Annotated in this window: 58 protein-coding genes (1 of these 58 running past the window's edge); 26 read left to right on the forward strand and 32 right to left on the reverse strand. The window is 70.0% G+C overall.

Annotation, left to right across the window (positions count from 1 at the left end; translation table 11 throughout):
• Positions 1-22: 22 nt before the first annotated feature.
• Positions 23-358, reverse strand: coding sequence for an RNA polymerase-binding protein RbpA (locus ACFWF2_RS12055; protein ID WP_188827104.1), 336 nt, complete (start codon positions 356-358; stop codon positions 23-25).
• A 230-nt stretch (positions 359-588) separates the two neighbouring features.
• On the opposite strand from ACFWF2_RS12055, the gene ACFWF2_RS12060 reads away from it, so the two are divergent.
• On the forward strand, positions 589-915 hold the full coding sequence (locus tag ACFWF2_RS12060) for a hypothetical protein (protein WP_379307266.1): 327 nt from the start codon (positions 589-591) through the stop codon (positions 913-915).
• Between the two features lie 46 nt (positions 916-961).
• On the opposite strand, the gene ACFWF2_RS12065 is transcribed toward ACFWF2_RS12060, so the two are convergent.
• Both ACFWF2_RS12065 and ACFWF2_RS12070 read right to left on the reverse strand, forming a co-directional pair.
• Positions 962-2,020, reverse strand: a complete 1,059-nt coding sequence (locus ACFWF2_RS12065; RefSeq protein WP_379307268.1) for a hypothetical protein — start codon at positions 2,018-2,020, stop codon at positions 962-964.
• A gap of 110 nt (positions 2,021-2,130) precedes the next feature.
• The gene (locus ACFWF2_RS12070; RefSeq protein WP_379307270.1) at positions 2,131-2,982 is read right to left on the reverse strand and encodes an SDR family oxidoreductase; all 852 of its coding nucleotides are present in this window, start codon (positions 2,980-2,982) and stop codon (positions 2,131-2,133) included.
• 100 nt (positions 2,983-3,082) lie between these two features.
• Between ACFWF2_RS12070 and ACFWF2_RS12075 the strand changes: the two genes are divergently transcribed.
• Positions 3,083-3,694, forward strand: coding sequence for a TetR/AcrR family transcriptional regulator (locus ACFWF2_RS12075; protein ID WP_379307272.1), 612 nt, complete (start codon positions 3,083-3,085; stop codon positions 3,692-3,694).
• Here the strand turns inward: ACFWF2_RS12075 and mqo are convergent.
• Positions 3,678-5,117, reverse strand: a complete 1,440-nt coding sequence (gene mqo / locus ACFWF2_RS12080; protein ID WP_379307274.1) for a malate dehydrogenase (quinone) — start codon at positions 5,115-5,117, stop codon at positions 3,678-3,680. The two genes, ACFWF2_RS12075 and mqo, sit on opposite strands and share 17 nt — an antisense overlap.
• A gap of 90 nt (positions 5,118-5,207) precedes the next feature.
• Between mqo and ACFWF2_RS12085 the strand changes: the two genes are divergently transcribed.
• Positions 5,208-6,110, forward strand: a complete 903-nt coding sequence (locus ACFWF2_RS12085) for a LysR family transcriptional regulator (RefSeq protein ID WP_379307276.1) — start codon at positions 5,208-5,210, stop codon at positions 6,108-6,110.
• A 6-nt stretch (positions 6,111-6,116) separates the two neighbouring features.
• On the opposite strand, the gene ACFWF2_RS12090 is transcribed toward ACFWF2_RS12085, so the two are convergent.
• Entirely contained in the window at positions 6,117-6,812 is a 696-nt protein-coding gene (locus tag ACFWF2_RS12090; protein ID WP_379307399.1) for a M23 family metallopeptidase, read from the reverse strand.
• Positions 6,813-7,074: 262 nt separating this feature from the next.
• On the opposite strand from ACFWF2_RS12090, the gene ACFWF2_RS12095 reads away from it, so the two are divergent.
• Positions 7,075-7,407, forward strand: a complete 333-nt coding sequence (locus ACFWF2_RS12095; protein ID WP_379307278.1) for an ArsR/SmtB family transcription factor — start codon at positions 7,075-7,077, stop codon at positions 7,405-7,407.
• On the opposite strand, the gene ACFWF2_RS12100 is transcribed toward ACFWF2_RS12095, so the two are convergent.
• On the reverse strand, positions 7,389-8,369 hold the full coding sequence (locus ACFWF2_RS12100) for a glycosyltransferase family 9 protein (protein ID WP_379307280.1): 981 nt from the start codon (positions 8,367-8,369) through the stop codon (positions 7,389-7,391). The genes ACFWF2_RS12095 and ACFWF2_RS12100 overlap by 19 nt on opposite strands.
• Positions 8,370-8,525: 156 nt before the next feature.
• On the opposite strand from ACFWF2_RS12100, the gene ACFWF2_RS12105 reads away from it, so the two are divergent.
• Together ACFWF2_RS12105 and ACFWF2_RS12110 are read left to right on the forward strand one after the other, a co-directional pair.
• Positions 8,526-9,110: an HdeD family acid-resistance protein gene (locus ACFWF2_RS12105; protein ID WP_379307282.1), complete on the forward strand. Its 585-nt coding sequence runs from the start codon at positions 8,526-8,528 to the stop codon at positions 9,108-9,110.
• A gap of 78 nt (positions 9,111-9,188) precedes the next feature.
• Positions 9,189-9,539, forward strand: coding sequence for a hypothetical protein (locus ACFWF2_RS12110; protein ID WP_379307284.1), 351 nt, complete (start codon positions 9,189-9,191; stop codon positions 9,537-9,539).
• Positions 9,540-9,570: 31 nt separating this feature from the next.
• On the opposite strand, the gene ACFWF2_RS12115 is transcribed toward ACFWF2_RS12110, so the two are convergent.
• The 3 genes from ACFWF2_RS12115 to ACFWF2_RS12125 all read right to left on the reverse strand — a co-directional run bounded on the left by ACFWF2_RS12115 (position 9,571) and on the right by ACFWF2_RS12125 (position 12,551).
• Positions 9,571-10,371, reverse strand: a complete 801-nt coding sequence (locus ACFWF2_RS12115; RefSeq protein WP_379307286.1) for a HugZ family protein — start codon at positions 10,369-10,371, stop codon at positions 9,571-9,573.
• On the reverse strand, positions 10,368-11,624 hold the full coding sequence (locus ACFWF2_RS12120; protein ID WP_379307288.1) for a lipase family alpha/beta hydrolase: 1,257 nt from the start codon (positions 11,622-11,624) through the stop codon (positions 10,368-10,370). The genes ACFWF2_RS12115 and ACFWF2_RS12120 overlap by 4 nt, the downstream gene beginning before the upstream one ends.
• A gap of 210 nt (positions 11,625-11,834) precedes the next feature.
• Positions 11,835-12,551, reverse strand: a complete 717-nt coding sequence (locus ACFWF2_RS12125) for a metal-dependent hydrolase (protein WP_379307290.1) — start codon at positions 12,549-12,551, stop codon at positions 11,835-11,837.
• A 121-nt stretch (positions 12,552-12,672) separates the two neighbouring features.
• Between ACFWF2_RS12125 and ACFWF2_RS12130 the strand changes: the two genes are divergently transcribed.
• Both ACFWF2_RS12130 and ACFWF2_RS12135 read left to right on the forward strand, forming a co-directional pair.
• Complete coding sequence (locus ACFWF2_RS12130) at positions 12,673-13,083, forward strand: nitroreductase family deazaflavin-dependent oxidoreductase (protein ID WP_379307292.1); 411 nt, start codon at positions 12,673-12,675, stop codon at positions 13,081-13,083.
• Positions 13,084-13,140: 57 nt separating this feature from the next.
• A complete protein-coding gene (locus tag ACFWF2_RS12135) occupies positions 13,141-13,608 on the forward strand; it encodes an SRPBCC family protein (protein WP_379307294.1) in 468 nt (155 codons plus the stop codon).
• A 65-nt stretch (positions 13,609-13,673) separates the two neighbouring features.
• On the opposite strand, the gene katG is transcribed toward ACFWF2_RS12135, so the two are convergent.
• The 13 genes from katG to ACFWF2_RS12200 form a co-directional block, all read right to left on the reverse strand.
• The gene (gene katG / locus ACFWF2_RS12140) at positions 13,674-15,902 is read right to left on the reverse strand and encodes a catalase/peroxidase HPI (RefSeq protein ID WP_379307296.1); all 2,229 of its coding nucleotides are present in this window, start codon (positions 15,900-15,902) and stop codon (positions 13,674-13,676) included.
• An 11-nt stretch (positions 15,903-15,913) separates the two neighbouring features.
• Positions 15,914-16,348 (reverse strand): Fur family transcriptional regulator, encoded by a 435-nt coding sequence (locus tag ACFWF2_RS12145; protein WP_378854658.1) that lies wholly within the window; start codon positions 16,346-16,348, stop codon positions 15,914-15,916.
• A gap of 127 nt (positions 16,349-16,475) precedes the next feature.
• Entirely contained in the window at positions 16,476-17,081 is a 606-nt protein-coding gene (locus ACFWF2_RS12150; RefSeq protein ID WP_379307298.1) for an ATP/GTP-binding protein, read from the reverse strand.
• Entirely contained in the window at positions 17,062-17,436 is a 375-nt protein-coding gene (locus ACFWF2_RS12155) for a DUF742 domain-containing protein (RefSeq protein WP_379307300.1), read from the reverse strand. The genes ACFWF2_RS12150 and ACFWF2_RS12155 overlap by 20 nt, the downstream gene beginning before the upstream one ends.
• 10 nt (positions 17,437-17,446) lie before the next feature.
• Entirely contained in the window at positions 17,447-17,854 is a 408-nt protein-coding gene (locus ACFWF2_RS12160; RefSeq protein WP_189022716.1) for a roadblock/LC7 domain-containing protein, read from the reverse strand.
• Between the two features lies 1 nt (position 17,855).
• The gene (locus tag ACFWF2_RS12165; protein WP_379307303.1) at positions 17,856-20,204 is read right to left on the reverse strand and encodes a nitrate- and nitrite sensing domain-containing protein; all 2,349 of its coding nucleotides are present in this window, start codon (positions 20,202-20,204) and stop codon (positions 17,856-17,858) included.
• A 215-nt stretch (positions 20,205-20,419) separates the two neighbouring features.
• Positions 20,420-20,827 (reverse strand): DUF779 domain-containing protein, encoded by a 408-nt coding sequence (locus ACFWF2_RS12170; protein ID WP_379307305.1) that lies wholly within the window; start codon positions 20,825-20,827, stop codon positions 20,420-20,422.
• On the reverse strand, positions 20,827-22,344 hold the full coding sequence (locus ACFWF2_RS12175) for an aldehyde dehydrogenase family protein (protein WP_379307307.1): 1,518 nt from the start codon (positions 22,342-22,344) through the stop codon (positions 20,827-20,829). The genes ACFWF2_RS12170 and ACFWF2_RS12175 overlap by 1 nt, the downstream gene beginning before the upstream one ends.
• Before the next feature lie 87 nt (positions 22,345-22,431).
• Positions 22,432-23,676, reverse strand: coding sequence for a transcriptional regulator (locus ACFWF2_RS12180; RefSeq protein WP_379307309.1), 1,245 nt, complete (start codon positions 23,674-23,676; stop codon positions 22,432-22,434).
• A 128-nt stretch (positions 23,677-23,804) separates the two neighbouring features.
• On the reverse strand, positions 23,805-24,125 hold the full coding sequence (locus ACFWF2_RS12185) for a hypothetical protein (protein ID WP_379307311.1): 321 nt from the start codon (positions 24,123-24,125) through the stop codon (positions 23,805-23,807).
• A 67-nt stretch (positions 24,126-24,192) separates the two neighbouring features.
• Positions 24,193-25,347: an alkaline phosphatase family protein gene (locus ACFWF2_RS12190; protein WP_379307313.1), complete on the reverse strand. Its 1,155-nt coding sequence runs from the start codon at positions 25,345-25,347 to the stop codon at positions 24,193-24,195.
• Positions 25,344-25,661 carry a nuclear transport factor 2 family protein gene (locus tag ACFWF2_RS12195; protein ID WP_379307314.1) on the reverse strand — a complete coding sequence of 106 codons (318 nt, stop codon included), beginning with the start codon at positions 25,659-25,661 and terminating at the stop codon, positions 25,344-25,346. The genes ACFWF2_RS12190 and ACFWF2_RS12195 overlap by 4 nt, the downstream gene beginning before the upstream one ends.
• Positions 25,662-25,757: 96 nt before the next feature.
• Positions 25,758-26,381, reverse strand: a complete 624-nt coding sequence (locus tag ACFWF2_RS12200; protein WP_379307316.1) for a TetR/AcrR family transcriptional regulator — start codon at positions 26,379-26,381, stop codon at positions 25,758-25,760.
• Positions 26,382-26,503: 122 nt separating this feature from the next.
• On the opposite strand from ACFWF2_RS12200, the gene ACFWF2_RS12205 reads away from it, so the two are divergent.
• Entirely contained in the window at positions 26,504-27,556 is a 1,053-nt protein-coding gene (locus tag ACFWF2_RS12205; protein WP_379307318.1) for an NAD-dependent epimerase/dehydratase family protein, read from the forward strand.
• Positions 27,557-27,559: 3 nt separating this feature from the next.
• On the opposite strand, the gene ACFWF2_RS12210 is transcribed toward ACFWF2_RS12205, so the two are convergent.
• The 4 genes from ACFWF2_RS12210 to ACFWF2_RS12225 all read right to left on the reverse strand — a co-directional run bounded on the left by ACFWF2_RS12210 (position 27,560) and on the right by ACFWF2_RS12225 (position 31,057).
• Positions 27,560-29,089, reverse strand: coding sequence for a polyamine aminopropyltransferase (locus tag ACFWF2_RS12210; RefSeq protein ID WP_379307320.1), 1,530 nt, complete (start codon positions 29,087-29,089; stop codon positions 27,560-27,562).
• Positions 29,089-29,514 carry a DUF350 domain-containing protein gene (locus ACFWF2_RS12215; protein WP_379307322.1) on the reverse strand — a complete coding sequence of 142 codons (426 nt, stop codon included), beginning with the start codon at positions 29,512-29,514 and terminating at the stop codon, positions 29,089-29,091. Before ACFWF2_RS12215 ends, ACFWF2_RS12210 begins: the two co-directional genes overlap by 1 nt.
• A gap of 41 nt (positions 29,515-29,555) precedes the next feature.
• Complete coding sequence (locus tag ACFWF2_RS12220; RefSeq protein ID WP_379307324.1) at positions 29,556-29,993, reverse strand: DUF4247 domain-containing protein; 438 nt, start codon at positions 29,991-29,993, stop codon at positions 29,556-29,558.
• Between the two features lie 140 nt (positions 29,994-30,133).
• A complete protein-coding gene (locus tag ACFWF2_RS12225) occupies positions 30,134-31,057 on the reverse strand; it encodes a LysR family transcriptional regulator (RefSeq protein ID WP_379307326.1) in 924 nt (307 codons plus the stop codon).
• 101 nt (positions 31,058-31,158) lie between these two features.
• Here ACFWF2_RS12225 and ACFWF2_RS12230 point away from each other — a divergent pair, with 101 nt between their 5' ends.
• The 3 genes from ACFWF2_RS12230 to ACFWF2_RS12240 are packed head-to-tail and all read left to right on the forward strand — an operon-like array spanning position 31,159 to position 33,787.
• Positions 31,159-32,082 (forward strand): zinc-binding dehydrogenase, encoded by a 924-nt coding sequence (locus ACFWF2_RS12230; protein WP_379307328.1) that lies wholly within the window; start codon positions 31,159-31,161, stop codon positions 32,080-32,082.
• Positions 32,079-33,047: an alpha/beta hydrolase family protein gene (locus ACFWF2_RS12235; protein ID WP_379307330.1), complete on the forward strand. Its 969-nt coding sequence runs from the start codon at positions 32,079-32,081 to the stop codon at positions 33,045-33,047. The genes ACFWF2_RS12230 and ACFWF2_RS12235 overlap by 4 nt, the downstream gene beginning before the upstream one ends.
• Positions 33,044-33,787, forward strand: a complete 744-nt coding sequence (locus ACFWF2_RS12240) for an SDR family oxidoreductase (protein WP_379307332.1) — start codon at positions 33,044-33,046, stop codon at positions 33,785-33,787. Before ACFWF2_RS12235 ends, ACFWF2_RS12240 begins: the two co-directional genes overlap by 4 nt.
• Here the strand turns inward: ACFWF2_RS12240 and ACFWF2_RS12245 are convergent.
• The 3 genes from ACFWF2_RS12245 to ACFWF2_RS12255 all read right to left on the reverse strand — a co-directional run bounded on the left by ACFWF2_RS12245 (position 33,775) and on the right by ACFWF2_RS12255 (position 36,466).
• Positions 33,775-34,365, reverse strand: a complete 591-nt coding sequence (locus ACFWF2_RS12245) for a class I SAM-dependent methyltransferase (protein ID WP_379307334.1) — start codon at positions 34,363-34,365, stop codon at positions 33,775-33,777. The genes ACFWF2_RS12240 and ACFWF2_RS12245 overlap by 13 nt on opposite strands.
• Before the next feature lie 71 nt (positions 34,366-34,436).
• The gene (locus tag ACFWF2_RS12250) at positions 34,437-35,051 is read right to left on the reverse strand and encodes an HAD family hydrolase (protein WP_379307336.1); all 615 of its coding nucleotides are present in this window, start codon (positions 35,049-35,051) and stop codon (positions 34,437-34,439) included.
• Between the two features lie 260 nt (positions 35,052-35,311).
• A complete protein-coding gene (locus ACFWF2_RS12255; RefSeq protein WP_379307338.1) occupies positions 35,312-36,466 on the reverse strand; it encodes an LLM class flavin-dependent oxidoreductase in 1,155 nt (384 codons plus the stop codon).
• A gap of 214 nt (positions 36,467-36,680) precedes the next feature.
• Between ACFWF2_RS12255 and ACFWF2_RS12260 the strand changes: the two genes are divergently transcribed.
• The 9 genes from ACFWF2_RS12260 to ACFWF2_RS12300 all read left to right on the forward strand — a co-directional run bounded on the left by ACFWF2_RS12260 (position 36,681) and on the right by ACFWF2_RS12300 (position 48,042).
• A complete protein-coding gene (locus ACFWF2_RS12260) occupies positions 36,681-38,180 on the forward strand; it encodes a flavin-containing monooxygenase (protein ID WP_379307340.1) in 1,500 nt (499 codons plus the stop codon).
• 178 nt (positions 38,181-38,358) lie between these two features.
• Positions 38,359-39,630: a hypothetical protein gene (locus ACFWF2_RS12265; protein WP_379307342.1), complete on the forward strand. Its 1,272-nt coding sequence runs from the start codon at positions 38,359-38,361 to the stop codon at positions 39,628-39,630.
• On the forward strand, positions 39,627-40,601 hold the full coding sequence (locus tag ACFWF2_RS12270; protein WP_379307344.1) for a glutamate ABC transporter substrate-binding protein: 975 nt from the start codon (positions 39,627-39,629) through the stop codon (positions 40,599-40,601). The genes ACFWF2_RS12265 and ACFWF2_RS12270 overlap by 4 nt, the downstream gene beginning before the upstream one ends.
• Positions 40,598-41,770: a hypothetical protein gene (locus ACFWF2_RS12275; RefSeq protein ID WP_379307346.1), complete on the forward strand. Its 1,173-nt coding sequence runs from the start codon at positions 40,598-40,600 to the stop codon at positions 41,768-41,770. Before ACFWF2_RS12270 ends, ACFWF2_RS12275 begins: the two co-directional genes overlap by 4 nt.
• Positions 41,767-44,160, forward strand: coding sequence for a tetratricopeptide repeat protein (locus ACFWF2_RS12280; RefSeq protein WP_379307348.1), 2,394 nt, complete (start codon positions 41,767-41,769; stop codon positions 44,158-44,160). The genes ACFWF2_RS12275 and ACFWF2_RS12280 overlap by 4 nt, the downstream gene beginning before the upstream one ends.
• A complete protein-coding gene (locus ACFWF2_RS12285) occupies positions 44,157-45,173 on the forward strand; it encodes a PP2C family protein-serine/threonine phosphatase (RefSeq protein WP_379307350.1) in 1,017 nt (338 codons plus the stop codon). The genes ACFWF2_RS12280 and ACFWF2_RS12285 overlap by 4 nt, the downstream gene beginning before the upstream one ends.
• Complete coding sequence (locus ACFWF2_RS12290) at positions 45,170-46,459, forward strand: VWA domain-containing protein (protein ID WP_379084320.1); 1,290 nt, start codon at positions 45,170-45,172, stop codon at positions 46,457-46,459. Before ACFWF2_RS12285 ends, ACFWF2_RS12290 begins: the two co-directional genes overlap by 4 nt.
• Position 46,460: 1 nt before the next feature.
• The gene (locus ACFWF2_RS12295) at positions 46,461-47,153 is read left to right on the forward strand and encodes an FHA domain-containing protein (RefSeq protein ID WP_379307352.1); all 693 of its coding nucleotides are present in this window, start codon (positions 46,461-46,463) and stop codon (positions 47,151-47,153) included.
• 34 nt (positions 47,154-47,187) lie between these two features.
• Positions 47,188-48,042 carry an SDR family oxidoreductase gene (locus ACFWF2_RS12300; RefSeq protein ID WP_379307354.1) on the forward strand — a complete coding sequence of 285 codons (855 nt, stop codon included), beginning with the start codon at positions 47,188-47,190 and terminating at the stop codon, positions 48,040-48,042.
• Positions 48,043-48,061: 19 nt separating this feature from the next.
• Here ACFWF2_RS12300 and ACFWF2_RS12305 read toward each other — a convergent pair whose 3' ends face one another.
• Positions 48,062-49,009, reverse strand: coding sequence for a threonine/serine dehydratase (locus ACFWF2_RS12305; RefSeq protein ID WP_379307356.1), 948 nt, complete (start codon positions 49,007-49,009; stop codon positions 48,062-48,064).
• 291 nt (positions 49,010-49,300) lie between these two features.
• Between ACFWF2_RS12305 and ACFWF2_RS12310 the strand changes: the two genes are divergently transcribed.
• The 5 genes from ACFWF2_RS12310 to thpD all read left to right on the forward strand — a co-directional run bounded on the left by ACFWF2_RS12310 (position 49,301) and on the right by thpD (position 53,210).
• The gene (locus tag ACFWF2_RS12310; protein WP_379307358.1) at positions 49,301-50,014 is read left to right on the forward strand and encodes a response regulator transcription factor; all 714 of its coding nucleotides are present in this window, start codon (positions 49,301-49,303) and stop codon (positions 50,012-50,014) included.
• A 68-nt stretch (positions 50,015-50,082) separates the two neighbouring features.
• The gene (ectA, locus tag ACFWF2_RS12315; RefSeq protein ID WP_379307360.1) at positions 50,083-50,634 is read left to right on the forward strand and encodes a diaminobutyrate acetyltransferase; all 552 of its coding nucleotides are present in this window, start codon (positions 50,083-50,085) and stop codon (positions 50,632-50,634) included.
• On the forward strand, positions 50,631-51,902 hold the full coding sequence (gene ectB / locus ACFWF2_RS12320; protein ID WP_379307362.1) for a diaminobutyrate--2-oxoglutarate transaminase: 1,272 nt from the start codon (positions 50,631-50,633) through the stop codon (positions 51,900-51,902). The genes ectA and ectB overlap by 4 nt, the downstream gene beginning before the upstream one ends.
• Entirely contained in the window at positions 51,899-52,303 is a 405-nt protein-coding gene (locus tag ACFWF2_RS12325; RefSeq protein WP_189022653.1) for an ectoine synthase, read from the forward strand. The genes ectB and ACFWF2_RS12325 overlap by 4 nt, the downstream gene beginning before the upstream one ends.
• Entirely contained in the window at positions 52,296-53,210 is a 915-nt protein-coding gene (thpD, locus tag ACFWF2_RS12330; RefSeq protein WP_379307364.1) for an ectoine hydroxylase, read from the forward strand. Before ACFWF2_RS12325 ends, thpD begins: the two co-directional genes overlap by 8 nt.
• On the opposite strand, the gene ACFWF2_RS12335 is transcribed toward thpD, so the two are convergent.
• Positions 53,207-54,691 (reverse strand): hypothetical protein, encoded by a 1,485-nt coding sequence (locus ACFWF2_RS12335; protein WP_379307366.1) that lies wholly within the window; start codon positions 54,689-54,691, stop codon positions 53,207-53,209. The genes thpD and ACFWF2_RS12335 overlap by 4 nt on opposite strands.
• Positions 54,692-54,895: 204 nt before the next feature.
• Positions 54,896-55,172: the end of a hypothetical protein gene (locus ACFWF2_RS12340; RefSeq protein ID WP_379307368.1), read on the reverse strand. Its footprint extends 743 nt past the window's final position; the window shows 277 of its 1,020 coding nt (coding positions 744-1,020); the start codon falls outside the window, past its right edge — the gene reads right to left on this strand; it ends in the stop codon at positions 54,896-54,898.

Raw genomic sequence — 55,172 nt, forward strand, 5'->3', positions numbered from 1 at the left:
TCGCCGTTGTGGCGCTGGGCTCTTATCCGCGGCGGCGCGTCTTGAGAAGGTCGAGGCGCTCCTTGAGCAGCTCCTCGAGCTCTTCCTTGCTGCGCCGTTCCAGCAGCATGTCCCAGTGGGTGCGCGGCGGCTTGACCTTCTTGGTCTCCACCGTGGTGCCCTCCATGAGCTGCCCCTCCTGGCCGTTGCGGCACAGCCAGGTGGGCGGGATCTCCGCGTCGTCGGCGAACGGGACGTCGAACTCCTCACCGTTGTCGGTGCGGTAGCGGGCGATCCGGCGCGGGGCCAGGTCGTGGTCGCGATCGGTCTCGTAGCTCACCGCTCCGAGCCGACTGCCTCGGAGTACGCGATCTGCCATGTGTGCTCCCTGTCTTTGGCGGCTGGCGCCGCGGGTTCGCGGCTTCGGCGGTTCTCAGGCCTGCGAACTGGTCGTGGTCCTACCGTTAACGCGCGGGACGTCTGAACTGTTCCATTGTAGTCGCAATGGTGATCTGACCGAGCGGGCCCTGAGCCGTCGGCCCGGCACCGTGCCCGCTCAGCGAGACCTGTGCCGCTGGATCGGGCATCGGACCGATAGGGTTTCGCACCATGTCGCGCAGTCGCCTGCTGTCCTGCCTGTGGTGCGGGCGGGAGATCGTGGATTCGGAGTCGGGTCGCCGGCGTCGCTATTGCCGCCAGTCGTGCCGTCAACGGGCTTACGAGCACCGCACCAGCCTCAAGGGAACCGGGATTCCGGAGGACGCGGTGGTGCTGTCCGCGCAGGAAGCCTCGGATCTGGCCGACCGCTGGTTCGCCGCCCGGTGCGCCGCGGAAGACGTCGCCACGGCGGTGGCCGAAGGTGCCGAGCACGTCGAACTGGCCGAGCTCAGCGCCGCGCTGGTGAAGCTGGCCAGGGAAGCCGAACGGTTGCGCTGAATCCCCGTGGTGCCCAAGGCGAGTGGGCGACCAGGGGGATCGGCGGTCACGCTTCGGCGTGGCGGTCTTCGACGGGGAACCCGGTCGAGGTCTCGCGGGCCCGCAGGTACACCGCCGTCACACCGCCCGCGACGAGCAGCGCGAGTGCTGTCGCCGCCCCGGCGGTCGCGAGGTCGGGGCTGGTCAGTGGCTGACCGCGCAGCGCCTGCCAGAACACCAGGGTGAGCAGCCCGAAGTAGCCGAGTACGGCGACGCCGAGCAGGGCGGCACGGACGGTTTCGGTGCGCAGCCAGCGATAGCGGGGTGCGAGGGCGACCAGGACGACGGCCAGCAGCAGCAACACCTGGATGCCGTGCAGGCCGACGAAATGCGGGATGCGCAGGTCACCGCCGGTGGTGCTCCAATGGGTGATCGGCATGGCGCCGACGCCGTCGCGCGCCGCGTCACCGTGCGCGCCGCCCGCTCGGACGGTGTGCCCGGCCATCAGGCCGACCACGGTGCCGTCGGACTGGCGGACCAGCTGTGGTCCGGTGAAGCCCATCAGATAGCCCAGCATCATGCCAGCCACCGCGAGCCACAGCCCGGCCTTCAAGGCGATCCTGGTCGGGCGGTCGGCCAGCTTCTGCCACGAGATGACCACCGCCAGGACGAGATTGGCGAGGAACAGACCGGGGACGCCGGAGGCGAACACCTGCTGGCCGATCTGGTTGACCGGGTCGTCGGCGGTGTTGAAATGACTGAAGGTGCCGCGCGCGGCCTGCAGCGCGATGAAGCCGACATCGGCGATCCCGGTGACGGCGAAGACGGTGCCCAGCCACCAGGTGACCCGCCGCCCGCGATGCGGCAGCCGCAGGATCCACGCCAGCGTCACCCCGTAGAGCGCGAAGGCGAGCCCGAACTTGGCGGGCTTGAGCCACACCGATTCGCCGAGCAGCAGGCGGTCGTCGACCAGCATGCCGACGACCGACACGGCCACGAGCCCGGCCATGAGGGCGGAGTTCACCAGCAGCGGGCCGTGCCAGGGTGCGCGGCCGGTCCCGTCGCGGACCGGTGCGGCGGGAACCCGGATGCGGGACAGGGTGCGGGAGAGATCGATCGTCGCCATGATTCGACGGTAGAAATCCGGTGTGCCGCACCGCCTCCCACTGCGGAACGGTTCGGCACCCGTACCCGGGTAGGGGCCTGCCCTACCCGGGTGCGGTCACGACGGGCTCGTCAGATCCCCAGGCGCCAGATGACCGCGTCGACCGCGCGCGGTGAGACGGTCGCGACGGCCTGCAGGATCCGGGTGTAGCGGGGGTAGAGCTCGATCGGCCGGGTCCGGATCGCGGTGCAGATCCAGTCGGCGGCCTGCTCGGCGCTCAGCGCGGCCGATTGGTCGTAGGCGCCGGTGGGGGCGATCATCTCGGTGCGCACCAGCGGGAATCCGACCGTGGTGACGTGCACACCGCGCGACCGGGTTTCGGCGCCGAGGCTGCGCCCGAACGCGCCGAGCGCGGCTTTGGACGCGTGGTAGGCGGTGAACATCGGCATCGTGCCCGCCGCGACACCCCAGGTGGCGACATTGACGACATGCCCGTTGCCTGCCTCGAGCATCGAGGGGAGCAGTCCCATGGTCAGCCGTGCCGCGCCGAAGTAGTTCAGCGCCATGGTCCGTTCGTAGTCGTGGAACCGGTCGGTGGCATCGGCCGCGCGACGGCGGATCGACCGGCCCGCGTTGTTCACCAGGACGTCGACCGTGCCGTACTGCTCGAGCACGGTTTTGACCAGGTCGTCGACGTCGCCGGGCTCGGACAGATCGCAGGTGATGCTCTCGGCCACGCCGCCCGTCGCGCGCACCGCGTCGCGGACCTCGAGCAGGGGTTCGGCGGTCCGGGCGACCAGGATCAGGCGGGCGCCGTGGCGGCCCAGCGCGTGCGCGGCGGCGCGGCCCACCCCGGACGACGCGCCCGTCAGCAGGACGGTCTTGCCCGCGATCTCGTGCCGCTCGCCGAGTACGAGTCGCGCGACGGTACGCGGCAGCGCGGGCGGATTGAGCAGCAAGGACTGCGCGAGGCGGTCGAGCACGGGGACTCCTGGGCGTCGAAGGGGTTACCGATTCAATTTACTATCTAGTAAATTACAAACGGGTCAATTGAGTGTCAACCGGTGTGGCCGTGATGGTTGGATGGGTCGGGTGAGCACAGCTGGAACCAAAGGTGTCCCGCGCCCCGAGCGTGAGCAGCAGATCCTCGACGCCGCGGTCGCCGAGATCGGGCGAGTCGGCTACGCGGGCCTGTCACCTGCCGATGTCGCGCGGCGGGCCGGGGTGTCCAAGCCGCTGGTCTACACCTATTTCCAGTCCAAGGACGGGCTCTACATCGCCTGTGTCGAGCGCGCAGCCACCGTCATCTACGACGCGATCGAAACGGCCATCACCGGGGCGAGCGGCCTGAGCAAGGCCGAACGAACCCTCGACGCGCTCTTCGTCGCCCTCGCCCCGCGACCGCACGACTGGACCGTCGTCTTCGACCGTTCCCATCCCGACGAGGGCCCCGCCGCCGACGCCGTGCGCGCGGCCCGCCGTCGCATCGCCGCCCAGGCGGCCCGTGGCGTCGCCGACGCGCTCAGCGCGCTCGCCCTCACCGACCCCGACGACCTGTCCGCGCTCACCGATGTCTGGATGGGGTCGGTGACCTCGCTGGTCCTGTGGTGGCTGCGGCACCCCGAGCAGACGGCGGGCGAGATGAGCGCTCGCAGCCACCGCCTGATCGGGGCCCTCGTCAACGCGCCGCGCTGACCGGCGCTGTCTCCGGCAGCAGTTCCGCCAGCAGCGGCGACCACTCGTAGCGCCGTTCGGGGAAGCAGCGCTCCAGCAGGTCGCGCATGATCGACGGCGCGATCGAGGCGCCAGGGGAGGCGCCGAGCAGCCCGGCGACGGTGCCGTCGGCTCCGGTCACCAGTTCGGTGCCGAATTCGAGCACACCGCCTCGCCGGGGATCCGGCTTGACCAGCTGGGCGCGCTGCCCGGCCTGGATCAGCTCCCAGTCGCCGGGATCCGCGGTGGGATAGAAGCGCTGGAGCTGCGCGAACTTCCGGCGCCGCGACGCGAGCAGTTCGGTGATCAGGAAGCGGACCAGATCGAGATTCTGCAGACCGGCGGCCATCAGCGGCACGATGTTGTGCGGTCGCAGCGTGGTGAACAGGTCGGTCAGCTTGCCGGAGCGCAGCAGCCGCGTGCTGAAGGTGGCGTAGGGGCCGAACAGCAACGACGCGCTGCCGTCGACCTCGCGACGGTCCAGGTGCGGCACCGACATCGGCGGAGCGCCGAGTGCGGCCTGGCTGTAGACCTTCGCGTGGTGCTCGGCGACCACGTCGGGATTGTCGGTACGCAGGAACTGCGCGCCGAGGGGGAACACGCCGTAGCCACGCACCTCCGGCAGCCCGGCCCGCTGCAGCAGCCGCAAGGCGTGGCCGCCCGCCCCGACGAAGACGAACCGGGTGCGCACCTGAAAACGCCTGCCGCTGTCCAGGTCTCGTCCGCGCACGGTCCACAGCCCGTCCTTGCCGCGGGTGAGTCCGGTGATCTCGCGATGCAGCCGGACCGCATTGCCCGCCGCGGTCATCGTCGACAGCAGTGATCTGGTCAGCGCACCGAAGTCGACATCGGTGCCCGCGGTGTGCCGGGTGGCCGCCATCGCCTCGCCGTCGGCGCGGCCGCGCACGAGCAGCGGCGCCCACTCGGCGATGACGGCGCGGTCCTCGGTGTACTCCATACCGGCGAACGCGGGCTGGTCGCGCAGTGTCGCGTAGCGCTGCCGCAGATAGGCGATGTCGTGATCGCCGAACACCACCGTCACGTGCGGGGTCGCCGTGACGAAGGTGGCCGGGGCGAGCTCGCCGCGGCGGGCCAGTGCCGACCAGAACCTCCGCGAGAGCCCGAACTGCTCGGCGATCCCGGCCGTTTTGCTGCCGTCGCGGGGATCGGGCATGTAGTTCAGCTCGCAGAGGCCCGAATGCCCGGTGCCCGCGTTGTTCCAAGGATGGCTGCTTTCGGCGGCGGGTTCGCCGAGCCGCTCGAACAGGGCGATCGACCAGTCCGGCGCGAGGGTGCTGAGCAGTGCGCCGAGCGTGGCGGACATGATGCCGCCGCCGATCAGCACGGCGTCGAGAACGTCGTCGCCACCGGCGGATTCGGGGTGGATGGGTGTCGTCTCGGTCATCGTCGAACCTCCCGTGAGCTGTGTACCGCCATTGTCACGCCACCGGGAGTGATCCGTCCAATACGGAATCGCCGACTATATGATCCGAATATGGATGATTCGGGCGACGGGGGAGCGCACGCCCTGGCACCGCTGCTGGCGGCCTTCGAGGCGGCGGCCGACGAAGGGCACTTCACCAGGGCGGCGCAGCGGCTCGGGGTGCCACAGTCCTCGCTGAGCCGCCGGATCAAGACGCTGGAACAGGCGCTGGGCGTGGCCCTGTTCCAGCCGGTAGGGCGCGGCGTGACGCTCACCCCGCAGGGGCGCGAGCTCTACGAACACACCCGTGGCCTGGTGCGCGCTCTCGACGACGCGGTGCGCCGGGTGCGCGCCGACGCCGATCCCGACAGCGGCCTCGTCCGCTTCGGCTTCCCGCTCACCCTGGGCCCGGTGAGCATTCCGACGCTGCTGGCGCAGTTCCACACCAGGGCGCCGAAGATCCGGTTGCACCTGGTGCAGGCACACGGCGAGGCACTGGCCGAGCAGGTCCGTGACGGCCGGCTCGATCTGGCGGTGATGATCCCGCCGCCCGCCGATCTGCCGACGGTGCCGCTCGGCAGGCAGCGCATCGACTTGCACGTGGCGCGCACGCACCCGCTGGCAGGCCGCACCCACATCGACCTCGCCGAACTGGCCGACGCCGCCTTCATCGCCAACCCGCCCAGCTATCAGCTGCGATCCCTGCTTGACACCTGGTGCGCCGCAGCGGGTTTCACGCCCCGTGTGCTGTTCGAGATCACCGAATTCGAGACCCTGCGCGAGCTGGTCGCGCTCGGTCTCGGCGTCGCGCTGCTGCCCGCCGCCGAGATACCGCATCCCGATCTCGCGGTCGTGCGCATCGATGGCGAACGCGACCGCGAGATCGGCCTGGTCTCGGGAGACCATGGGCCGACGCTCGCGGTCGCGCGGCTTCGGGATTTCCTGATCGCGCACACGGCGCGGATCAGTCTGTAGTGCGGATCAGTCCTGGGCGACACCGGCGTCGACGCCGCGGGCGGCGAGCCACGGGTGCGGGTCGATCGGGGCGCCGTAGAGGGAGCCGTCCGGCACGTGCACCTCGTAGTGCAGGTGGGGGCCGGTGGATTGGCCACGGTTACCGACGGTGGCGATGACGTCACCGGCGTTCACGTGCTGACCCGTCTCGACCAGGATCTCGTTGACGTGACCGAACACGCCGATGGTGCCGTCGTCCTGCTGGATGCGGACCCACAGGCCGAAGCCGGAGGCCGGGCCGGTCTCGATCACGGTACCGTCGGTGACGGCGAAGACGGGGGCGCCGATCGGGTCACCGAAGTCGATGCCGTTGTGCGACTCGCCCCAGCGGGCGCCGTAGTAGGAGGTCAGCCTGCCGTTGACCGGGCGGACGGTCTGCGGGCGCGGCGGCGGCGGGGGCGGCGCGATGACCGGCATCGGCGGCAGCTCGGGCAGCGCGAGGGCGACCGCTTCGCGGTGCTCTTCCCACGCGATCGGGGCCGATACGGGGGCCTGGCCCTGCGGGCCCTGGGCCTCGGCGGGGGTGTAGGCGACGAAACGGTACGGTGACTGTCCCGCGGTGATGGCCTGGGTGGCGCCCGCGGTGATGCTGGTGTCGGAAGTCGGGGTCTCGGGCCCACCGAAGGCGGCGGCGGAGGTTCCCACGAGTGCGGACAAAGCCACCGCACCCGCGACAACGCCTCGCCCACGGCCGGCGAGGGCATCGGAGACTCGAGCGGATAACGGGTTGGTCACGAACATGTTTCGAACGTAGCGAAACCGTGATGTCGACGGCGACAGATGTGGCTGCCATCACTGCTGGCTATAACCCCAGTTGATCTATAACAACAGCATAACAAAAACGGAGATTCCAGGGACCGACCGGCAGGAATTCCCAGGTCGCAAGATCATTGCCGAATATCCCCGTCCGGAGGACACTGATTCAGTGGACACTAACGGAGTTCGGGCCATTACGGCCCTGTCCGACCCCACCCGGCGCGCGATCTTCGAGTCGTTACCGCAGGGCCCACGCTCGGTCGCCGACCTGGCCGCGGCCACCGGCATCACCAGCTCGGCGGCCTCGCAGCACCTGCGCGTGCTCCGCGAAGCGCACCTGGTCACCATGCGCCGCGACGGCAACCGCCACCTCTACTCCCTCGACCCCCGCGGCCTCAGCGACGCCCGCGACTATCTCGAGCAGTTCTGGCCGAGCGCGCTGGCCGCCCACGCGGCGGCACTGCGCGAAGCCACCGCCCCGGCTCAGCCCACCCGGCGATAGCGCGACCGGGTCGAGTCCGCCCAGTCCTGCTTGTCCAGCTGCGCGTCCACGGCGGCCACCACCTCGGGCACGCCGATGCGCAGCAGGCCCGGGTCCGGCGCGCGCCCCTCGGGATCGCCCACCTGTCCCGCCCACAACACCGCGTGCCTGCCCAGCAGGTGGGCGGGGGGCCCGCCCCGGCGCGGGGGCGTCGGCCCGAACAGCAGCACGGTGCGGGTGCCGAAGGCGGTCGCCAGATGCGCGACACCGGTGTCGCCGCTGATCACCAGCGAGGATTCGGCCACCGTGGCGGCCAGATCGGTGAGGTTCTGCCTGCCTGCCAGCACCCGATCGTCGGGCAGGCCCGCCTGCGCGGCCACCTGGACGGCGATCTCGCGTTCGAACGGGTCGCCGGTGAGCACCACGTCCCGGCCGAGCACCAGCAGATGCCGCACCACGGCCGCGAACCGCTCCGGCGGCCACCGCCGGGCGGGAGCGCCCGCGCCGATGTGCACGACGACGCAGTCCCGGCGGCTCAGCGACGCCACCGGCGGCACCAGCCCGAGATTGCGGCGATCGGCCTCTATTCCCGCCGACTCCAGCAGCCGACACCACCGATCCACCACGTGCGCCTCCGGATCCCAGCGGGGACCCGCGAGCTTGGGGAGTGCGGGGGAGCGGTGGCCGATGATCCGGTCGGCGCCGGTATCGGCCAGCGCTCGCGCGCTCGCGCCGTCCGCGCCGTGCAGGTTCACCGCCAACTCGGGCGCAGGCCCGTCCCAGATCAGTGCGGCCGGATCGGCGGTGGGCACCAGTTCATCGACCGAGGAGATCAGATCGACGATCTGCTCCAATCGATGCGGCGCCGCCAGCACGATCTTGCTGCGTGGTTCGGCCCGGCGCAGAGCACGCAGAGCCGGGACCGCGGCGAGGAGATCACCGAGGCCCCGAGCTTGCAGCACGAGTACAACCGACACTTCCATGACCTACCCGGGAGCAGGGCAAGCCAAACGTTCGCGTGGGCAAGGACGTGGCGGCTGTCACGGAACCCCCGCTCGGCGCGATGTCCGCGGTCGCGACACGGTCACGACCCCAGCTAATGTCCGGAAAACCAGAGCATGCGGGCATAACATCTCGTCATGACGACAAATACCGTGCCGGAGAGCCCGTTTTCGGCTCTTGCCAAGAAAACCTGGCAAACAATCCTGGTCACCGGCCTCCTCGCGGTGGTCCTCGGCATCATCGTGCTCGTGTGGCCCGATAAGACGCTGCTCGTGGCGGGCATTCTGTTCGGTATCTACATGGTTGTCAGCGGCATCTTCCAGTTGATCGCCGCGTTCACCCACCTGCCGAGCACCAGCTTCCGGGTGCTGTCCTTCATCAGTGGTGTGCTGTCGCTGATCATCGGTGTCTTCTGCTTCCGCGACGATCTCGCCTCGATCGTGCTGCTCGGTCTGTGGATCGGCATCAGCTGGCTGTTCCGTGGCGTCGCGATCCTGTTCGCCGCCATGTCGGAGAAGGGTGTCCCCGGCCGCGGCTGGCAGATCTTCTACGGCATCGTCAGCGCCATCGCCGGTGTCATCCTGATCGTGTGGCCGATCAGCTCGCTCACGACCCTCACCCTGGTCGTCGGCATCTTCCTGATCGTCATCGGCATCATGGAGATCATCACCGCCTTCGGCGTCCGCAAGGATTCGCGCGTGCTGGAGCAGCAGGGGCTCTGACGCCACGGAAAAGTTCGTCGGAAAACGGCCGACGCCTTCGGGCATCGGCCGCTTTCGGGTGAACTACGCTCGGCATTCATGGAATTTGTCTACAACCTGGTGGTTGTCACGCATTTGCTCGGGATGGCCGCCGTCGTCGGTGGCTTCGCCGCCTCGCGTCCTGTCGTGTCGGAGCTGATGGTCTGGGGCGCGCGTGCGCAGCTGGTCACCGGTGTGATCCTGGCGGGCCTTGCCTCGGGCGTCGATTCGCTCGACAAGGACCCGGACACCACCAAGCTGGCGGTGAAGCTGGCGATCTCGGTGATCGTGGTCGCGCTCGCCGAGATGGGCAGGGCCGATGCCAAGCGCGGCAAGCAGATCGACTGGATGACCGATGTCGCGGGCGGACTCGCGATCGTCAACGTGCTCGTCGCCGCGCTCTGGACCTGATCCTCCCAGCCCGGCGGGCCGGCCCCGCGGATCAGCCCGCCGCGCGGGCCCGGCGCGCCAGTTCGACCGTCGCCGACCGCAATTCGGAGATCTCCGACAGGGGTGCGGCATAGCCGACCCTGGTGCGAGCCACCCCCCGCGGGGTCTCGACCCGCAGTTCCAGCCCGTAGCGGTCGGCGCGTTCGCAGGAGGCCGCGGTCGCGTCGGGGAATCCGCCGAGTTGGTTGGCCATCGCCAGCAGCGCGTCGGCGTGGTCGGCGTTGAGGTGCGCGATGCCCGGCGCGGCCTGCGGCACGATCGGGTCCGGCTGCGCGTCCAGGTACTCCTGCGCCGAGGCCGAATCCATCCGCCCGTATCCGCCGACCCAGCGCACCCGCTGGACCCGCAGAATCCACAGCGTGAAATCGCTGTAGTCGATGTAGTACTTCGCGGCGGGGATGGCGGCCAGGTGCGCGGCGCGCGCGGCCTCGGCCTCGGCGCCCACCGGCTGCTCCACCACGCCCGCCAGGGTGATCCGGGTGCCCGCCAGCGGATCGGCCGGGATATCGGGCGTCACGATGGCGATGCTGGCGCGCGGATCGGCGGCCAGATTGCGGCCGTGCTCGGCCAGTCGCGAGACGCTCAGCACGGGCGCGCCGTCGAGCAGTCCGTAGGTGATGAACGACGCCCACGGTGCACCGTCGGCCGTCAGGCTGGCCAGGGTGCCCGTATTCGTAGCCGCCGCAATCGTTCTGGCCTCCTCGGCCGCCGAGGGGCGGGCCTCGTTGGCCAGGGGAGCGGTCGGCAGCGGGATGGAGGGTGCGTCGCCGGGGTCGCCGTGGTCGAGAGTCATGGCCACAGCGTATCCACCCGGACTGCCTTGCGTGGGGTGCTCGACAGCCAGCTGTGCAATGCCGCGTAGACCACGTCGTGATTGAGCAGGCTGAAATGGTTCGCCTCGGGCACATGCAGGCTGTCGACGCCGTCGAAGCCGATCCGGCGGGCCCAGCCGCGACCCGAGCCGCTGCCGCTCAGCACCAGGCCGTCGCCCACGATCAGGCCGAGCGGATGCTTCGGGCTGCGGGTGAACGTCGCGGTGACGAAGTAGTGCTCGGCGCCGGCGATCAACGGCACCTCACGCACCGCTCGCGTCCGCAGGGTGTCGACGTCGAGATCGCGCCAGTCCTCGTCGACCAGGGAACCGTGGCGCAGGTCCCGGATGCCCGCGCTGCGCCTGCGTAGCAGCTTGCCCAGCGGACGGGTCTCGGGTAGCAGGTCGAACGCGGCCGCGGCGTAGTGGGCGAGCTGCTCCAGGGGAGCGCCGAGGTGTGGGGAGCCGAGGCACACCACCTGACGGACCGCGCGCACCCACGCTTCGCCCGCCTCGTCGGCCTGATGGCACGCGCTGCGCGCGACCAGCCCGCCCATCGAATGGCCGATCAGGCAGATCTCGTGCACCGGCAGCGGCCAGGCCGCCACGAGCCGCGCCAGCAGGGCGCTGAGCTCAGCCGCGTTCTCGGAGATGTGCAGGCCCGAGTTGTACCGCACGAATACCGGGGTGTAGCCGAGTTCGGTTTCCAGCCGTTCGCCGTAGGTGGGGCGCCCGCCGAGGCGCCACGCGTGCTCGGTCTCCACCAGTCCGTGCAAATGCACGACCAGCCGGGTCGTCGGCACGGCGAAATGCGCGGCCAGCAGCTCGGGCGGTACCGGCGCGCCGTCGACGCGAAAGGTCATGGGGGAGGCCAGGATCGGTTCCTCGTCCGCGAGCGCGTCGCCGATCAGTCCCTGCACCGCGGCCAGGATGCCCGCGCCCCACACGGTGCGCGACGGTGCGGTGACACCGGGAACCTGGACCGCGCTCGCGACCTCGCCCACCACGAACCCGGTCCCGCCGACCACCGCGTACACGCCGTCGGTGATCGCGTCGTGCACGAGCTTCACCGGATCGGCGGCCGGGCCGACGCCCACCCGCACGGCCGCGAACACCCGATCGGAGATGGCGCGGTGGATGGCCGCTATCCCGTCGACCGCGCCGACGAACTCGTCGCCCGCCAGCCGCGTGAGCGCCTGTACTTCGGCCTGGGATTGGGGGAGCTGCTGGGTCACAGGGTTGAGAGTACAACTGTGCACTGAAAGGTGCTGGGCTTGGGGCGGCTTCGGGAGGATGCAGGGGTTCTCCCGCTCGTTTTCGTTATCGATCACAATCAACATGCCGATACTGCGATATGCGCATCTAACTATGTAAGCTCTGTCGAACTGCGGAAAGAAGACAAGGACGGCGGGGGAGGGCCCGCCGTCCTCACGAGCGATCGCCGATCACGGCCGATGCGTGATCGCGTACCAGAGCGCACCCATCGTGCCGAGCACGAAAAGCGGAGAGATGACCCAGGTTTCGACCCGGTTCCCGGTCCGCTCGATCAACGGCACCCTGGTGCGCAGTGGGAACGGCCACAGCAGCCGGCAACCCCGATCGGTGAGGCAGTCGCCGAGCAGGTGTGCCAGACACCCCAGCCCGACACAGATCGGCAGCCACGCCGGCCGGTCGACGATCCAGTGGTCGACGGCGAAGGTGCCCGCCGTCGCGAGCACGATGACCGTCCCGTAGGTCCGCACGCTCTTGCCCGGCGGACACAGATGCAGCGACCGCACCGCCAGCGCGAGCAGGAAGAACACCAGGCTCAGCGTGAACGGCCTGCCGAGGAAGTGCTCCCCGGCCCAGGTGGCGGCGACCGCGGCCACCACGAACAGCAGCGAGTGGGTGCCGTGGCGATGACCGCCCGAGACCCAGGAGATGAACCGGCACAGGTGATGTGACACCGGGCCGAGCACATGCGAGATGGTTCCGCTGGGGTGATCCGCGTCCGGCAACAAGGCGGCACCCGCGGTGAGCAGGGTGCCCATGATCAATTCGGCGATCCCGAATCGTGTGGTGTCGCTGTCGAACAGGGGGAACGCGGCGACCGTGAGCGGGAGCGCCGCGGCGGTACCCGCCCAGGCCAGCGCGCCACTGGTCGCATGTGAATGTCCTAGCACCCCGCAACGTTAGAGGAGCTCACTACTTCGACGCATATGCCGAGGCAGGCCGGTACGCGGGCGGGAATGCACGGCGTGTCCGGATGGTTGGCGCAGGAGACCGCACCGCGAAAGGACGAGGATGAGTGCATTCAACGACCAGGTGATCGCCGAGTTCCGGGCCAACGGTGGCCGGGTCGGCGGCCTGTTCGAGGGCCGCGACAACATGGTGATCATCACCACCACCGGCGCGAAGTCCGGTCGCGCGATCACCAATCCGCTGGTATTCCTGCCCGATGGCGAGCGCATCGTGCTGATCGCCTCCAACGGCGGCGCCGACAGGCACCCCGCGTGGTACCACAACCTGGTCGCCAACCCGGAGCTGACCGTGGAGCTGCCGACCGAAACCTTCACGGGCAAGGCCGAACTCGTCGCCGACCCGGAGCGCACCGCGCTGTTCGACCGGATGGTCGAGCTGATGCCGGGCTTCGCGGAATACCGGGACAAGACCAGCAGGGAAATCCCCGTCTTCGCGGTGTCCAAGGTGAGTTAGTCGGCGGCTCGAGCGGAATGGTTGCCGGGGCAGGCGATCTGCTGGTTCGATCGCCCGGTGACCGAAACCATCGACGCGCCCCGCATCGTCCACGCCTCCCGCGACATCACGGCGAGCGCCGCCGCGATCTTCGAACTGATCGCCGACCCTGCCCAGCAGCCACGCTGGGACGGCAACGACAATCTCGCGGAAGCGAGCGCGGGCCAACGGGTCCGCGCCACCGGTGACGTCTTCACCACCACCCTCACCAACGGCGCCGATCGCGACAACCACATCGTCGAGTTCGAGGAGGGCCGCCGCATCGCCTGGAACCCGTCCGAGCGGGACAAGACCCCGCCCGGCCACCTGTGGCGCTGGGAGCTGGAGCCGATCGACGACACCAACACCCGGGTCACCCACACCTACGACTGGACCCAGCTGCACGACGAACTGCGTCAGGTGCGGGCCAGGGCTACCACCTCGGACAAGCTGCAGGCGTCGGTCGATCGGCTGGCCGAACTCGCCGAGGCCGACGCCACCGCGTGATCCGGGCCGCGAACGAAACACCCCGTGACTCGCACTGAGCCACGGGGTGTTTCGCTTCTGACGGGTCAGCCCAGATCGAACCGGTCCAGGTTGCTCACCTTGGTCCACGCGGCGACGAAGTCGTGCACGAACTTCTCCTTCGCGTCGTCGGTCGCGTAGGCCTCGGCCACGGCGCGCAGCTGCGAGTTCGAACCGAACACCAGGTCGGCGCGGCTGCCGGTCCAGGTGACCGCACCGGTCGCGCGATCCTTGGCCTCGTAGGTGTCGTCGTCGGCGGCCGACGGCACCCACTCGATGCCCATGTCGAGCAGGTTGACGAAGTAGTCGTTCGTCAGCGCGCCCGGCGTCGCGGTGAACACGCCGAGCGGCGAGGACTGGTAGTTCGCGCCGAGCACGCGCAGACCACCGACCAGGACGGTCATCTCCGGTGCGCTCAGCGTCAGCAGGTTCGCCTTGTCGACGAGCAGGTACTCGGCGGGGATCCCGGCGTCCTTGGCGAGGTAGTTGCGGAACCCGTCGGCCTTCGGCTCGAGCGCCGAGAACGACTCGACGTCGGTCTGCTCCTGGCCGGCATCGCCGCGGCCCGGCGCGAACGGCACGCTCACGTCGTACCCGGCCGCCTTGGCCGCCTGCTCGACGCCGACCGCGCCACCGAGGACGACCAGATCCGCGAACGACACCTGGGCGCCGCCGTCGGCGTTGAACGTCGACTGGATGCCCTCGAGCGTCCGGACGACCTGCGCGAGCTCGTCGGGCTGGTTGACCTCCCAGCCCGCCTGCGGCTGCAGCCGGATCCGGCCGCCGTTGGCGCCGCCGCGCTTGTCGCTGCCACGGAACGACGAGGCCGCCGCCCATGCCGTCGACACCAGCTGCACGACGCTCAGGCCGGAGGCCTGGATCTGGCTCTTCAGCGTCGCGATCTCGGTGTCACCGATCAGCGGGCCGGTGTGCGCAGGCACCGGGTCCTGCCACAGCAGTTCCTCGGACGGCACCAGCGGGCCGAGGTAGCGCGCGACCGGACCCATGTCGCGGTGGGTGAGCTTGTACCAGGCGCGCGCGAACGCGTCGGTGAGCTCCTCCGGGTGCTCGAGCCAGCGCCGGGTGATCCGCTCGTAGATCGGGTCCATCCGCAGCGACAGGTCGGTGGTCAGCATGACCGGGGTGCGCTTCTTCGCCGGATCGAACGGGTCGGGCACGGTGTCCGCGCCCGCGCCGTCCTTCGGGATGTACTGGTGCGCGCCCGCCGGGCTCGCCGACAGCTCCCACTCGTACCCGTACAGGGTTTCCAGGAAGTTGTTGTCCCAGGTGATCGGGGTGCTGTTCCAGATGCCTTCCAGGCCGCTGGTGATCGCGTCGGCGCCGACGCCGGTGCCGAAGCCGCTCTTCCAGCCCAGGCCCTGCTGCTCGAGCGGGGCCGCCTCGGGCTCGGGACCGACGAGGTCGGCCGGACCGGCGCCGTGGGTCTTGCCGAAGGTGTGCCCGCCGACGATCAGCGCGGCGGTCTCCTCGTCGTTCATCGCCATCCGCGCGAAGGTCTCCCGGATGTCGATCGCGGCCTCGAGCGGATCCGGATTGCCGTTGGGGCCTTCCGGATTCACGTAGATCAGGCCCATCTGGACAGCGGCGAGCGGACGCTCGAGGTTGCGCTCACCGGAGTAGCGCTCGTCGCCGAGCCAGGTGCGCTCCGGACCCCAGTAGACGTCTTCTTCCGGCTCCCACGCGTCGACGCGGCCGCCACCGAAACCGAATGTCGGGAAGCCCATCGACTCGAGCGCGACATTGCCCGAGTACACGATGAGGTCGGCCCAGGACAGCTTCTTGCCGTACTTCTTCTTCACCGGCCACAGCAGGCGGCGGGCCTTGTCCAGGCTGGCATTGTCGGGCCAGCTGTTCAGCGGCGCGAACCGCTGCAGGCCCGCGCCGGCACCGCCGCGGCCGTCGCCGACGCGGTAGGTGCCCGCCGAGTGCCAGGCCATCCGGATGAACAGCGGTCCGTAGTGGCCGAAGTCGGCGGGCCACCAGGGCTGCGAGGTCGTCATGACCTGCTCGATGTCCTGCTTCACGGCGGCCAGGTCGAGGGTCGCGAATTCGGCCGCGTAGTCGTAGTCCTCGCCCATCGGGTTCGCCACCGGCGGGTTCTTCTGCAGGATCGTCAGGTTGAGCTGGTGCGGCCACCAGTCCCGGTTGCTGCCACGGGCGTCGGCGGACGCGAACGGGCGACGATCGGCGACGGGGCAACCATTTTCACCGGGTTCCGTGTTGGCTTCCGCGATAGGTGGATGTTCCTCGGGCACGGTGATTCCTTTCAGGAGAGTGATGGTGATGTCAGGCAGTCGGGGCAGCGGCCCCAGTAGATGACCTCGGCTTCGTCGACGACGAAACCGGTGTCATCGAGAGCGGTCAGACAGGGCGCATCGCCGACTGCGCAGTCGACATCGACAATCACGCCGCAGGATCGGCACACCAGGTGATGATGGTTGTCCCCGACCCGGGTCTCGTACCGGGCGACCGTGCCCATCGGCTGGATCCGCCGGAGCAGGCCGGCGGTGGTGAGCACACGCAGCACGTCGTAGACGGCTTGATGACTCACCGCGCCGAGGGTGTCTCGCACCCGGCTCAGGATGGTGTCGGTATCAGCATGCGGATGCTGGTGCACGGCGGTCAGCACCGCCAGGCGCGGCGAGGTGACGCGCAGCGAGGCCGCGCGGAGCATCCGCTCGAAGTCCGACGTGGTGGACACAGTCCAAATTATTACTCGTTCCAGATGGCAGCGGAAGCATTTCCGGGCAAGTCGGCCACAGCGAAATCGGCGCGGGAATCTGGAACCACAGAAGAATGACCGGGACCGCCCCCCGGTCGACCACTGCTTAGGTGGTCACCGGGGTGCGGGTGGCACGGGCGATGAGGTACTCGACGAGGTGGGTCAGCACCGCCTTCGCCGAGGGCCGGTCACGGGCGTCGCACAGCATGACCGGGGTGTTCGGATCGAGGTCGAGCGCGTCGCGGACCTCGTCGATCGTGTAGCGCGGCGCGCCCTCGAAGCAGTTCACCGCGATCAGGAACGGCAGCCCGCGCCGTTCGAAGAAGTCGACGGCCGCAAAGGAATTGCTCAGGCGCCGGGTGTCGGCGAGCACGATCGCGCCCAGCGCGCCGCGGCACAGCTCGTCCCAGAGGAACCAGAACCGGTCCTGGCCGGGGGTACCGAACAGATACAACACGAGATCGCGGTCGATGGTGATGCGGCCGAAGTCCAGCGCGACCGTGGTCGTCGACTTCTGCTCCACCCCCGACAGGTCGTCGACGCCGGTGCTGACCTCGGTGATCAGCTCCTCGGTGCGCAGCGGCGCGATCTCGCTGATCGAGGAGACCATGGTGGTCTTGCCGACGCCGAAGCCGCCGGCGATGAGGATCTTCACCGAGGCGGCCAGGTGCTGCCCGTCCGGTGCTGTGGGGTCAAAGTTTTCGGATGCCATCCAGAACCGCTCGCAATATGTTGAGGTCTCCGGTGCCGGCCTCGGCCGCTACCGGAGCCCGGAAGATGAGGTGGCCCTCGGCGATGAGATCACCGACGAGGATCTTGGTCACCGCCAGAGGAAGTTTCAGCACGGCCGAGACCTCGGCCACCGACTGCGGACGCTTGCACAGCCGTGCGATCGTCGCGTACTCGGGTTCCGGTCGTCGCAAGGTGGGGGCGGGATGTACTGCCACCACCACCGTGAGCATGTCCAGGTCGTGCGCCGCACCCATGGTGCGGCCGCGGGTCACCGCGTACGGCCGGACGAGAGGTCCGGCCGCGTCGTCGAACCACGGATCGCCGAGTCGAGTCATGTGAGGCTTCCTATAGCTCCGCCAGTCCGTGCCGCGGCTCGGTCGACAGATAGCTGCCGACCCGCTGCACGGTGAGATTCATTTCGTAGGCGACCATGCCGAGATTCGCCGACTCGTTCGCTTGCAGGGCCAGGCAGGCGTTGTCGCCCGCCGAGGTGACGAACAGAACGGCGCGATCGAGCTCGATCACCGCTTGCCGCACGCCACCGCCGTCGAAGCGGCTGCCCGCGCTGCGCGCGAGACCGTAGAGGGTCGACGACATGGCGGCGAAGTGCTCGGCGTCCTCACGCTTCATCTGCGAGGACCGTCCGAGCAGCAGCCCGTCGGTGGACAGCACGACCGCGTAGCGGACCCCCGCCAGCCGGTCGACGAGATCGTCGAGCAGCCAGTTGAGATCACCTGGGTGGGGAGAGTTCACCTCAGCCTTCCTGTTCGTCCTGGTTCGATGTGGTCAGGGGCTTGCGCCCCTGCCTGGTGCCGTTCTCGATCGCGGACATGAGATCGCGCGCCTGTTCGGCCGTCCGTGGCCGCTCCGGCGCGCGGGGCGCTTCCTCGGCGGCGGGTTCGTCGGTGAGCTCGGGCGCCAGGTTCGTCTGCCGCTGGCGCCGCGGCAGGGCCGGACGCTCCTCGGAGCCGTTGGTCTGCGCGGCGGGCAGTTCGGGAGCGGGCGCCACCGGGCGCGGCGGGGTGGGCGGATCGGCGACGAGCGTGGCCACCGAGGTGGGCGCCGGTGCCGATTCGATCGCGGCGACCGGGGCGGGCTCGGGCGTCGGGGCCGGCAGCCCGCGCCGCAGCGGACCGGTCGTCACCGGCTGCATCATCGCGGTGTCGGAGTCACCGGCCAGCAGCGACAACGGGATGAGCACGATGGCGCGGATGCCGCCGTAGTCGGATTCGCTGAGCCGCACCGATACACCGTGCGCGGTGGACAGCCGGGCGACGACGAACAGGCCGAGTCGCGAGTCCGCGGACAGCGTGCCGACACCGAAGTCCGGCGGATCGGCCAGCATGGTGTTGTATTTGGCCAGGTCCTCGGGGCTCATGCCCATGCCCTGGTCGGTGATCTCGACGACAACGCCCTTGCCGACGATGTTGCCGCTCGCCTCCACCCGCGACTGCGGCGGGGAGAACGCCGTGGCGTTGTCGACGAGCTCGGCGAGCAGGTGCACGAGGTCGGCAACGACGGTGCCGACGACCTCCACCTCGGGCAGCTTGGTGACACGCACCCTGGCGTAGTCGAGCGTCTCGCCGATGGCGCTGCGCACGAGGTCCATCACCGGAACCGGCTTGCGCCACTGGCGACCTGGCCGCCCGCCGCCCAGGATGATCAGGTTCTCGGCATTGCGGCGTTCGCGGGTGGCGAGGTGGTCGAGCCGGAACAGGGTCTCCAGCAGCGCCGGGTCCTCCTGGCTGCGCTCGGCCTCGTCGAGGATCTCGAGCTGGCGGTGGACCACGATCTGGCTGCGGTGGGCGATATTGAGGAACACCGCGCGCACACCCTCCCGGGTGCGGGCCTCGTCGACGGCCGCGCGGATCGCGGCGGAGGCGGCGTGCTCGAAGGCCTTGGCGACCTGACCGATCTCGTCGCGGCCGAAGTCCAGCGTGGGGGCGGTGTCGGCGGCCTCGACGTCGCCACCGTCACGCAGGGTGCGCATGGTGGCGGGCAGCTGCTCGTCGGCGAGCTTCAGTGTCTCGGTGCGCAGGCGGCGCAGGCGGCGGATGATCCGGTTGGCCAGGATCACCGCGACCAGGAACACCAGCAGACTGAGCGCGAGCACACCGCCACCGGCCAGGGCCGCGTTGACCTCGGCCCGGTGCGCGGTGTCCTCGGCCAGCTTCTGCACGTGCCGGTTGTGCGCGCCGTACGCGTCCAGCAGGGCCCGGTTGACTTCGGCAGCCGCGCTCTGCCATTCGGGCATGCTCATCGGCAGTGCCGGGGCGGCACTCTGCCTGCTCGAGGTCCCGCTGCTCGGCGTCGCGGGCGTCGCGAAGCGCTGCATGATCGCCGCTTCCATCGCGGTGAGCTGCTGCCAATGCGCCGAGGCCATCAGCGCGGTGATCGCGGTGCGCCGGCTGTCGTCGAGCTCGGCCGCGATATTGGCGACCTCGACGTGATAAAAGCCGCTGAGGCGGATGAACTCGTCGACCGGGATGGACGTCGGGCCATCTGCCGTGACCATCTGCATGGCCAACGCGGTGCTGCGGGACATCCCCTCGGCGGCGTTGAGCATTCGAAAGCCCTCGGCGACGCCGGAGGCGACAATGGCGTCGGGGGCGGCGCGCTCGGCGACCTTGGTGCCCTCGGTGAAGACATCGAGCAAGCGGTTGTAGAACACGAACGCGTCCGAGGCGGGCAGCACTCCCGCGTCGGCGCCACCCCGGACTCCGGCCAGATGCGTTCCGAGGGTGGCGAATCCGCCCTTGTCGTCACCGATGTTGGAATCGTCGACCTCGCGGATGCCTGCCGAGATCTCGATCAGACCGCGGAAGGCGGCATCGAGCCGGGCACGGGCCGGTCCGAGGGCGAGCTGGGCGTTCTCGTCGCCTGCCAGATGCGCCAGGGTGAGCTGGCGTTCGGACTGGACCGCTTCGATCAGCTCGCGGGTGTAGGGGACCGCCGCCTGCATCTCCGAAGCCCAGGTCTTGGCTTTGTTGCTCTCCTCGACCAGGTAGCCCGCCGTACCCACGCCGACCACCACCAGGGTGAGACTGGGAATGAGAGCGATCGCCAGAATCCGGGTACGAACACCGAGTCTCGCTAAGAACATCGCCATAACGTAACGGAATCGTTGCAGTCTTGCCCTGTGGGTCTCGCTGAGCGAGACGCGATTTGGTTTGTGCCGGAACGCATTTGCTATGCGCGCCGCCGACACGGAAAACGGCGAGCTCGCCCCGCCGGCTGAGCCGCGATGGCCCAGTCGGCGGGGGCTCGCCATGGCCTGGCAGTGCCGGGAAGGTCCAGCCAGGTCAGGTCGGTGCGCCGCTACAGCGTGCGGTCGGCGCCGGTTCGCGGGGGCGGTGCGGCCGCCAGCGCGGCGTTCTCCGCCGCGGTCAACTGCCTGGCGCGCAACACGAATCGCATGCCCTGACCCGCTTCCAGCGATTCCGCGCTGGCCTGCCCGCGCACCGCGTCGACGGTGAGGTGGGTGTCTTTCCAGCATTCGAACTGCTCGGGGCTGATCCAGAATTCGGTGTGCCAGCTGAGCCTGCCGAGCAGGACGTCGGCCTTCTCGATCGGGAACTGCTTGGCGGACAGGCACACCGGCGCGATATCGGGGTCGCAGCCCTCGCCCGTCTGGCGGAACAGCACCGGGCCGTGGTCCTCGATCAGCCTGCGCAACAGCGTCTGTGCTCGTTCGGTGATCTCCACACGGTGGATGCGGTTCTGCATCAGAACATCCCGAGTTTCGTCGTCGAATAGCTGACCAGCACGTTCTTGGTCTGCTGGTAGTGCCCGAGCGTCATGGCGTGGTTCTCCCTGCCGAATCCCGACTTCTTGTAGCCGCCGAACGCGGCGTGCGCGGGGTAGGCGTGGTAGCAGTTGGTCCACACCCGGCCGGCCTTGAGGCCGCGGCCGAGTCGATGGGCGGTAGTGATATCGCGGGTCCACACGCCGGCGCCGAGGCCGTAGAGGGTGTCGTTGGCGATGCGGATCGCCTCGTCGGTGGTGTCGAAACGGGTCACCGCGACGACGGGGCCGAAGATCTCCTCCTGGAAGATCCGCATCGTGTTATCACCCTCGAAGACGGTGGGTTCGATGTAGTACCCACCCGGCAGGCCGTCGACCTTGCGTGCTTCCCCTCCAGTCAGCACGCGGGCGCCTTCGGCTCTGCCGATGTCCAGGTAGGACAGGATCTTCTCGTACTGGTCGTTGCCTGCCTGCGCGCCGATCATCGTCTCGGTGTCGAGTGGATGACCGGACACGACGGCCTCGGTGCGGGCGATGCAGCGGGCGAGGAACTCGTCGTAGATCGACGAGTGGATCAGCGCCCGCGACGGACACGTGCACACCTCTCCCTGGTTCAGGGCGAACATCACGAAACCCTCGATCGCCTTGTCGAGGTAGTCGTCGTCGGCGGCCAGCACATCGGGCAGGAAGATGTTGGGGCTCTTGCCGCCCAGCTCCAGCGTCACCGGGATGATGTTCTCGCCGGCGTACTGCATGATCAGCCTGCCGGTGGTGGTCTCGCCGGTGAAGGCGATCTTGGCCACCCGCGGACTCTGCGCCAGCGGTTTGCCCGCTTCGACACCGAAACCGTTGACCACGTTGAGGACTCCGGGCGGTAGTAGATCCGCGATCAGCTCCACCACCAGCAGCAGCGAGGCCGGCGTCTGTTCGGCGGGTTTGATCACCACGCAGTTGCCCGCGGCCAGCGCGGGAGCCAGTTTCCAGGCCGCCATCAGGATCGGGAAGTTCCACGGGATGATCTGCCCGACGACGCCGAGCGGCTCGTGGAAGTGATAGGCGACGGTGTCGGGATCGATCTGCGAGATCCCACCTTCCTGGGCCCGCAGGACGCCGGCGAAGTAGCGGAAGTGGTCGACCGCCAGCGGCAGGTCGGCGGCCAGCGTCTCGCGGACGGGCTTGCCGTTGTCCCAGGTCTCGGCGACCGCCAGCGGTTCGATGCTGTTCTCGATCCGGTCGGCGATCTTGTTCAGGATGTCGGCCCGCTCGGCGACCGGGGTCGCGGCCCAGCGGTCGGTGGCCCGGTGCGCGGCCTCGAGTGCCATGTCGATATCGGCGGCGGTGGATCTGGCCACCGCGCAGAAGATCTCGCCGTCGACGGGGGAGGTGTTGTCGAAGTAGCGGCCTTCGATGGGGGCGGCCCAGTCACCTCCGATGAAGTTGTCGTACCGGGCGGCATAGCTGACTATGCCGGTATCCGATCCGGGTTTGCCGTAGATCATGCGCCTCGCTCCTCGCGACCCGTGCGTGGTGGAACACACTATGGTCGGCGAAGGTTGGTACGAGGTTGGTGAGCGCGTGTGCGCAGGTCAGCCCTGGCGCGCGGTGTAGAGACGGGCGGTGACGACGGCCCGGCGGACGTCCTCGCGTGGCAGCAGGCGCAGGGCGTGCTCGTGCACGGCGACATCGCCAGGGCAGCGCTGGCCGAACGCGACCGCGTGTTCGGCGCGGTCGCTGCCGAGCACCGCGTTGCGGATGCCGACATCGAGGTGGGCCCGCCACTGTTCGACGCCGGGCAGGTCCGAACCGGGCAGCAGCGGACCGCGATACAGCCACAGTGCCGAGGTGAGATCGCCGCCCTCGATGGCCGCGAGCAGGTCCACCGCATCGCAGGACACGGGTCCGGTGAGCATGTAGCGCCGGTTGGCGATCTCGCCGCGGGTGGCCCGGCGCAGATGCGAGACATCGGCTTTGAGCGTGTTCAGCGACACCGCCCGGTCACCGTAGACCGCAGCATGGAGCTGTTCGGGCGTATAGCCCTCGGGTTCCAGCGCCAGCAGGGCCAGGATCTCGAGCTGCCGCGGTGGCAGCGGAACCGGCCTGCCGTCGCGCAGCAGCCGTGCGGCGCCGAGGCATTCGAGCCGGACGCCCGGTGCTGGGGTCGGCGCTTCGGCGCGCAGCATCGTCTCCACCGCGGTCACCAGCGCGCGCACCGAGGTCATCACCATCGGATGCGACCGTTCCCAGCTCGAGGACAGATCGAGCACGCCGACCTGCCTGCCGTCGGGGCCGTGGATGGGCGCGGAATAGCAGACCCAGCCGTGCAGGGCGGCCACCAGATGTTCGGCGGAGAACACGGTGACGGCCTTGTCGTCGTGCAACGCGAGCGACAATCCGTTGGTGCCCATATGGCTTTCGTCCCAGACGCCGCCCGGCGCGAAGTTCACCTGTTCGCCCTGGCGGCGCAGGGTGCGATCGCCCGCGGTCCACAAGATGGTGCCCGATTCGTCACTGACGACAGCGAGATAGCCGGAGTCCTCGGCGATTCCGCGCAGCTGACCCGCGAGTTCGGTGACCGGCCTGCGCAGCGGCGACTCCGACCAGCGGTCGCTGATGTCGTCGAAACCGGGGGCGACGGTCTGGGCTGGGTCCACCGTGTTCAGCGAGCGCTGCCACGACTTGGCCACCTCCTCGCGCACCGGGCCGGTGTCGCGTGGCAACTGCAGGGGGCGCGACGGCGCCGCGAGCCGGTTCCACTGCTGTTCGAGCGCGCCACGATAGTCCGCGAGCCGGTCCGGCCTGGGCGATCCGGCGATCGGGTCGTGTGCGCCCACGTTCACTCCCTGCTCGTCGGTGGCGCTTTCCTGTCTATCAGCTGCGCCACCGGTCTGTGCGCCGATTGCCGGAGGACGGCCAGGTCACCGGCGCATGCCCTGTCGTGGCGGCTTGACGCCGCCGCCGGCTACTTGTTCAGGAACAGGCCGGCGATGTCGGCGTTCTTGATCGGGGTGTCGATATTGCGCTGGCCCGCGCACAGCAGGTCGACCTGCACGATCATCGAGTCGACCAGGGTGCCCGCCGGTTCGTTGTCGGTGCCGTTGCGCTCCTTGATCGCCTTGGTGATGGTGATCCGCTTGGTGTCGGCCTCCTGGTTGACGTACTCGCGGCACGGAGTGTCGCCACCCTGGTTGAGCACCCGCTCGACCTCGGCGCAGCCGCTCGCCAGGACCGCCAGGACCGCGACGCCGACGGCGAGCGCGCCGGTTCGGGTGGTGGCGTGCATGATTCCTCCTGGAGTGTTCGCCGAGCGCGGTTGCGCGTCGAGTGGCCTACAGACTAGGCGGTACGGCTCAGGTGCGGTGGATCCGCAGCGGAACGAGCTGTTCGGCGGCGGTCAGTGAGCCGTGGTGGCCGACCATCATCGACTGCAACGGCTCGGCTCCGGTGCGCACAACGCCACCGTCACCGCACGCGATGACGACGAGATCGCCGATGCGGGCCGCGGCGTCGGCGGTGACCCGCGGCCCGAACCAGCCTGCCTCGATCGCCTCGGCGCGGGTCTTGACCAGGAAGTCGCCCCCGAGCGACCCGATCCAGGTGTCTTCGACGGTGGCGCTCGCGCCCTCGGCGGTATAGACGTGGCGGGCGCGCGGTTCGCCCCCGAGCGTCACCACACCCTCCGACAGGTACGGGTGGGTGTCGAAGTCGATCCGGTCGACGAGCTCGACCATGCCGTGGTCGGCGGTGACGATCAGCGCCGTGCGTTCGGGCAGTCGCGCGGCGAGTTCGGCGGCGATACGGTCGGCGTTGGCGAGTTCGAACCGCCAGGCCCGCGAGGCGGGGCCGCGAGCGTGACCGGTGGTGTCGAGATCCGCGTGATAGGTGTAGACCAGGGTTTTCGGCGCCGAGGTGATCGCCTGCAGCACACCGTCGACGAGATCGCCGACCGAGAAGGTCGGCCGGAAACCGCCGCCGCGCCAGCCCGCCTTGGTCAGGCCGGAGCCGTCCTGGTAGCCGGGCGCGACCTGGATCGCGGCGATCTCGGCCGCGGTGGCGCGCTGGAAGACGGTGGGCTGCGGCTGGATTCGGTCGGGCGGGAACGCGGTCAGCGCGTCGACCTTCGGGCCGTCGCCGATGAGGGTCCAGCGCAGCGTATTGAACAGCCGTTCCTCGTCGGGCAGGCGCAGCAGGTAGCCGACGACGCCGTGCTCGCCAGGCGGCAGGCCGGTCCCGAGGGTGGTGAGGCTGGTGGCGGTGGTGCTCGGGAACCCCGCGGTCATCGTCCCCGGTGGCAGGCTCGACAGGAACGGCGCGGCATCGGCATTGGCGGCCAGTGCCTGCGCGCCCAGGCCATCGATGAGCAGCACGCACACCCGATCGACATCGAGACCGAGGGCGAGCCGGTCGGTTTCGCCGTCGACGCCGAGACAGGCGAGCACGGAGGGAAGCAGATCGGCGAGGGAGCCCTGGCCGTACCGCGGGGTCAGCAAGTGATTGTCGTTCACGCCTGTCCGGTTTCGAATCGGCTGATCAGCCCGTCGCGCACGACGAACCGCCAGGTGGTGCGCATCGAGCCCCAACGGCTGTTGGTGTAGTCGGCGGTCAGCTCCAGGCCGTCCGCGTCGACCGACTCGACCTCCAGACGCCCGTTGCTGCTGAAGATCTCGGCTTCGGTCCACTGCGCGAGATTGCGTTCCACGCCGTCGTCGGACATGGTCGCGTCCTCGGTCAGCACACCGTAGAAGCGGCCGGTGTCCTGGGCGTTGAGCGCGTCGACGAACACTTCGACCACGGGATCGAGTTTCGCGGTGGCAGACATCGGGTCTCCTGCTCGAGGTGGGCACACGAGGGAAATGTGGTGCTACCCACTGTAGGTGAGCGCGTGGGCCCGGCAGGGGGAATAGGCGACGGCGCGTCAGGCGCCGGGGCGGGGCGGGGCGATGAGGTCGGTGAACGCGCGCATGATCGCGTCGACCAGCTCGGGCGCCTGCGTGCCGAGCTGTTCGCTGCGCTTCTCTAGTTGTCCGTCCAGCCACAGCGAGGCCAGGCCGTGCGCCAGCCCCCACCAGGCGACCGCGAGGGTTTCGGCGCGGTCCGCGGGCAGCACGCCGGCCGCGACCGCCTCGATGACGGTGTCGTCGAGGATCTGGAACGCGGCGTCGGCGGCGGTGTGCGCGTCGGGGTGCTTGTCGGGCTCGGACAGCTCGGGCCGGAACATCAGCCGGAACTGCGCCGGATGCTCGCGGGAGAACCGCACGTAGGCATCGGCGAGATCGGTCAGCGCGCCCAGTGGTGTGGTGGCCGCGGCCGTGGCCGCGGCGAGGTCGGCGGCGAGCTGCTGGAAACCGTCGACCGACAGCGCCGACAACAGCGCGGCGCGGTCCGCGAAGTGGTGATAGGGCGCGCCGCTGCTGACCCCGGCCTCGCGGGCGACGCGGCGCAGGCTCACGGCCGCGAGGCCTTCGCTCTCGATCAGGCGCAGGCAGGCGTCCATCAACGTCGCCCGCAGGTCGCCGTGGTGGTATCTGGTGCGCTTCACCCTCCGAGCGTATGCGAGCACCCGGCGAGAATCCGCACTGGACAGAAAATCTATGCAGTGTTTAGATTAACTGAGCACCGCTCAGATGTGCGGTCTCCACCGTAGGACGAAGGGTTGACACCATGACCACACGGGTACTCGTCACCGGCGCGACAGGTTTCGTGGCCGGCCACTGCATCGCCGAACTGCTCGAGCACGGCTACGCCGTCCGTGGCACCGTGCGCGACCTCGACGCACATGCCAAGCGCGCCCACCTGACCGAGCTCGCCCGCCGCACCGGCGGTGAGCTCGAGTTCGTCGCCGCCACGCTCGACGACGACACCGGCTGGGTCGAGGCGGTGACGGGTTGCGACGCGGTGCTGCACGTCGCCTCGCCGTTCCCGTCCGCGCCGCCGGACGACGAGCAGGCCCTGATCGGCCCCGCCGTCGACGGCACTCTGCGGGTGCTGCGCGCCGCCGCGGCGGCCAGGGTGCGGCGCGTCGTGCTCACCTCGTCGGTGGCCGCGGTCGCCTACGGCCACGACGTGGACGAGGTGCGCACCGAGGCCGACTGGTCGGTCGTCGACCGTATCCCGGCGTATCAGAAGAGCAAGACCCTTGCCGAGCGCGCCGCCTGGGAGTTCGTCGAATCACTCGGCGGCGGTATAGAACTCGTCGCGGTGAATCCGGGAATGGTGCTCGGTCCGTTGCTCGACGCGACGACCAGCACCTCACACGAGCCGATCCGCCGTCTGCTCAACCACGATGTGCCGGGGTCGGTGCGTACCGGATGGACGCCGGTCGACGTCCGCGACCTGGCCGTCGCGCATCGGCTGGCGATGGAAGTGCCTGCGGCGGCGGGCAATCGGTACATCTGCGCGGCCGATCCGCTGTGGATGGGCGACCTCGCCCGGCTACTGGCGCGTGACTACGACCCGCAGGGCTTCCGGGTGCCGACCCGGGTCCTCCCGAACTGGCTGGTCCGCCTGGTCGCGGTGTTCGACAAGGGCGTCCGGCTGACGGTGCCGGTCCTGGGCCGCACCGAATACGTCAGCGCCGAGAAGGCGCGGCGGGAACTGGGCTGGACGATGCGCCCGGTCGAGGACACAATCCGCGACACCGCCGACAGCCTGATCGCCTTCGGCCTGGTCAGCGCGCCCAATGGCCGCCGGACCACGCACGCCGCCGCCGTGTGAGCGTCACCGCCATTCCTGGCGTTGCAGGTCTTGGATCACCGGGCGCATGAGGGTCGACACCTCGGGATCGACCGCGCGGCGATCCGGCGGGAACACGGTGGCCGCGGTGAGGGTGTGATCGTCGAGGGAACGCAGTGGGCCGGGGGAGCGCAGCGCCGGTGCCGGGCTCTGCCCGGTCGCGGCGAGGATGAAACCCCAGTCGCCGAAGCTCGGAACATCCACGTGGTACGGCGTCGTGCGCAGCCCGGCCGACCGGAGGGTGGCGTCGATGGTCCAGAAGGAGCGCGGCGCGAAGAACGGTGACCCGGACTGCACCACCATGCGGGCGCCGGGCGCCAGCACATTCGCGGTCATCGCGTAGAACTCCCGCGAGTACAGCTTGGCGACCGAGGTCTGGTCCGGGTCGGGCAGGTCGACGATCACCGCGTCGAAAAGCCCTGGCGCGCCGCGCAACCAGGTGAACGCGTCGGCGGTGACGACCCGCACGCGCGGGTCGTCGAAGGAGCGCTGGTTGAGCGTGGTCAGGCGTTCGTCGGTACGGGCGAGCTCGATCATCGCCGGGTCGAGTTCGACCAGCGTCACCTGGCCGACGTCCGGGTAGCGCAGGATCTCGCGCAGCGCCAAGCCGTCGCCGCCGCCGAGGACCAGCACCGAACGACGCGTGCCCGCGAGCACCGGATGCACCAGCGCCTCGTGATAGCGATATTCGTCGACCGAGGAGAACTGCAGCCCACCGTTGAGATAGAGGCGGGTATCGGTGGTGCCGAACGGGGAGAACGATTCGGTGAGCACGATCTGCTGGTACGGCGTGCGTGACTGCCAGACGATCGGATGCGCGAACAGCGCCTGCTGCGCGGTCGCCTCGAACCGGTCGGCGTAGAGGTAGGTCCCGGTGAGCCCGCAGGCCACGACCACGGTGGCGGCGACCAGAACGTGCCGGGCCGCGCGCGTCATCTGGGCGCGAAAGAAGAAGAACGCCAACGCCAGTCCGGCGACGGCATTGACCACGCCGACAACGAGACTGCCGCGGATCTGCCCGAACACCGGCAGCAACAGGAACGGGAACGCCAGCCCGCCCAACAGCGCACCGACGTAGTCGGCGGCGAACAGATCGGCGACCGCGCCACTGGCTTCCTGCTTGCGGACCTGCTGGAGCAACTCCATCAGCAGCGGGATCTCGGCCCCGATCAGCATCCCGATCACGGCCGCGGCCAGCACCAGCATGCCGGTATAGACGTTGAGCCAGGCATAGCTGGCGTAGAGCGCCGCCACCGACAGCCCGCCGATCACGGCCAGCGCCAGCTCGACCGCGACGAACGCGGCGGCCGCGTGGCGGCGCAACGGTTTCGCGGCGAGCGCGCCGACACCCATCGCGCACACCATCACGCTCAGCGTGATCGAGGCCTGTGCCGCGGTGTCACCGATCAGGTAGCTGCCGAGGGTGACCAGCGACAGCTCGTACACCAGACCGCAGGCGGCGCAGACGAACACGGTCGCCAGCAGCGCCGCCCTGGCCAGGCGGTGCACGGGCATCAGGTGAGGCCCGCGGCCACCACCAGCGCGACCGCGACGTGCGCCGACGCCGTGACCCACACCGCGGGATGCGGTTCCGGATCGGCGACGACGGCCCGGAAATCACCGGGGGTGAGCGCGTCGAGCAGCACGAACGCCAGCGCCATCGCCGCGAGGCCGATCACGCCGTAGATCGCGCTGGCCAGCAGCGCCTGCGCGATCTTGCCCTCGGAGGTCCAGATGGCGGTGGCCACGATGATGCCGACGCCGAACAGGTTCGAGGCGAGCAGGATCGCGGCATTGCGGTTGCGTTCCAGCCAGATCTGGGCGCGCAGGTCGCCGGGCGTGAGCAGGTCGACGATGCCGAAACCGACAGCCATCAACACGATTCCCACCGCGGAATAGGCGAGCGCGGCGCCCGCGTCCGCCGCCAGGTCGGCGAGCATGAGGTCCTCCTGTGCTGTGTGAGGCGAGCCGCCTCGATGAACTACTTGCCGCCGTTGTCGCTGCCGCCGCCGCGGAAATCCCCCGCCGCGGAGCCGCTGTTCCAGCCGTAGGTGCTGGTGTGCGAATGGTGGCGGCGGGTGCCGTTGGCGAGACTGTCGACAAGCACGAGCGATCCGCCCGCGTGCGGTGACACCGCGACGAGATCGGAGTCGAAGCGCAGGTAGTGGTTGTCGCCGGTGTTGCGGCGGTCGCGCGGGTCGGTGGCCTTGGCGATCGCGGCGGCGACGGCGGCCGGTGCGGCGGCCGCGGTGAACGCGAGCCCGTCGTTGACCTGGTCGAGCTGGCGGGCACGCTGGTAGCGCTCGGCCACGAATTCGCGCGGATCTTTGTCGCGGGTCACCACGACCACCACGATCACGGCGACGATGGCAACGACCACGGCGACGATGCCCGCCACGATCCATCTGGTGCGATTCATCGTCACCGCGGCGCCCCGGAACCGGTGCGCCGCACGACTGTCGGCGATGCGCTGATGAGAAACCCTCCCCGTGAAAAACTGGCCGGACTGTATCACCCGGTGCGCCCGCGGCGAAAACCGTTCCGCCCGCGGTGCGGTGGCTACGCCTCGGCGGGCAACCAGTCGCTGGCCGGATCGTAGTCGAGCCACCGCCGTTCGCCCGCTGTCCGGACCAAGGCGGTGAGCAGGGCTTCGAGCTGCGGCGGTTCAGGGCGGGAGCGCCAGATCAGCGACCACGCGTAGAGCGGCGTCGGATCGACCAGTGGGATCGCGCGGACGCCGGGGATCTCCGGTGCAGGCACGTCCGCGGGCAGCAGCACGAAGCCGCGCGGGTCGGCCGCCAGCACGGAAAGCATCGGCGCCAAGCCGAGATTCGGGGTGACGTGATGCTCTGCGATACCGAATCGGTCCGCGAAACGGGCCAGGAAATCGAGGCGGTCCAGGGTGGCAGGGGTGTGCAGGACGCTGCCGCGCAATCGGTCGGGGCGCAGTTCGGTGGCCGTGGCCAGCGGATGGTCGGCGCTGACGAGCACGTCGACCGGTTCCAGGCGGATCAGGCGATGGGTGAGGCCCGCGGGCAGGGGTGGGTGGACCCGGCCGAATCCGGCGTCGATGTCACCGTGGGTGAGGGCGGCGGCGACGGCGGGCAGGTCGCGCCCGTGGCCGGGTTCCAGTGGCGGCACGCCCGGCGCGGTCGCGATCCCGGCGAGGGTGCGCAGCGGCGCGTAGAGATGTCCCCAGACATCGACGCGCAAGGGACGCTGCTCCGCCTGTAGTGCGGCGACGGCACGGTCGTTCGCTTCGAGGATTTCCTGTGCGCCCGGCAGGAAGCGGACACCGTCGCCGGTGAGCCGCACCCCGTGATGGTCGCGGTCGAGGAGCCGGACGCCGAGGGTCGATTCCAGCCGCGCCACCCGTTTGGACAGCGCTTGCTGGCTGAGCCCCAGGGCCGCGGCGGCATGGCCGAAATGCCGTTCCTCGGCGACGAACACGAAGGCACGCACGGTCGCCAGATCCAGATCCACGGTCGTCGACTGTAGCCGTACCCAGCGGCGACAACCGATCGTTGTCGGGATGACCGCCGGGTTGTTGGCCGATCGGGCCCGCGCGGCGGTTACCTCGGGGCATGCAGCGTTTGATTCCGACCGGCGATCCGGAGCGACCGGTCGCGTTCACCGAGGCGGCCGAACCGGTGCCGCGCTCCGACGAGGCGCTGGTGCGCGTCGAAGCCTTCGCCCCGAACCGCGGCGAGACGTTCCTGCTGGAGAATCCGCACCCGGATCTGTTGCCCGGCAAGGACGTCGCCGGGCTGGTCGTGCAGGCCGCGGCCGACGGGTCGGGTCCGCGGATAGGGTCACGGGTGGTCGGTCATCCGCCGCTGGGTGGCTGGGCCGATTACGTCGCGGTGCCGACCGATGCGCTCGCCGTGCTGCCCGACGCGCTCGACGCGGTGAGGGCGGCGGCCCTGCCGCTGGCCGGGATCACGGCCGTGCGCCTGCTCCGCGCGGCGGGCGCCGTGCAGGGTGCGCGGATATTGCTGACCGGGGCGTCCGGCGGGGTGGGGCACTACGTCACCGAACTGGCCGCGGGTGCGGGAGCCGAGGTCACCGCGGTGACGGCGACGCCGGAACGCGGCAGCAGGCTGTCGGCACTCGGCGCCGCCCACGTGGTGCACGACATCGCGGACGCGCCAGGCCCGTTCGACCTCGTGCTCGAGTCGACCGGCGGTTCCGCGGTGGCGGCGTGCCTGGCCCGGCTCCGGCCCGGCGGCACCCTGATCTGGTTCGGGCAGGCCGCCCGCATCCCGGCGACGCTGAACTTCTTCGACTTCTTCGCCGGTCCCGAAAACGCGACGATCCGCCACTTCCACTACGCGGGTGGACCATACGGCGGCGATCTCGGCACCCTGGTGCGGTTGGTGGCCGAGGGCAGGTTGCATCCGGAAATCGGGCTGGTCGCCGACTGGTCCGAGACGGCGCGTGCGCTCGTCGACCTGCGGGAACGCCGGGTACGCGGCAAAGCCGTGCTGACCACGAGCTCCACCCGATGAGCGCCGAATTGGTCGAGGCGCTGTTCAGCCGGGCCACCGGTGCCGGTATCGATCCGCACGACTACCGGCGGACCTGCGCCGAGATCGCCACGCCCGCCGACTGGGCACCGGCGTGTGCGGCGGCCGCGGCCAGGTACCGGACAGCACCGGGTTCGGCGATCACCCGCGGCCACCATCTCCTGGTGGCGGCCCGCTGGTCGCACCTGGCGACACTCGTTCCCGACGAGAACCACGTGGCCCATGCCGAAGCGGCGGACTCCGCTGCCGAACAAGGCTTTTCCCTGCTGGAACCGACAGCGCGACGGATCACCGGTCCGGATTTCACCGGCATCCTTCGCGGGCCCGCCGATGCGGTGGGCACGGTGATCGTGGTGCCCGGCCTCGACTCGAGCAAGGACGAATTCCACGTCCTCGCCGACGCGCTCCTCGCGCGGGGCATCGCGGTCTTCGCCATGGACGGTCCCGGGCAAGGCGCCCGCATCGGAGAATCGACCCTCACCAGTGACTATCCCGCGGTCATCGGCGCGGCGATCGACGCTCTCGGTGTCGCACGGGTCGGCGTCGTCGGGCTGAGTCTCGGCGGCTACTACGCCGCGGCAGCCGCGGCGCGGGACCCGCGCATCATCGTGGCCGCCACGGTGAGCGGGCCCTACCGTCTGGACTGGTCGACCCTGCCCGACCCGGTGCGTGACCTGATGACCCGTCGCGCCGGATCACTCTCGGCCGCCGCATCGTTCGCCGCCACCGTTGACCTCACCGAGCGCGCACCGATGCTGCGCTGCCCGCTCCTGGTTGTCGACGGCGGAGACGACCACATCCCCGGCGTCGCCGACGGCGCGGCACTGGCCGACCACGCCCCGAACGGGCGCTATCTGCGCGTCCCCGGCGGCGATCACCTCGTCGGCAACAACCAGCAGGCCTGGCTCCCCGCCGTCGCCGACCATCTCACCGGAGGACTCGCATGAACCGCTACACCGACAGGATCGCCCTCGTCACCGGTGGCACCAGCGGCATGGGCCTGGCCACCGCCCGCCGGCTGATCGAGGAAGGCGCGCAGGTCGTCGTCACCGGCCGCACCGAAGACCGGGTGCGCGTCGCTGCGGCCGAATTGGGCCCGCAGGCAACCGGTATCGCCGCCGACACCGCGGACCTCACCGCCCTGGATGCGCTGACCGAGGCGATCGCCACCCGCTTCGGTCGCCTCGATCTGGTCTTCGCCAATGCGGGCACCGGCACCTTCGCACCGTTCCCCGACATCACCGAGGACACCTTCGACCACGCCGTCACCGTCAACTTCAAAGGGGTCTTCTTCACCGTCCAGAAGACTCTGCCGCTGCTCACGGCGGGCGCGTCCGTCGTCCTCAATGCCTCCTGGACCTTGCACCGCGCCGACAGCTCCTTGACCCTCTACGCGGCGACGAAAGCCGCCGTGCACAACCTGGCCCGCACCCTGGCCACCGAACTCGGCCCGCGCGGAATCAGGGTGAACTCGATCAGCCCCGGCTACATCGACACCCCGATGTCCGCGGGCGCGATGAGCGAAGACTTCGCGGCGATGGCGGCGGGCCGGGTGGTGGCCGGCCGTTTCGGCGCGGCCGACGAGATAGCCGCTCTTGTCGCCTTCCTCGGATCCGCCGACGCGTCCTATGTGAACGGGCAGGACATCGTCGTCGACGGCGGTTTGGTGGCGGCCTACCCGAGCTGACGCGGGCGGCGCCACAGCAGGGTGTATCGCCACAGGAGACGGCGGCGGATCTGCGCGCCGGGCAGCAATTCGCCGGCCACCGAACGGATCTCGGACAGAGTTTCCCGCGGGTCGCGCACGGCGGCACCGGGTCCGCCGAGTTCGCGACGCCGCCACCAGTCCAGGCCCCGGATGGCGGGCAGCAACGGCAGGTAGTGGAAGTCGGTGAGGGGATGCATCTTCCACAGACCGACCACCGCGAGGGTGCCGCCGGGTGCGACCAGGTGGCGTAGCGCCGCGATGCCGTCGCGGATCGGGACGTGGTGCAGGGTCGCGACCGCGGTGACCATGTCGAAGGTGTCGTCGAGCTCACGGAAGTCGGCCTGCTCGAGATGCACATTGTGCGCAGGCGGTGCGGTGGCGATCACCTTGTCGTCGATGTCGACGCCGAGGACGGCGTCACAACGGGTGGCGAGCTTGCGGGCGAGCAGTCCGTCGCCGCAACCGATGTCGAGTGCGGTGCGGGCCTCGGCCGGGACCTGCTCGAGGATCCAGGGGTGGTACTGCGTGTTGTGATTCCAGTAGGGGTCCGTCGACATGCCACGACAACGGGCGGGAGCGTGGCGAGGTTCCGGGCCGCGAACCCGGCCGCGCGCAGGTGGTTCCGGTCCTATCCGCGGCCCGCCGCGTAGCCGGCCAGCCAATCGGGGAACTGGGTGAGGTCGTCGAGGACGACATCGGCGCCGGCGGCCCGCAATCCGTCGGCGTCGTAGGGGCCCGTCGTCACGCCCACCGCGAGCACCTCGGCGGCCTTGGCGCCGCGCATGTCCCCGGCGTGATCGCCGACGAAGACGTGGGCGGATTCGGCTCGCAGGACGTCGGCCTTGCCGGTGGACCACAGGTCACCGGCGAGACGGTCGATCGTCCAGCCGAGATGGTCGATGTGCAGTCGCGCGTTCGGCTCGAACTTGCCGGTGACGACCAGCGTGCGTCCGCCGCCCGCGCGCACCGTGTCGAGCGCGGCGGTCGCGCCGGGCAGCGCGGGGATGTGCGGGACGACATCGGGGTAGAGCGCGCGGAACCGGGTGACCAGGTGGGGGATCAGGTCGTCGGGTGCGCCCGCGTCGGCGAGCAGGGTGGCCAGCGGCGGCCCGAGGTGGTCGGCGAAGTGGCTGCCCACCATCGGCAGATCGAACTCGCGCGCGAGGGTGTCGATCGCCAGGGCGACACCGGGACGCGAGTCGATGAGGGTCATGTCGAGATCGAAGCCGACGGTGAGGGTCACGAGACCGAGCGTATCGCCGACGCTGCCGACCCCCTGGTGACGGGCTGATTCACGTGGAACGCCGGATGCACTCGATGCCGAAAACGCTTGGGGGAGTGCGGTTGTGTGATGCATGGCGTGCATCACTGCACCGATGGCCGGAAGTATGGCGATTCAAAGGCGAGCACGGCGACGCCAGGTACACCGTCCCGTTCGCCGGTTCGGCAGGGCGGAATGCACGGTCACCAGCAGTGGCTGCCACACTGCATCGACTGCCAGGTTCAGCTACTGGCCGCCGCTGTGAACGGCGCCACCACCGGCACCGCGGCGGGCCGGGACGGGTGCCGCCACACGCCCTTGCGCTCCAGAATCGGCAGTACACCCTCCCCGAACCAGTACGCCTCCTCCAGATGCGGGTACCCGGACAGGATGAAATGGTCGATCCCGAGCGCGGCGTACTCGAGCAGCCGCTCGGCCACCTCCGCGTGCGAGCCGACCAGCGCCGTCCCCGCGCCGCCACGGACCAGACCGACCCCGGCCCACAGATTGGGGGCGATCTCGAGCCCGTCGGTGCGCCCGTTGTGCAGCTGCGCCATCCGGCGCTGACCCTCGGACTCGCTGTTGGCGAGGCTGGCCTGCACCCGCGCGATCTCGCCCGGCGCGATACCGGCCAGCAGCCGGTCGGCCTCCGCCCACGCCTCGGCGGCGGTGTCGCGGCTGATCACGTGGATGCGCAGGCCGAAGTCGACGGTGCGGCCCTCGATCGCGGCCAGGCCCCGGATCCAGTCGAGCTTGTTCGCCACCGCGTCGAGGGGTTCGCCCCAGGTCAGATAGGTGTCGGCGTAGCGGGCGGCCACCGGGCCCGCCGGGCCGGAGGAGCCGCCGAAGAACACCGGCGGAACCGGGTCCGGCCGGGCGCTGAGCAGCGCGTCGCGCACCCGCAGGTGCTCGCCGGTGAAACTGATCGGCTCGGTCGACTCCCACAGTTCCCGCACGATGTGCAGGAACTCTCCGGTGCGGGCGTAGCGCTGCGCCTTGTCCAGGAAGTCGCCGTAGGCCTGCTGCTCGCGCGGCTCGCCACCGGTGACGACATTGAGCAGCAGCCTGCCGCCGGAGTGCCGCTGGAAGGTCGCCGCCATCTGCGCCGCCAGGGTGGGACTGACCAGGCCGGGACGCAGCGCCACCAGGAACTTCAGCGTCTCACTGGTCTGCACCAGCATGGCGGTGGTCAGCCAGGCGTCCTCGCACCACGCGCCGGTCGGGGTCAGCACGCCCTCGAAGCCGTTGTCCTCGGCCGCGGCCGTGAGCTGGTTCAGGTAGCGCAGCGTGGCCGGGCGATCGCCGGACATGAAGCTGCCGTGTCCGCCGGCGACCAGCCCGCGCGAATCGCCATACGTGGGCAGGAACCAGTGGAACGACAGTCCGCGCTCGGTCATGTCCGCCTTTTCGTCGCAGTGATGGGAGTCGGTTATCGACTCTGACCGCCGAAGGCGGCGGCGTCACGGATTCGGATCACCGTGCGCGCAACCCCCGACACGCCACGGCGCGACCGAATCGAACTAGACGTAACTATGCGAAACACGTAATCTTGCCGGAGGCTCGGGCGACGATGCGCGAGCGGCGACGGACCCTACGAAACGAGTTTCCTCAATGACGCGGCATGTCGACGTACTGATCATCGGCGCTGGCCTGTCCGGAATCGGCACGGCTTGTCACCTCACCCGCGAGCAGACCGGACGCAGCTACGCGATCCTGGAGCGCCGCGAGAACATCGGTGGCACCTGGGACCTGTTCAAGTACCCCGGCATCCGCTCCGACTCGGACATGCTCACCTTCGGCTTCGGGTTCCGTCCCTGGATCGGCACGAAGGTGCTCGCCGACGGCGCCAGCATCCGGCAGTACGTGGAGGACACCGCCAAGGAGTACGGCGTCACCGACCACATCACCTTCGGCCGCAAGGTCGTCACCGCCGACTTCGACCGCGCCTCGGCCGTGTGGACCGTGACCGCCCTGATCGAGGCGACCGGCGAGACCGAGACCTGGACCGCCAACTTCCTGGTCGGCGCCAGCGGCTACTACAACTACGACGAGGGCTACCAGCCCACCTTCCCCGGTCAGGACGACTTCCAGGGCAGGATCGTGCACCCGCAGCACTGGCCCGAGGACCTGGACTACAAGGGCAAGAAGGTCGTCGTCATCGGTTCCGGCGCTACCGCGATCACGCTGATCCCGTCGATGGCCGACGACGCCGCGCACGTCACCATGCTGCAGCGTTCGCCCACCTGGATCCAGGCGCTGCCCTCCGAGGACCCGGTCGCGGTCGGCTTCAAGAAGTCGCGCGTGCCCGACCAGATCGCCTACAAGATCGGCCGCGCTCGCAACATCGCCCTGCAGCGTGCGAGCTTCCAGCTCTCGCGCACCAACCCCGAGCTGGCCAAGAAGCTGATGCTGACCCAGGTGCGGCTGCAGGTCGGCAAGAACGTGGACCTGCGCCACTTCACCCCGAGCTACAACCCGTGGGATCAGCGCCTGTGCGTGGTGCCCAACGGCGACCTGTTCAAGGTGCTCAAGAGCGGCAAGGCCGACATCGTCACCGACCGCATCGCGAAGTTCACGGAGAAGGGCATCCTGACCGAGTCCGGCCAGGAGCTCGAGGCCGACATCATCGTCACCGCCACCGGCCTGAACGTGCAGATGCTCGGCGGCATCACCATGAGCATCGACGACGAGCCGTTGAAGTTCAACGAGACCGTCGCCTACAAGAGCGTCCTGTACTCCGACATCCCGAACTTCCTGATGATCATCGGCTACACCAACGCGTCCTGGACGCTGAAGGCCGACCTCGCCGCCGCCTACCTGTGCCGCGTCCTGAACATCATGCGCGACCGCGGCTACACGACCTTCGAGGTGCACGCCAACCCCGAGGACATCGCCGACGAGTCGCTGATGGGTGGCGCGCTCACCTCCGGCTACATCCAGCGCGGCAACGACGCGATGCCGCGTCAGGGTGCCCGTGGCGCCTGGAAGCTGGTCAACAACTACTACCGCGACCGCACGCTGATGCACAAGGCGCCGATCGAGGACGGCGTCCTGCGATTCAGCAAGGTCGGCACCGCCGTCAAGCCGGGCGAGAAGGTCGCGGGCGCGTGACCTAGCGCGTTACGCCGAACCCGACGGGGTCCGTCACACCATCGGTGTGGCGGACCCTGTCGCATCGATGGGCCCGATCCGCTTGTGCGGAGCCGATTTCGGTCGCCCGGGCGAATTGTCAGTGCCTCCCGTACTATCGCGATCGAAGACACCGCCCGGGGAGATGAAGGAGGACGGTGTGGGATCTCGCCTACCGGCGACCATCCGTGACGCGGGGATGTGGCTGCGGCGTTTCGCCGCCACGACACCGGGTGTGCTCGGTGTGGTGCTCGTGGTGATCACGGTGGCCTGCGTGCTCGCCGGACTGACTGCGGGACAACAGCTCGACGCGAAGGCCGGGCGGACCGAACAGGTGCTCGACCGGACCGAGCCGCTGGCGTTCGCCGCGCAAAGCCTCTACGTCTCGCTGTCGGCGGCCGATGCCGGTGCGGCGACCGCGTTTCTGTCCGGTGGCATCGAATCACCGCAGGTGCGTGACACCTACGAGCAGTCGCTCGCCGAAGCCGCCGCCGCACTGGCGGAAGCGACAGCGGGCGCGACCGACGCGCAGACCAGGGCGATCGTCGCCCGGATCGCCGCCGACCTGCCGACCTACACCGGTCTGGTGGAGACCGCCCGCGCGAACAACCGGCAGGGCTTCCCCGTCGGCTCCGCCTATCTGCGGCAGGCCTCTGACCTGATGCAGACCTCGTTGCTGCCCAACGCCGAACAGCTCAACAAGGCCCGCTTCGCCGCGGTGCGCGAGGACCAGCACCGCATCGGGGCACTTCCGTTGACCACGATCGTGCTCCTGCTGCTCGTCCTTGCCGCCTGCGGCGTCGGTTCGGTGGTGCTGCTGCGCCGCACCAACCGGCTGGTGAACGCCGGTGTCGCCCTGGCCGGGGCCGCCGCCCTGCTTGCCGTGCTGTGGTCGGTGGGCGCCACGCTGACCGCCGCGCACCTGCTCGACACCGGTGACTCGGGTGCCGGTGCGCGCGTGGAGAACCTGGCGGGCGCCCGCATCCTGGCCCAGCAGGCCCGCACCGACGAAACGCTGGCCCTGATCACGCGCGGCGACATCACCGCACCCGAAGCGTCCTTCCACACCCACACCACCGACCTGGAACAGCGCCTCACCGCCGCAGGCGCGGCCGACTCCGAAGCGGGCCGCGCACTGACGAATTGGACCGCGGGTCACAATGCCCAGCGCACCGCCTACGAGAAGGCCGACTACACCGGCGCCGTCACCCAGGCGATCGGCACCGGCCCCGACAGCTCGGCCACCAGCTTCGCCCGCCTCGACCACGAACTCCGCGACGCTCTCGCCCAGGCCCGCACCGACCTGCGCGACGGCGTCGACGCCGCCGGAACCACCTTCACCCTCAGCCCCTTCGGCACGCTGATCCTCCTGCTGGCCGCCGCGGGCGCGGTGATCACCGGCCTGTGGCCCCGAATCAAGGAGTTCCTGTGAGCACGCGGCGTCCCTTGCTGATGGCGGCACTGGCCGCGGCGGTCGTGTTGGTCGCCGGTTGTGGTGGCGCACCGGAGCCGTCGACGATTCCGGCCACTGCCGTCGCGCCGCCGCTGCCCGGTGCGGAGGCCATCACGTCGGCGCCGGCCGCAGAAGGCACTGGTGGCTGCGATACCGAGGCGACCCTGGCTCCCACAGGCAGGCCGCAGCCTGGCGCGATGCCCGCCGGGTCGTCGATGGCGGCGATCGTCGCGAACGGCAGGTTGCGGGTCGGCGTCGATCAGAACACCTACATGTTCGGGTTCCGCAATCCGTCCACCGGACGACTCGAAGGCTTCGACATCGACCTGGCGCGCGAGATCGCGCGCGACCTGTTCGGTGATCCCGACAAGATCGAACTGCGCTCTGTGGCCGCCGCCGACCGAATCCCGCTGCTGCGGGAGAAGAAGGTCGACATGATCGTGCGTACCTTCTCGGCGACCTGCGAACGCCGCCGCGACGTCGATTTCTCCAGCGTCTACTACCGTGCGGCGCAACGCATCGCGGCACCGAAGGGGGCGGGGATCACGAACGCCGCGGGCCTGGCGGGCAAGCGGGTGTGTGTCACCAAGGGCACCACGGCGGCGGCGCCGCTGTTCTCGTTGCCGACGCCACCCAGTGTGCTCGGCGTGACCAACTGGACCGACTGCCTGGTCGCCCTGCAGCAGGGCACGGTCGACGCGATCAGCGGCGACGAGCCGATCCTCGCGGGACTGGTCGCCCAGGACCGCAACCTGGAGCTGGTCGGTGACCAGATCGGCACCGGCGCCTACGCGGTCGGCGTGCCGAAGGGCAGCGACGACCTGGTCCGGTTCGTCAACGGCGTGCTCGACCGTGCCCGCACCGACGGCACCTGGCAGCGGATCTACCAGCAGCACCTGGCGGTACTCGGCCCGTCGCCGGGCCCGCCGGTGCCCCGGTACGCGGGATGACCTGGCCGATGCTCGGCATCGTCGAGATCGATCGCGAACTGACAGCGCGCACAGCGGAATTGGCGACCGTGACGACGACGCTGCTGGAACTGGACCGCCACCCCGGCCTTACCCTGGTCCGCCGGTACCCGCCGACGGGGGAGACCGCGCGGCGCTGGGCGCCGGTGGAGAAGGCGCTCGGCGAACTCTGGGAGGACCTGGGCCGGGTGCGCGCCATCGTGTCCGAGGCCGAGCAGATCCGCGGCGGGCGCGGCCGGGTCGACGATCGCGCCCGCGCCCGTCTCACCGAACTGCTGCGCGGCCGCCCGCACGAGATCGCCCGCATCCCGATTCCGCTGGCCCAGCGTGGACTCACCGGTCCCGCCGAAACGATCGTGACCGTCGGCATCGCGGACTCACTGGAGCGCATGCGCGCCGCGTTCGCCTTCGTCGCGCCGTTCGCCGAGGAGGTCGAGGCGGTGGACCGGCAGGTCATCGGCGCGCTCGCCCCGCTGCAGCAGCGCGTCGAGCAGGCGCACGGCGCGCTGGACGCGGCGGCCGAACCGCTGGCGGCACTGTTGAGCCGGGCGGGAACGGACCCGCTCGGTTTCGCGCCGGGCGAGGTCACGGCCGCACTCGCCGCGCTCACCGCGCTGGTCGAGACCGAATCGGCCCGGCATGCCGAGCATCTCGCGGTCGCGGCCGATCTGCCCGGCGCGGTCGAGACCCTGCGCAGGCAACTGACCGGGCTCGACGAGCTGCAGCGCCGCGCCGACGAGACGGTCGCGCAGGCCGAACACAAAGTCGCCACGGGCGAACTACCCGGCGGCGGCGAACCGGCGGCGCGACTGCGCGCCGAGCTCGACACGCTCGGCCCGCACCCCACCCGCCCGACGGTGGAGTACCTCCTGGCCTTGCGTGCCCGCGCCACCCAGGCGGGCGAAACCACGACGCGGCGAGAGGAATTGGCGCGTGGCCTGCTGGACCGGCGGGCCGAACTCCGCGGCAGGCTCACCGCCTACCGCGCCAAGGCGGCACGTCTGGGCGTCAGCGAGAACCGTGACGTGCTCGCCGCCGACCGCATCGCCGCGGGCCTGCTCAGCCGGACACCATGCGATCTGGCCGCAGTAACCCGGGCGGTCGCGGACTATCGTTCGATCATCGGGGAGAAAGCGGGGCGGACAGCATGACCTGTAGTGAACCGGGGTGCGGCGGCGCCGTCGAAGACGGCTACTGTGCCGTCTGCGGCACCGCCCCCGTGGCGAGCGCGCCACCGCCGAGCCCGGCGCACGCGTCCAACGGCGGCCGGTCCTCGCGCACCACCGCGCTGCCGCGCAACGGCACCCCGCCACCAACGCCCGGCGTGTGCGCCGAACCCGGTTGCGGCGGAACGATCGCCGACGGCTACTGCGAAACCTGCGGTACCGCCCCGACCGCCACCGCCGTGTACAGCCCCTCCGCGCCGACGGTGAGCGCGAGCGGACGCACGTCGAGCCGCTCGGTGCGCACCCACCGCTCCGGGTCGGCCCGCTCGGCCGCGCGTGGCAGGCTCGGCGCCGGCCTGGTCGAGGTGCCGCCGGTGCCGCGCGTCGACCCGGCCACGGCCGTGCTCACCGACCCTCAGGTCCCCGAATCCGATCGCTACTGCGGCAAATGCGACAAGCCGGTCGGCCGCAGCCACGACGGCGTGCCCGGCCGTACCGCCGGATTCTGCCCGCACTGCGGCACCCGCTACTCGTTCGTGCCGCGGCTGCGCGCAGGCGATCTGGTGGGCGGGCAGTACGAGGTGGCCGGCGCGCTCGCGCACGGCGGTCTCGGCTGGATCTACCTGGCCGTCGACCATCGGGTCAACAAGCGCTGGGTGGTCCTCAAGGGCCTCATCGACACCGGTGACAGCGACGCCTTGGCAGCGGCACTGGCCGAGCGCCGGTTCCTGGCCGAGGTCGACCACCCCAACATCGTCAAGATCCACAACTTCACCGAACACGCCGACACCGACGGCGAGCCGGTCGGCTACATCGTCATGGCCTACGTCGGCGGCACCTCGCTCAAGCAGATCCTGCGCAAGCACCGCGCCGAGAACGACAGCTACCTGCCGCCGGCCCAAGCCATCGCCTACGTGCTCGAAATGCTGCCCGCGCTGGGCTATCTGCACGCCCGCGGCTGGGCGTACTGCGATTTCAAGCCCGACAACGTGATGCAGACCGAGGAACGGCTCGAGCTGATCGACCTCGGTGCCGTCATCTCGATGGACGACCGCACCAGCCCGATCTACGGCACCCTGGGCTATCAGGCACCCGAGATCGCCGAGACCGGGCCCACCGTGGCCACCGAGGTCTACACCGCGGGCCGCACCCTGGCCGTGCTGATGATGCGGGTGGCCTCGGCCGACGGCAAGCTCGGCCCACTGCCGACCCCCGACACCGAACCGCTTCTCGCCCAGCATGATTCGCTGCACCGATTTCTGCTGCGGGCCACCGACGACGAGCCGCTGGCCCGCTTCGGCTCGATGTCGGAGATGGCCGATCAGCTCACCGGCGTGCTGCGGGAGGTGCTGGCCACCGGCGACGGCATCCCGCGTCCCGGTATGTCGAGCTCGTTCGGCCCGGCCCGCGCGGTCTTCGGCATCGACAGCACCACACCCGAACCCGCCGCGCTCATCACCGGCCTGCCAGCCCCGCTGGTCGATCCGGGCGACAGCGGCGCCGCGCTGCTGGCCACCACCGACGCGGCGACCCCCGCGGAACTGGAGGCGGCGCTGACCGCGGGCCTGCGCGCGGTGGTCACCGGCTCCGGTGAGTCGGTGGAGATTCCGCTGCGCCTGGTCCGCGCCGAACTGGAAGCAGGCGAACCCGAGGCCGCCCTGGCCCGCCTGGACGCACTGGCCGAGGAGTTGGAGTACGACTGGCGCCGGGTCTGGTACCGCGCCGAGGCAGCCTTGCTGACCGGCGACCATGCCACCGCCGCGGCCGATTTCGAGGCCGTCTACGCCGCACTGCCCGGCGAGCCCGCCCCCAAACTCGCGTTGGCGGCCGCGCTGGAACTCGGGGCCGAAGGCGACGAGGCCGCCCTGCGCCGCGCGCTCGCTCTCTACGAGCTGGTGTGGCGCACCGACCACACCTACCTCTCCGCTGCCTTCGGCGCCGCCCGCCTGCGCCGCGCGGCAGGCGACCGGACCGGCGCGGTGACAGTTCTCGACCAGGTGGACCGCACGTCGTCGATGTTCACCGAGGCCAGAGTCTCCGCCGTCGAAACCCTGCTGGCGCGCCGAGACCCGGCCGACCTGGACGAGACACTGCTGCGCGAGGCGGGTGAGCGGGTCGAACGGCTGAGCCTGGACTCGCGCGCCCGCACCGCCCAGGTACGCATGCATGTGCTGGAGGCGGCACTGAACTGGATCCGGTCGGGGCAGCGACCGAGCGCGGCAGGCAAGCTGTTGGACGTGGAATTCACCGAGCAGGGAGTGCGGACGGGGTTGGAACGATGCTTGCGGACATTGGCTCGGGAAGCCGACGACATGTGGACCCGGTTCGTGCTGGTGGATCAGGCGAACGCGGTGCGGCCGAGGACCACGCTGTGAGCGCGCCCGGTTGTCCGGACTGCGCGGGATCGGCCAGGGCGGGGCACCGCTTCTGCGAGGGGTGCGGCCGCGAGCTCGGCGTGCGCAAAGTCGCGCTGCCGATCCACGATCCGGCCACGGTGCCGCAGTGCTCGACCTGTGGGGAACGACGCTACGAGGGCGGCCGCTGCGTGCAGTGCGGCAGCCCGAAACCGGTTCCCGATCGATTCGAGGACGATCTCGGCACGGTGTACATCCTCACCGACCGCGGAATCAGCCACTCCCGCAACGAGGATGCCGTCGCCGCGGCCGTCCGTGACGGCGACGGCACGCGCGTCATCGTCGTCAGCGACGGCGTGTCCACCTCCCAGGACCCGCAGGCCGCCTCCGGCACGGCGGCCAGGTCCGGTGTCGACGCGGCACTGGCCGCGCTCGCCGACGGCCGCTCCGCGCAGGACAGCGCGATGGCGGGCCTGGCGACCGCGACCGCGGCCGTGCGCGGGATGTCCCGCTCGAGCGAATACGCGCCCTCGTGCACGTATGTGTCGGCGATCGTGCGCGAGACCCCGGAGGGCACCGAGATCACCGTCGCCAATGTCGGTGACAGCCGCGCCTTCTGGCTCGCGGCGGGCGACCCCACCGCTTCGCGCAGGCTCAGCGTCGACGACTCCTGGGCCCAGGCGCTCGTCGACGCGGGTGCCCTCGACGAGGAAGCCGCCATGCACGACCCCCGCGCGCACACCCTGCTGCGCTGGCTCGGCGCCGACGGCGGGGAAGCGCCGTGGTCGGCACACTGCCTGCAGCGCATGGTCGCCACCGAACCGGGCACCCTGCTGCTGTGCAGTGACGGCCTGTGGAACTACCTGCCCGACGCCGTCGCGCTGGCAGGCTTCACCGTCGAGACCTCACCGCAGGCCGCTGCCCGCGCGCTCGCCGACTTCGCCTTGAACAGCGGCGGCAGCGACAACATCACGGTCGCGCTGGCCCCCGTGCCCGCGCCCGGCGCCGTCACGCACGATCCAGGAGTGTCATGAGTTCTACAGGGACCGAAGGTATTTCGATCGCCGTCGACCAGAACGAGTTCCTCGCCGAAGGGGCGAGCGTGGTGGACGCAGTGCTGACGGTGACCACCGGCCCCGAGCTCGCCGTCGCCGCGACCCCGCCACCGCGGCTGGAGATCCTGATCATCGACTGCTCGGGCTCGATGGGCAACAAGCGCAAGTTCGAGAACGCGCGCAACGCCACCCGCACCGCCCTCGACGAGATCCCCGACGGCACCGCGTTCGCGATCATCGAGGGCACCGAACAGGCCAGGATGATCTACCCCACCAAGGGCATGTCGGCCCCCGCCGACCGAGGCAACCGCAGTGCGGCCCGCCGGGCACTGGACCGGCTGCGTCCCGACGGCGGCACCGCCATGGGTTCCTGGCTGGCGCTGGCCCGCCAGGTCGCCGCGGCCCACCCCGGCGCGCAGGCGCACGCCATCCTGCTCACCGACGGCAAGAACGAGCACGAGTCGCCGGAGCAGCTGACCACCGAACTCGACCGTGCCGAAGGCCTTTTCGTCTGCGACTGCCGCGGTGTCGGCGACGACTGGATGGCCGCCGACCTGCACAAGATCTCCTCGAAGCTGTCCGGCGACGCCGACATGGTCGCCGACCCCAAGGACCTGGCCGCCGACTTCGCGAAGATGATGCGCTCCTCGGTCGCCCGCGTGATCCCCGAGCTGACCTTGAAGGTGTGGACCCCGGCCGGCGCGCGGGTCAGGATGGTCAAGCAGGTCTCGCCGGTCCTGGAAGACCTCACCGCCCGCCGCGCCGACACCGGCCCGCAGGTGGGGGAGTACCCGCTCTCGTCCTGGGCGGCCGAGGAACGCGAATATCACGTGCAGATCGAACTGGAACCGGCCGCGCCCGGCCGCGAGAAGCTGGCCGCCCGGCTCAGCGTGCTGGCGGGCGACGACGTTCTCGGCCAGGGACTCGTGCGCGCGGTGTGGACCACCGACACCACGCTGTCCACCCGGATCAGCACCCGCGTCGCCCACTACACCGGACAGGTCGAACTGGCCCAGGCCGTGCAGGAGGGTCTGGCGGCCCGCCGCAGCGGTGACCTGACCACCGCCACCGCGAAGCTGCGGCGCGCGGTGGAACTGGCGGCCGCCTCGGGCCACGAATCCACCGCCAAGCTGCTGCGCGGCGTGGTGGAGGTCGACGACCGCGACGGCACGGTCAAGCTGCGCGGCGAGGTCGCCGCCGCCGACGAACTCGCACTCGACATCCGCTCGACCAAGACGGCGCGGGTCCGGCCGGAGGGTTCCTGACATGCCGGTCTGCGCGGACGGACATCTGTCGCAGTCGATCGACTACTGCGATGTGTGCGGGTCCGCCCTGGACGGCGCCCCGGCGCCGGATCAGGCCGGCCTGCGGCTGTGCCCGTCCTGCGTGACACCGACCAGCGGGCGGTTCTGCGAGGTCTGCGGCCACGATTCGGCCCTGCCCGCGCCCCCGCAGGCAGCGCGATCCGCACCCGTCGAGCACCGCGGTGCGGACCCGACCGTTCTCCGGACTCCCGGCCCGGACGAGGTCCACCCGACCGACAGCGCGGCGCCGGTCTGGGTCGCGCGCGTCTTCGCCGACCGCGACTTCTACGTCCGGGTCCGTGCGCGCAAGGGCCCCGATGCCGAGCGCGTCGATTTCCCCGACTTCTATCCCGAACGCCGGATCATGTTGCGCGGCAACCAGTTCCTGATCGGGAAGCGGTCGGCATCGCAGGGGATCGTGCCCGAGATCGACCTCGGGATCGCGCCGGTCGACATCGGGGTGTCGCGCGCGCATGCGATGATCCAGGTGGATCCGGGCGGTGGGCTCACCATCACCGACCTCGGCTCCACCAACGGGACCAGCCTGGACGGCGCCGACGCGCCGATCACACCCCAGGTCGCGGTCGCGCTGCGCGACGGCAGCCGGATCCATGTCGGCGGCTGGACCACCATCGCGATCGGCACCGGGCCATAGACGTATCTGTTCACCAAACCGTAGGGTCGGGACCATGACGAAGTTCGACGGGAAGACCTGCCTGATCACGGGCGCCGCCAGCGGACTCGGCCGCGCCACCGCGTTCGCGGCCGCCGCCAAGGGCGCTGCCCTCGTGCTCACCGACATCACCGCGGACGCGCTCGACGAGACGGCCGCCGAGCTGCGCGCCGCCGGCGCGACGGTGCAGCTGGCCCACGCCGCCGACGTCAGCGACCATTCGGCCGTCGTCGGCCTGGCCGCGCACACCTTCGAGGCGGTGCGCCACGTCGACATCGTCATGAATGTCGCGGGCATCGCCACCTGGGGCACCGTGGACAAGCTCACCCACCAGCAGTGGCGCCGCACCGTCGATATCAACCTGATGGGCCCGATCCACGTCATCGAGGAGTTCGTCCCGCCGATGATCGCGGCCAAGCGCGGCGGCCATCTGGTCAACGTGTCCTCCGCGGCCGGCCTGTTCGGTCTGCCCTGGCACGCGCCCTACAGCGCCACCAAGTTCGGTCTGCGTGGCGTCTCGGAGGTCCTGCGATTCGACCTGCGCCGCCACAAGATCGGCGTCAGCCTGGTCTGCCCCGGCGCGATGGCGACCCCGATGGTCGACAGCCTCGACATCGCCGGCGTCGACCGTGACAGCGCCGCCCTGCAGAAGGCGATGAGGCTGTTCCTGCGCCACGCCGTCACCCCCGAGCAGGCCGCCGCCGCCGTCGTCAAGGGCGTCGAACGCAACCGCTACTGGGTCTACACCTCCCGCGACATCCATTTCGCCCACTGGGGCCAGCGCTACTTCCCCTTCGGCTACACACTCGCCATGCGCGGCCTCAACTCGGCGATGACCAACTACGCCACCAAGAACGAACTGGTCCGCTGACGGGTCGAGACCGCGCGGTCTAACGGACCAGGTCCGAGGGGTCGGTATTGGCTCCGCACAGGATGACGCACACCCGCTCGCCCGGCTCGGGTCGATAGGCTGCGCCCGAACCGGTGTCGAGCAGGGCCGCCATCGCGGTGGCCGCACCGTACTCGACCGCGATGCGATGCTCGTCCCAGAGCTGCCTGCGGGCACGGCGGATCAGGTCGTCCCCGACCAGCACCGAGCGCACGCTGTCGTGCTGTGCGGTAGCCAGCGCCATCGCCGAGACATGCGGCGCGCCGAGGGAATCGGCCGCGACCGAGTCGACGGCGACGTCGACGGGCCTGCCCGCCTCGAGCGCCGCATTCAGCGACCGGCAGTTCTCGGGCTCGACCGCCACCGTGCGAATCCCCGCGTGCTGCGCGGCGATCGCCGTTCCGGTGAACAGGCCGCCCCCGCCGACCGCGACCAGCACCGTGTCGAGATCGGGCACCCGCGCGTGGATCTCGCGCATGAGTGTGCCCGCCCCCGCGGCGATCAGCGGATGGTCGAAGGCGTGCGAGAAGAGCGCGCCGCTGGTGGCGGCGAACTCCTGGCATGCCGCCAGCGCCTGCTTGTACTCCGGACCGATCAGTCGCACCTCGGCGCCGTAGTCACGCAATCGACGGATCTTCACCGGGGGAGCGGTGTCGGGCAGGAACACCGTCGCGGGCACCCCCGCCTCGCGCGCGGCCCACGCGCACGCCAGCCCCGCATTGCCGCCTGAGGCGATCGTCACACCGGCCGCGGGCAGCGTCCCCGCCGCCGCGTGCGCGCGCACGAAATTCTGCGCGCCGCGCGCCTTGAACGTGCCCGTGAACTGCAGGAACTCCAGCGCGAACCACAGCGGATCGGCGCCGGGAGCGGCCGGTGCGACGGTGACAGGACGGACCAGCCCGTCGATCCGCGCTGCGGCCGCTTCGATGTCGTCATAGGTCGGTGTCACCACTCGACTATGCCACCACGACGGGCCCGCGGCCCGCGCTTCGGATCGGGCGCTGACCGGGCGAATTGTTACGGCGGGTTTACGCTGCCCCAAGCCTGGGTACATAACGGATCGGTAACGAGCTCGAAGACGGGATGTCGTGTCGGTCTGGGGACGCGAACTCCCCAGGTGATCCGGCGCACGTCCCGGCGTGTCAGCAAAGGATGTGCACATGAGCGAGCGCAACGAGCGGTGGAACAACACAGCCGCCTCGGCGGTCATGCCCGAACCCAGCCACAGCGAGGTGCGGGCATGAGCGCGAACTTGATGATCGTGGACGACGACGTCCAGATGCGCGGCGATCTGCGCCGCGCGATGGAAGATGAAGGCTATGCCGTCGCCGAGGCGGGTGTCCCCGAGGACGCCCTGGATCGGCTGCGGATCGACGGCCCGCCCGACCTGATGATCGTGGACCTGATGCGGGGCGAGACCGACGGCTTCGACTGCATCAGGGAGATCCGCCGCGATCACGACGTGCCGATCATCGTGATCAGCACCCGGTACGACACCCACGACGTCGTCGCGGCCCTGGAAGCGGGCGCCGACGACTTCGTCAGCAAGCCGTTCGAGATCAAGGAGATCACCGCACGGATGCGCGCGCTGCGCCGCCGTGCCCGGATCACCGCCGATCGCGACACCACCCCGGAGGCGGTGCTCGACGCGCATCCGGACGCGCCACTGATCCTGGCCGCCGACGCGGGCGCGGTCCGCCGCGGCGCCGAGGAGATCCACCTCACCGTCACCGAATTCCGGTTGCTGTGCGAACTCGCCGAAACCCCCGGCCGCGTGCTCAGTCGCGCCGTGCTGCTCGAAAGAGTCTGGGACCAGGGCTTTTTCGGTGACGAGCGGATCGTCGACGTTCACGTGCGCAGGCTGCGCACCAAGATCGAACGCGACCCGTCCGACCCGCGCATCGTCGTCACCGTGCGCGGACTCGGTTATCGGCTCGATCCGCAATCGCAGTAAAAGACTCGTCATACAACTGCAAAGAGCTCGACACAAAGACCGCAAAGTCTGTTCGACACTGTGGATGTATGCCTTCGTCCACCATGTCCAGCGAATCCGCTACCGCCCCTGCGGTTCTCGGTGCGGAACCGACACTGCGACCCCCACGACTGGGTGACGGAGCCCAGCTGTGGCGGATCGCCCGCGACTCGCAGGTGCTCGACGTCAACTCCAGCTACGCCTACCTGCTGTGGTGTCGCGATTTCGCCGCGACGTCGATCGTCGCCGACTGCGACGGTCGCGCCGTGGGATTCGTCATCGGCTACGTCCGCCCCGAAGCGCCGGACACCGTGTTCGTCTGGCAGATCGCCGTCGACGCCGAGTTCCGCGGCCGCGGCCTGGCCGCCAGGATCCTGCACGCGCTGCTGGATTCCGTGGCACCCGCGGGCATCACCACCCTGGAAACCACGATCTCACCCGGCAACACCGCCTCCCAGGCGCTGTTCGCCGCGGTGGCCCGAGAGCGCGGCGCGGGTTTGCGCACCGTCTCTTTGTTCGAAACGCACGATTTCCCCGATTCACACGAGGCCGAGCAGCTGTATGTCATCGCACCCGCTCAGCGCCAGGAGGAACGACGATGATCACGACCACCGACACCAGCATCTTCGAAGCGATGGAATCGAATGTGCGGGGATACTGCCGTGACTGGCCTGCCGTCTTCGCCACCGCCGAGGGCGCCTGGCTGCGCGACGAGGAGGGTCGCGAATACCTCGACTTCTTCGCCGGCGCAGGCGCGCTGAACTACGGCCACAACAACCCGGTGCTCAAGCGGGCGCTGCTGGACTACGTGGCGAGCAACGGCATCACCCACGGTCTCGACATGTCGACCGTCGCCAAACGTGAACTGCTGGAGACCATCCGCGACACGCTGCTGTCGCCGCGTGGCCTCGACTACAAGGTGCAGTTCCCCGGCCCCACCGGCGCCAACGCGGTCGAGGCCGCGCTCAAGCTGGCCCGCAAGGTCACCGGCCGCAAGACGGTGCTCAGCTTCACCAACGCCTTCCACGGCATGACCCTCGGCGCGCTGTCGGTGACCGGCAACGCCGCCAAGCGGGCCGGTGCCGGTGTGCCGCTCGAGCACGCCACCCCGATGCCGTACGACGGCTACTTCGACAACACCATCGAGGACTTCGGCTGGATGCAGCGCGTCCTCGACGACAGCTCCTCCGGTTTCGACCGGCCCGCCGCGGTGATCGTGGAGACCGTGCAGGGCGAGGGCGGCGTCAACCTGGCCCGCGCGGAATGGCTGCGTCACCTGGCCGGACTCTGCGCCTCGCGCGACATCCTGCTCATCGTCGACGACGTCCAGATGGGCTGCGGCCGCACCGGCCCGTTCTTCTCCTTCGAGATCGCCGGCATCACCCCCGACATCGTCACCCTGTCCAAGTCGATCGGCGGCTACGGCCTGCCGATGGCGCTGGTGCTGCTCAAGCCCGAGCACGACCAGTGGGCGCCGGGTGAGCACAACGGCACCTTCCGCGGCAACAACCCCGCCTTCGTCACCGCGACGGCCGCCCTGCGCGAGTACTGGTCCGACGACCGCCTCGCCCAGCACACCGCCGCCAACGGCGAATACATCGCCAGGAAGCTGTCCACCGTCGCCGATCGCTACGAGGGTGTGAGCACCCGCGGCCGCGGCATGGTGCACGGCATCGTCTTCGACGACCCGTCGCAGGCGGGCAAGGTGTGCCGCACCGCATTCGAGCAGGGTCTGCTGGTGGAGACCTCGGGGTCGATGGACGAGGTGGTGAAGCTGTTGCCGCCGTTGACGCTCGGCAGCGACGAGCTCGACCGCGGCCTGTCCGTGCTGTCGGCCTCGATCGACGCCGTCTGTGGAGGTGTCGCATGATCGTGCGCACCACCGCCGAGATCACCGGCACCGACCGTGATGTGGCAGGCCCCGGCTGGCGCAGCAAGCGCATCGTGCTCGCAGGCGACCGGGTCGGGTTCTCCTTCCACGAGACCACGATCGAGGCCGGGACCGTCCACGAGTTCCACTACCAGAACCATGTCGAAGCGGTCTGGCTGATCGAGGGCGAGGGCAGTCTGCTCGATCTCGACAACCAGACCGTCCACCAGCTCGGCCCCGGCTCGATGTACCTGCTCGACGGTCACGAACGTCATCAGGTGAACGCGCGCACCCGGTTGCGGATGCTGTGTGTGTTCAATCCGCCGGTCACCGGCCGCGAAATACACGATGAGAACGGGGTGTATCCGCTCGTCGTCGAGGAGGAGGCAGCAAGTGTCTGATCGGTCCGACCGCTACCCGACCCGGCTGACCGAGCCCGCACCGCATCTCGAGCGCACCGACCCCACCGTGTGGGGCCGGATCACCTCGCCCGAGCTGACGGGGTTCGACGCCAACGGCTACGCGACGATCCCCGACCTGCTCAGCCCCGACGAGGTGGCGGCGTTCGGTGCGGAGGTCGGTCATCTCGCCGCCGATCCCGTGCTCTACGGCGACGAGCGGGTCGTGGTGGAACCGGTCGCCGGGCAGGTGCGTTCGGTGTTCCAGGTGCACCAGCTCAGCAAGCCGATCGCGGAGCTGCTGACCGAATCGCGGATCGTCGGCCTCGCCGAGCAGATCCTCGGTTCGGCGGTGTACCTGCACCAGAGCCGGGTGAACTACATGCCCGGCTTCGGCGGGAGCGGATTCGGCTGGCACTCGGATTTCGAGACCTGGCACGCCGAGGACGGCATGCCCGCGCCGCGGGCGGTGAGTCTGTCGATCGCGCTGACCGACAACTTCCCGTTCAACGGCAGTCTCATGCTGATGCCCGGCTCGCACCGCACCTTCGTGCCGTGCCTGGGTGAGACGCCCGACAGCCACTATCGGGAGTCGTTGCAGGAGCAGCGGATCGGGGTGCCGACGAACGACGACGTCACCTTCCTCGCCGCCCGCTTCGGCATCACGCAGTTCACCGGGCGAGCCGGTTCGGCGCTGCTGTTCGATTCGAACATGATGCACGGTTCGTCGAACAACATCACGCCGTTCCCGCGGTCGAACATCTTCCTGGTGTTCAACAGCGTGGAGAACGCGCTGGCCGAGCCGTACGCGGCGCCCCGGCGCAGGCCGGCGCACATCGCGGCCCGCGAGGTCACCCCGGTGCGCGAGGTGCCGGAAGCGGTGGCCGCGCTGGCGGATCAGGCGCGCTAGCGCGCAAGTTCGGTGAGGGAGGCCGCGGCCCGCGGATCATCGTGGGCCGCGGCCTTCCACCAGTGTTCGGCCCCCGCGCGGTCACCCGCGCGCAAGAGCAGTACGCCGAGGTCGTAGGCCGCGCCGCTGTGTCCGGCTTCGGCGGCCTGGGTCAGCAGGGTGCGCGCCGAATCGTGTTCACCGCGTTCGTTCATCGCGGTCCCGAGGTCGTAGAGCGCACGCCCGAATCCCTGCCCGCCGGACGTCTGCGGCGCGCGCAGGGTCGGCGGTGCGATGCCGGGCGCGGTGTCGACAAGAGGATCGGGTGCGATGGGAGGGGGAGCCACCGGTGCGTGGCTCGCTGTCCGGAGCTCGGGCGGGACAGGCGTCTGGGGATCGGACGGCAGGACGGTCGGTGCGCTGGACGCAGGTGGCATGACTACCGGCGCCGAGGGACGTCCCTGCATGACGGCTGGTGCCGAGGGCGGGGGCGGCACGTCTGGTGTCGGTGGAACCGGCTGCATGGCGGCAGGTTCCGGGGGAGCATGTGGCACCGGGGTCTGAAGCGAAGCAACGGGCGTCACGGCGGCAGGTTCCGGGGGAGCATGTGGCACCGGGGTCTGAAGCGAAGCAACGGGCGTCACGGCGGCTGGAGCCGAGGGAGCATGCGGCATCGGGGTTTGCAGCGGAGCAGCGGGCGCCACGGCGGCTGTGGCCGGGGGAACAGGCGGCACCGGGATCTGAAGCGGAGCAACGGGCGCCATGGTGGGTGGGGCCGGGGCTGTCGGCGGCCTGGAGGCCGAATCCGACGAACCGGCAGGCGTGGCGGTCGAATCCGGCGAACCCGCAGACATGGCGGCCGAAACCGCGGAATCGGCGAGCATGGCGGCGGTGATCGCCGGCGTGGGCGGCATCGTCACCGGCGCGAACGGGGTATGCGGCGTGGCGGCCTGGATCGACGGGGCCGCGGTCGACACGGGTGGCGGCACGAACGGCGCGGGATCCGGCGCCGGGGCCGTGGTCAGTTCCACGACGAGTTCGTTGAAATCCGGTGTGCCGGGCCCGGTACTGCACCACAGCGTCGCCGCGCGCCCGGGCAGCAGGTCGACGACCAATCCGTAGTTGCCGGTCCAGGACTGCTGTGTCCCGGACTCTGCCACCCAGACCGGGGTGAGGGTGAACAGCGCCTCGGGCCCGTCCGCGGTCACCGGGATGTCGACCCCGGCGGCGAGGGCGTCGTACCAGATGTCGACGCCCTGCAACGATTTCCCGCTGAGGTGGATATGCGCGTCCTGCACGGTGAGACCGAGACCGAGACCGGAGACCTCGACGGGTGGCATCACCGACACCGCCCGCAATCGCACCACGGTCGTGCCCTCGGGTAGTGCCTCGGCGTACATCGGATACACGGCGGCGCCACACCAGTCGATCGGGTCGGCGCTGGTATAGCGCTGTTCGAGCGGGATCGGATCACCAGCAGGTTGCGCGCCGGGATCATTCATCGGTCCAGCCCACCCTTTCCGCGTTCGACCCCCCAATGCGGCGTCTGGCGCTGGCCGCGGTGCGCGCTACACCGTACTCGTGTCTACGCGATACCGCGACCCTTTCCGTGCAACGCCCCCGCGAACCGGCTGACCTGAATCCGGATCGCGGATCCGGATGGTCGGCAACGGGATTCGCCGGGGCACGTGGCCGGTCGATCTGGGCTAGACGGCGACCGATTCGCCGATCTCCTCCTCGACCGCGGCGGGCGCGACCGGCTCGGGCGCGTTGCGCGCCTCGTGCCGTCCGGCGACAACGATCAGCACCACGCCGACCGCGAGCCACGCGAACAGTCCGAGCAGCCGCGCCCCGAACCCGGCGGCAGTGTCGAAGTAGAGCAGGCTGCGCAACCCCTCGACGAAGTCGGCGCCGTTCCAGAACGAATGCAGCGCACCGAAGAACCCGTTCTGCAGCTGCGGCCCGTAGACACCGCCCGAGGTG

The sequence above is a fragment of the Nocardia sp. NPDC060259 genome (assembly GCF_042728775.1).
Classification (GTDB): domain Bacteria; phylum Actinomycetota; class Actinomycetes; order Mycobacteriales; family Mycobacteriaceae; genus Nocardia.

Excerpts from the sequence above, each read along its gene's own strand:
- ACFWF2_RS12055 (WP_188827104.1), bottom strand. The coding sequence starts at position 358 with ATGGCAGATCGCGTACTCCGAGGCAGTCGGCTCGGAGCGGTGAGCTAC.
- ACFWF2_RS12060 (WP_379307266.1), top strand. The coding sequence starts at position 589 with ATGTCGCGCAGTCGCCTGCTGTCCTGCCTGTGGTGCGGGCGGGAGATC.
- ACFWF2_RS12065 (WP_379307268.1), bottom strand. The coding sequence starts at position 2,020 with ATGGCGACGATCGATCTCTCCCGCACCCTGTCCCGCATCCGGGTTCCC.
- ACFWF2_RS12075 (WP_379307272.1), top strand. The coding sequence starts at position 3,083 with ATGGGTCGGGTGAGCACAGCTGGAACCAAAGGTGTCCCGCGCCCCGAG.
- mqo (WP_379307274.1), bottom strand. The coding sequence starts at position 5,117 with ATGACCGAGACGACACCCATCCACCCCGAATCCGCCGGTGGCGACGAC.
- ACFWF2_RS12085 (WP_379307276.1), top strand. The coding sequence starts at position 5,208 with ATGGATGATTCGGGCGACGGGGGAGCGCACGCCCTGGCACCGCTGCTG.
- ACFWF2_RS12100 (WP_379307280.1), bottom strand. The coding sequence starts at position 8,369 with ATGGAAGTGTCGGTTGTACTCGTGCTGCAAGCTCGGGGCCTCGGTGAT.
- ACFWF2_RS12105 (WP_379307282.1), top strand. The coding sequence starts at position 8,526 with ATGACGACAAATACCGTGCCGGAGAGCCCGTTTTCGGCTCTTGCCAAG.
- ACFWF2_RS12110 (WP_379307284.1), top strand. The coding sequence starts at position 9,189 with ATGGAATTTGTCTACAACCTGGTGGTTGTCACGCATTTGCTCGGGATG.
- ACFWF2_RS12115 (WP_379307286.1), bottom strand. The coding sequence starts at position 10,371 with ATGACTCTCGACCACGGCGACCCCGGCGACGCACCCTCCATCCCGCTG.
- ACFWF2_RS12130 (WP_379307292.1), top strand. The coding sequence starts at position 12,673 with ATGAGTGCATTCAACGACCAGGTGATCGCCGAGTTCCGGGCCAACGGT.
- ACFWF2_RS12150 (WP_379307298.1), bottom strand. The coding sequence starts at position 17,081 with ATGGCATCCGAAAACTTTGACCCCACAGCACCGGACGGGCAGCACCTG.
- ACFWF2_RS12155 (WP_379307300.1), bottom strand. The coding sequence starts at position 17,436 with ATGACTCGACTCGGCGATCCGTGGTTCGACGACGCGGCCGGACCTCTC.
- ACFWF2_RS12165 (WP_379307303.1), bottom strand. The coding sequence starts at position 20,204 with ATGTTCTTAGCGAGACTCGGTGTTCGTACCCGGATTCTGGCGATCGCT.
- ACFWF2_RS12170 (WP_379307305.1), bottom strand. The coding sequence starts at position 20,827 with ATGCAGAACCGCATCCACCGTGTGGAGATCACCGAACGAGCACAGACG.
- ACFWF2_RS12175 (WP_379307307.1), bottom strand. The coding sequence starts at position 22,344 with ATGATCTACGGCAAACCCGGATCGGATACCGGCATAGTCAGCTATGCC.
- ACFWF2_RS12185 (WP_379307311.1), bottom strand. The coding sequence starts at position 24,125 with ATGCACGCCACCACCCGAACCGGCGCGCTCGCCGTCGGCGTCGCGGTC.
- ACFWF2_RS12195 (WP_379307314.1), bottom strand. The coding sequence starts at position 25,661 with ATGTCTGCCACCGCGAAACTCGATCCCGTGGTCGAAGTGTTCGTCGAC.
- ACFWF2_RS12205 (WP_379307318.1), top strand. The coding sequence starts at position 26,504 with ATGACCACACGGGTACTCGTCACCGGCGCGACAGGTTTCGTGGCCGGC.
- ACFWF2_RS12210 (WP_379307320.1), bottom strand. The coding sequence starts at position 29,089 with ATGCCCGTGCACCGCCTGGCCAGGGCGGCGCTGCTGGCGACCGTGTTC.
- ACFWF2_RS12215 (WP_379307322.1), bottom strand. The coding sequence starts at position 29,514 with ATGCTCGCCGACCTGGCGGCGGACGCGGGCGCCGCGCTCGCCTATTCC.
- ACFWF2_RS12220 (WP_379307324.1), bottom strand. The coding sequence starts at position 29,993 with ATGAATCGCACCAGATGGATCGTGGCGGGCATCGTCGCCGTGGTCGTT.
- ACFWF2_RS12230 (WP_379307328.1), top strand. The coding sequence starts at position 31,159 with ATGCAGCGTTTGATTCCGACCGGCGATCCGGAGCGACCGGTCGCGTTC.
- ACFWF2_RS12235 (WP_379307330.1), top strand. The coding sequence starts at position 32,079 with ATGAGCGCCGAATTGGTCGAGGCGCTGTTCAGCCGGGCCACCGGTGCC.
- ACFWF2_RS12240 (WP_379307332.1), top strand. The coding sequence starts at position 33,044 with ATGAACCGCTACACCGACAGGATCGCCCTCGTCACCGGTGGCACCAGC.
- ACFWF2_RS12245 (WP_379307334.1), bottom strand. The coding sequence starts at position 34,365 with ATGTCGACGGACCCCTACTGGAATCACAACACGCAGTACCACCCCTGG.
- ACFWF2_RS12255 (WP_379307338.1), bottom strand. The coding sequence starts at position 36,466 with ATGACCGAGCGCGGACTGTCGTTCCACTGGTTCCTGCCCACGTATGGC.
- ACFWF2_RS12260 (WP_379307340.1), top strand. The coding sequence starts at position 36,681 with ATGACGCGGCATGTCGACGTACTGATCATCGGCGCTGGCCTGTCCGGA.
- ACFWF2_RS12275 (WP_379307346.1), top strand. The coding sequence starts at position 40,598 with ATGACCTGGCCGATGCTCGGCATCGTCGAGATCGATCGCGAACTGACA.
- ACFWF2_RS12280 (WP_379307348.1), top strand. The coding sequence starts at position 41,767 with ATGACCTGTAGTGAACCGGGGTGCGGCGGCGCCGTCGAAGACGGCTAC.
- ACFWF2_RS12290 (WP_379084320.1), top strand. The coding sequence starts at position 45,170 with ATGAGTTCTACAGGGACCGAAGGTATTTCGATCGCCGTCGACCAGAAC.
- ACFWF2_RS12295 (WP_379307352.1), top strand. The coding sequence starts at position 46,461 with ATGCCGGTCTGCGCGGACGGACATCTGTCGCAGTCGATCGACTACTGC.
- ACFWF2_RS12300 (WP_379307354.1), top strand. The coding sequence starts at position 47,188 with ATGACGAAGTTCGACGGGAAGACCTGCCTGATCACGGGCGCCGCCAGC.
- ACFWF2_RS12310 (WP_379307358.1), top strand. The coding sequence starts at position 49,301 with ATGAGCGCGAACTTGATGATCGTGGACGACGACGTCCAGATGCGCGGC.
- ectA (WP_379307360.1), top strand. The coding sequence starts at position 50,083 with ATGCCTTCGTCCACCATGTCCAGCGAATCCGCTACCGCCCCTGCGGTT.
- ectB (WP_379307362.1), top strand. The coding sequence starts at position 50,631 with ATGATCACGACCACCGACACCAGCATCTTCGAAGCGATGGAATCGAAT.
- ACFWF2_RS12325 (WP_189022653.1), top strand. The coding sequence starts at position 51,899 with ATGATCGTGCGCACCACCGCCGAGATCACCGGCACCGACCGTGATGTG.
- ACFWF2_RS12335 (WP_379307366.1), bottom strand. The coding sequence starts at position 54,691 with ATGAATGATCCCGGCGCGCAACCTGCTGGTGATCCGATCCCGCTCGAA.